This window comes from Aeromonas sp. ASNIH2 (assembly GCF_002934795.1).
Classification (GTDB): Bacteria; Pseudomonadota; Gammaproteobacteria; order Enterobacterales; family Aeromonadaceae; genus Aeromonas; species Aeromonas caviae.
Map to the genome: position 1 here is coordinate 110,631 of NZ_CP026406.1, position 57,671 is coordinate 168,301.

A 57,671-nucleotide genomic window follows, 5' to 3' on the forward strand; every position below is an offset into this window, starting at 1 on the left:
CGTCCCCGCCCGGCAGCCTGTCGAGGGGTTGGAGGCGGCCCCCGGCAGCTACGTCAAGGTACGGCTCAATCCGGTGTTTGCTGGCGTCAGGAAGCAAGAAGAGGAACCCGCATGAGTACACAACCCCTTGCCGTGGGCATGAAAGCCAGCCTGACCAAGCGGTTCGGGGCGGCGGAGGTGGCCGCCTTCGCCGCGCTGTCGGAGGACTTCAACCCCCTGCACCTGGACCCGGACTTCGCCGCCACGACGGTGTTCGAGCGCCCCATCGTCCACGGCATGTTGCTGGCGAGCCTCTTCTCCGGGCTGCTCGGTCAGCAGTTGCCAGGCAAGGGGAGCATCTACCTGGGCCAGAGCCTCGGCTTCAAACTGCCGGTGTTCGTGGGGGACGAGGTGACGGCGGAGGTGGAGGTGATTGCCCTTCGAAGCGACAAGCCCATCGCCACCCTGGCCACCCGCATCTTCACCCAGGGCGGCGCCCTCGCCGTGACGGGGGAAGCGGTGGTGAAACTCCCTTGAGCGCCAGTGGCCCCCAGAGACACAACCAGCCCGGTCGGGCTGGTTTTTTTGCCTGTGCTCGCCCCTTTTTCGGGGCAATTCGGCCCGGGCCCTTTCCCTGCCCCGCCTAACTGCCTAGAATGACCCCCCGCTGTTTCAGCCATTCATCCAGCTAGAGGATTTCCCATGGAGACGTTTCTGCTCGAAGGTCACCCCTTCGTTGCCTTGTGTGACCTGATCAAGCATCAGGGTTGGGCCGATTGTGGCGGTGCCGCCAAGGCGCTGGTCGCCGAGGGCCTGGTGGAAGTGGACGGTCAGGTCGAGACCCGCAAACGCTGCAAGATAGTCGCCGAGCAGGTGGTCAACTTCAACGGCATGAAGGTGGTCGTGAAAGAAGGCGTCAGCCCCGAGATCCTCTGATCCTGACGCCCTGCCACGCAAGCGCTACCCAGCACAGTGGTCGCGCAGGTGGTCAACTTCAATGGCATGAAGGGGGTCGTGAAGGAAGGGATCAGTCCCGAGATCCTCTGATCCCGGCTTGAACAAGGGCGCCAAGCGCCCTCTGGCCTTCAGCTGGCCTTGATGGAGAGGGTCAGCACGAAGCGGGCCATGGCCTCGTCGCCGTTGCGAGACGGGCAGGTGGCCACCACCTGGATGGGGCGGTTGATGCGCTGACCGCTCGCCAGGGACTCGTCGATCATGGCGTCGATAAGCTCCCCCGCCGCGCAATCAAACTGCACGTCTCCCTCCGGGCGCTTCAAAAACTCCCCCTGCACATCCTTGAAGGCGAAATGCACCTTCTTGCGCCGCGCCCGCCCCTTCTCCATGACCAGGAGCCCCCCCACCAGGTCGGCGCCGGTGGCGAGCGCCCCGAAATACATGCTGCCCAGGTGGTTGCGGGTGCGCCAGCCCAGCGGAATGCGGATGCGCAGCGCCCTGGCATCCATCTGCTCGATGACGGGGGCACAGAAACCAATGACGGGAATGTAGCGCCAGGCGAACAGACGCAGGGCGAGGTTGGCTTTGAGGCGTTGCAGGTCCATTGCAAACTGATCCGATGAGTGAATGTGACGCAAATGTTGCCAGCCTGCTTCCCGATAGACAAGCCTCCCTTGCCATCCCTGTGAGCGGGCCCCCAAAGGGTATTTGCAAAATTCATGCAATGGCCAGGTTCTATTTGCCTGGCAAATGATAAAACCGGCCTTTCCTGACCCCGGGTCGCCTCTCTTTTCCCCTTTTTCCGATTTTTTTCAAGGTCCCGCCCCGGATGACGGGACCATGACAGCCATATCCGAATGAAACACAACGAGAAATACTCCCCGTCAGGGGGCTAGCCCAGGATCCCGCCCCCGCCACTGGGATTATTCGCAGTAACCAAACCCCCTCTCCCTCGCTAGGCTGTTGCTGGCCCGGAAGTAGCCACTCGGCACCGGGTCAACCCGTCTACCAATCTCACCATAAGGATAGAGAGATGAGTCACGTGCAACAGTTGTTCAACGGGGGCGAGAGCGCCGGTACTTTCCAGCTCAACTTCAACAACAACCGTGCCTACGAGCTGTTTGGCCGGGAGTACCTCAAGTGCTATGCCAACCTCAGCGCCAAGGGGAAGATGAGCAAGCCCCTGCCCACCGGGCCGCTGAGCTACACCGTCGACTTCGCCATGGATTGCGGCTGCAGTTCGGTGCTGTTTGACTTCAACCTCGCCTACAAGAAGACCTTCGGCAACCAGTTGCAGGCCCCCCTGTGGCGCGAGTCGGACTACGAGGCCGAGCTGGTGCTCTGCCAGCTGGTGCGCGAGGCACCGGCCAACCGCCTGAGCAACCATGATCAGTTCGCCGAGGCCGAGGCCTTCTTCAACGACGTCAATCTACCCGACACCGTCCGGGCGGTGGGCAATGATCCCTATGCCGACAAGGACGGCCTGGTGGAGTTCATCGTGGCCAACGAGCTGCTGGACGATCCCGCCGTCATGGCCAAGCTGGCGGAACAGAAGGCCTACCTCATCGCCATCACCTCCGTGGTCACCGCCTACATCAACCGTTACGCCGAAGCCTATGGCGAGCAGTACAAGACGGACGCGGATCTCTGGGCCAGGGCCCTCTCCAAGATCCCCCTGATGGGGCCGAGCAAGATCGATCAGCAGAGCTACAGCCGCCACATCAAGGGGCTCAGCATCGCCACCGACTTCATCAACTTCATCATGGACGTGGTGGTGAGCCAGGGCACCACGGCGCTGGCCAGCTTCAACAAGTTCCTGCAAAAGCAGGGGGATGCCATCCGCTTCGGGGTGGAGAACAACAAGGACTTCTACAAGACCATCACGGTGGGGGTCACGGTGGAAGTGTTCAAGGTGGGCAACGAGCTGGTCTATGTGCCGAAGATCAAGCAGTACCGCGTCAACTTCGACCGCCAGAACAGCAAGTTCACCTCCGCCTGTGCCAGCGCCGAGTTCGTCGACATCTACTTCAACTACCTCTATGCCGCCAACGTGTTCGACTACGAGGCCCTCAAGGACCCCGAGATCAAGCGCGACTTCGACATCTTCATCCAGAAGCAGCGCAAGGCACAAATTGAAGAAGCGGATACCTTCTTCAACGATGACTTCCCGCCCCTGGAGCCCAAGCTGGTCAGCCGCAGCAAGGCCACGGTGTAACCCCGCCAGTCAAAAAAACAGCCGGCAGATGCCTGCTGTTTTTTTAGGTGGGCCTCAGGCCCGTTTCTCTTCAAGCCAGGCACCCTGGCTCTGCATCTCGAACAGCTGGGCATAATGCCCCCCCAGCGCCATCAGCTCGCCGTGGGTGCCGCGCTCGCTCACCCACCCGCGGGAGAGCAGCAGGATTTCATCGGCATCCACTATGGTGGAGAGACGGTGGGCGATGGCGATGGTGGTGCGGCCACGGCGCGCCACCGAGAGCGCCTGGGAGAGGGCGAGCTCGGTCTGGGAGTCCACGCTCGCGGTCGCCTCGTCCAGGATGAGGATGCGCGGATCCCCCACCAGGGCGCGGGCAAAGGAGAGCAGCTGGCGCTGGCCGGCGGAGAGGTTCTTGCCCCCCTCCTCCATCAGGGTGGCCAGGCCATCGGGCAGGCGGCGCACGAAATCGGCCAGCTGCACCTCCTCCAGGGCCTGCCAGAGCCGCCCATCCTCGATGCCGTCACGCCCAAGGCGCAGGTTCTCGGCCAGGGTGCCGACGAAGATGAAAGGATCCTGCTGCACCAGGCCGATGCTGCGGCGCACCGCCGAGAGAGCCAGGCCGTTCATGGGGTGATCATCGAAGTGGATGCTCCCCCGATCCAGGGGGTAGAAACCCATCAGCAGGCTGATGATGGTGGACTTGCCGCTGCCGGTGTGGCCCACCAGCGCCAGCATCTGGCCCGGCCGGGTGGCAAAGCTCACATCTTGCAGCACCTGCTGCTCCCCGTCGTAGGAGAAGCCCACCCCGTCGAAGCGTACCCGTCCCTCCAGGGGGCGCACCGCCCCGTCGGTGCTCTCGCGGGTTTCATCGAGCAGGGCGAACACCCGCTCCCCCGCCACCATGGCCTGCTGCAACTGGTTGAGCTGGTTGGTCATCTCGATGAGGGGCTCGATCATTCGCCCCAGATAGCTGATGAAGGCGTAAAGCACCCCCACCTGGATGGCCCCCGCCGTGCTCAGCCCCTCGTGGGCAAACAGGGCCAGCAGACCGATGAGCACCATCATGTAGAAGAGATCGATGAGGGGGCGCAGCAGGATGCCGTTGATCTTGAGGCTCTTGATCCGCGCCTGCCAGTGCTGCTGGTTCACCCCCGCAAAGGCGTTGGCGAAGTGGCGCTCCTGCACCATGGCCTGGATCACCGGCATCCCCTGCAACGACTCGTTGAGACGGCTGTTGATGTCGGAGAGCAAGGATCGGGTCGCCCGCACCACGGGCACGCTCAGTTTCTGATAGAGCCACATCACGGCCCCCACCGCCGGCAGCAGGGTGGCGCACACCAGCATCAGACGCAAGTCCAGCAGCGCCATGGAGAGCAGGATGCCGCACAGGAGCACCACTTTTTGCACCAGGAGCCCTATCACCTGGACATAGAGGTTCATGATCGCCTCGGTGTCGTTGGTGATGCGGGAGATGAGGGAGCCCGAGCGGTGCTTGTCGAAATAGCGGGCAGGCAGGCGGATGGCGGTGGCGAACACCTGCTCGCGCAGACGCTGCACCACCGCCTGGGCGATGCGGTTGAAGCGCAGGGATTGCAGATAGAAGCCGGCCGCCGACAACACCTGCAGCCCCAGATAACCGGCGGCAAGGGCGGCGATGATGCCCCACTCCAGCCGGCGCGGCGCCAGGTAGTCATCGATGAAGAGCTTGATGAGCAAGGGGCCCGCCACCTCGGCGCCGGTGGCGAGCAGCAGGCAGATGCCCGCCTGCACCAGCCAGCGGGGGTAGCTGGCGCAGTAGGCGAGCAGCCGTTTGATGGTTGGATTCACAGACTTGCCTCCAGCGCAGCGTTCCACGGGAATTGACTCTTTTTGCTCCCCTCTCCGCTCGCGGGAGCCGGGCGGGGGGTGAAGGAAACCAGGGGTCTTGTCATCCTGTTCACAGGCTCTCCTCCACGTCCTGCTCCAGGCGCTGGTAGCGGACCATGTCCGCGTACCAGCCGTTCCTGGCCATCAGGGCCTCGTGACGGCCCCGCTCGCTGATCGCTCCCTGCTCCAGCACCAGGATCTCGTCCGCCTGCTCCACCGCCGTCATGCGGTGGCTCACCAGCACCAGGGTGCGCTTGTGGGCCTTGAGGGCCAGCAGGATCTGCTGCTCGGTGTGGGCATCCACCGCCGAGAGGGCGTCATCCAGCACCAGGATAGGGGCATCCAGCAGCAGGGCGCGGGCGATGGCCAGACGCTGCTTCTGACCGCCGGAGAGGGTCACCCCCTTCTCCCCCACCTCGGTTTCATACCCTTTGGGGAAGCGGCTGATGTCGTCGTGCACGCAGGCGATGCGTGCCACCCGCTCAATCTCCTCCCGACTCGCCTCGGGGCGGCCCAGGGCGATGTTGGCCGCGATGGTGGTGGAGAACAGAAACGGCTCCTGGGGCACATAGGCAAACTGGCTGCGCAGCTCACCCAGCGACAGTTGCGAGATGGGCACCTCCCCCATGCGGATCTCCCCGGCCGTGGGGTTGGCCAGGCGCATCAGCAGCTTGAGCAGGGAGCTCTTGCCTGCCCCGGTGCGTCCCACTATCCCCAGCATGGTGCCAGCCTGCAGGGTGACATCCACCCCCTGCAACAGGGTGCGCTGCTCCAGCCGGTAGCCCAGCCCCTGCACCCGCAGGGGAAAGGCCGAGGCCAGCGCCACGGGATGGGCCGGCTCCTCGATGTCGCTGCGCTCCCCCAGCAGGCTTTCGATACGCGAGTAGGCGGCGCTGCCCCGCTCGATGATGTTGAACAGCCAGGCGATGGCGAACATGGGCCAGATGAGCTGGCCGAGGTACATGGTGAAGCTGGTGAGCTCCCCCAGAGTCAGCTTGTCTTGCAGCACCAGGGCGCTGCCCCCTGCGACCGCCAGAAAATAGGAGCAGCCGATGCACAGGTAAATCACGGGGTCGAACTTGGCGTCGATGCGGGCCACCGCCATGTTGCGCTCCCCCGCCTGACGGGTCAGCTCGGCAAAGCCCTCGTCCTCCAGGGATTCGACCGCGTAGGATTTGAGCACCCGCACCCCGGAGAGGGCCTCCTGGGTCTTGTTGTTGAGGCGGGAGAAGGCCCCCTGAGCCGCCTTGAACTCCTTGTAGATCTGGGTCCCGAAGCGGTTCATGAAGAAGGCCATCACCGGCAGGGGCAGCAGGGAGAGCAGGGTCAGCTGCCAGGAGTACTGGCTGCACATGATGGAGAGCACCAGGATGCCGACGATGAAGGAGTCCACCAGGGTCAGCACCCCTTCCCCTGCGGTCATCTCCACCGCCTGGATGTCGTTGGTGGCGTGGGCCATCAGATCACCGGTGCGGTGGCGCTGGTAGAAATCCGGGCTCATGCGGGTGAAGTGGCTGAACAGCCGGTTGCGCAGCACGTAGGCGAGCCGGTAGGAGGCACCGAACAGCATGACCCGCCACACATAGCGCAGCAGGTAGATAAGCAGTCCCAGGCCAAAAAGCCCCGCCAGATAGCCGGTCAGGGTGCCGCTGTCCAGGTCACCCTTGGCGATGCCATCCACCACCCAGCCCACCACCTTGGGGGGGATCACGGTAAACAGGGCCACCAGCATCAGCAGGGAGATGGCCACCAGATAACGCCGCCACTGATCCTTGAAAAACCAGCCTAGCCGCAAAAATACGCTCACAGAGAAGTCCTTGGTCGCGGCGCGCTGCCGCGTGATCATGAAGAGAAGCTCAATACAATCGCCCCCTGGCGGGGGCGAACGAGTGGGTCATCATAGCCTGAAGCGGGTGACTTGAGAACGATTGCTATCTTGCCCTCCCTCAGAGCCGCTTGTCGGGGGGCGAAAACGGGAAAGCGACCGACTCCTGCTGCTCCCCGGTGAGCAGGAAGTGGGAGACCTCCTCCCGGGTCTGGGTAAAGACCTGCTGCAACTGGTTGAGCTCCCCCTCGCTCAGCTCCTCCTGCAGCCGCAGCCGCCACTCCAGTTCCCCGGCCAGCAGTTGCAGGCGGGAAGCGGAGATGTTGGCCGAGACCCCCTTCAGGGTATGCAGCAAGCGGCACGCCACTTCGGGCTGCTGGCGACGCAGGGCGGTGCGGATGTCCCACAGATCGTCCTTGTGCTCGGAGAGGAACAGCTTGAAGAGGATCTGCAGCGCCTCCCTGTCATGCTCCAGCCGGCGCAGGGCATCCTCCAGATCCAGCACGCCCATGAGGGCCGGCGGCTTGACCTCGATGGGCACCTTGGGCTCCCCGCCGCTGCTCTTCACCCATTGCAGCAGGTTGTTGTAGAGATCGAGCTTGCTCACCGGCTTGGTGACATAGCCGTTCATGCCGACGCCAAGGCAGCGCTCCCTGTCCCCCGGCATGGCGCTGGCGGTGAGGGCGATGATGGGCACATCGTGCTTGTCCACCATCTTGCGGATCTGGCGGGTGGCATCCAGCCCGTCCAGCACCGGCATCTGCAGATCCATCAGGATGACGTCGAACGGCTGCTCCGCCACCTGCTCCACCGCCTCGCGGCCGTTGTCCACCACGGTGACCTTGGCCTCCACCCGGCGCAGGTACTCCAGAATGAGCTGCTGGTTGACCCGGTTGTCCTCGGCCAGCAGCACCCGGGTACCGCGCAGCAGCTCCCGGAACTGCTGCTGATCCCCCTGGGCCTCCGCCTGGCGGACCTTGCTGTCATGGGAGCTGCCGTTGAGCAGTTCGTCCACCTTGGCCAGCAAGGCGTTTTCGGTCATGGGCTTGGCCAGGAAATGGGTCAGTCCCATGCTCTCCATCCGCCCGTGCAGCCCCTCCCTGGACCAGGCGCTGGTCATCAGGACAGGCAGGCGCCGCCACTGGCTGTGCTGGTACATCTCGAGGGCCAAGTCCAGACCATCCTCCTGACCCATGCGCCAGTCGAGGATGGCGAGGCGGATGTGATGCCCCTCTTCCCGCAGCACCTGACGGGCGCGGGAGAGGCTGTTGACCGTGATGACGGACGCCCCCGCCCGCCCCAGGATGTCCTTGGCCAGCTCCAGCACCAGCTCATTGTCATCCATCATCAGGATCAGGGGCTGGTGATCGAAGAAGACCCGGCGCCCCGAGACCCCGTACACCGCCTGGGAGATGGGGATCTCGAACAGGAAGGTGGAGCCCACCCCGGGTTTGCTCTGCACGGTGATCTCCCCGCCCATCAGCCCCACCAGGCGCTGGGAGATGTTGAGGCCAAGCCCGGAGCCGCCATATTTGCGGGTATTGCCCGCCTCCAGCTGGGTAAAGGGCTGGAACAGCTGGGCCTGCTTCTCCGGGGCGATGCCGATGCCGGTATCCCGCACGCTGAAACAGACCCGCATGGGATGCTGGCTGGTGAGGGTGATGGCCACCTCCACCTCGCCCCGCTCGGTGAACTTGATGGCATTGTTCACCAGGTTGACCAGTACCTGACCGAGGCGCAGCGGATCCCCGCGCAGAAAGTCGGGCACGGCGGGAGACTTGTTGATGATGACCTCGATGTGCTTGCGCTCCGCCAGATCCGCGAACATGGCGGCGAGGGAGTCGAGCTGCTCGCTGAGATCGAAGTCGATCTCCTCCAAGGTCAACTTGCCGGACTCCACCTTGGTGAGATCCAGAATGTCGTTGATGAGCAGCAGCAAGGTGTCCGACGAGGATCTGATCTTGTTGAGATAGTCCCGCTGCTGGGGATCCAGACTGGTTTGCAGTGCCAGGGCGCTGAAGCCGATGATGGCATTCATGGGGGTGCGGATCTCGTGGCTCATGTTGGCCAGGAAGTCGCTCTTGGCCTGGGCCAGCAGCGCGGCATGGCGAGAGAGCTCGCTCAGCTTCTGGTTGCGACGCCACAGGGTCGCGGCCACCAGCGAGAAGCAGAGCAGCGCCCCCCCCAGCACCATCAGGTAGAAGCGGCTCTTGAGGGAGGAGGCCCGCTCCAGCTTGCTCTGCTTCCAGGCGGGCAGTGAGCTCAGCCCCTTCATCTCCACCACCTGATTGCGCAGGCGATGGTACTCCATCACCTGCTGATTGAACTCCTGGCCCAGCCGGACGAGGGCCGTGACCCTCGGCTGCTCGCCATAGCGGTCAAGCAGGTGCTGCTGGAGTTGCAACAGTTGCCGCTGCTCGTTCTGATCCCAGCTGCGTCGGAGGTAGTGGTGCAGGCGCATGAGTTCGGTAAGGTCGCGGTACTGCGCCTCACCGACCGGCAGGGTGCCTTGCAACGCCTTGAGCTGGCCCTGGAAGCGGGGAGCCAGATACTCGATGGTCATCTCCATGGTGTAAAGCCTGGCGAGATCCAGCAGATAACCGTCGATGTCCCGCTGCAACGCCTGGGAGCCGGGGTCGTCCACCGACTCCGGATCCTCGTGCACCAGCCTGACGAACCTGTCCAGGTGACTGGAAAGCAGGCTCAGACGTTGCTGTACGCTGCCATCGCTGGCCTTCTCGCGCCCCAGCAGATAGACGGTATCGGTATTGACCCGATTGAGCACCATCTCAGCCGCCACGCTCAAATCGAAGGCACGCTGCTGCTGGCTGAGCAACTGCCAGCAATAGGCAGAAAAGCCCACCAGCGATACGATGATAAGGCCAAAGACAACACGATTGCCCCGTGCAACACTCTTCATCCCGTCTCGATTCTCATGTCATGGTCGGCCATCCGGTGACATCAGGTCACGGCCGGAGGCCAACTGTGAAAAACCACTGAGTGCTATGTTACCGTTAGTCGGCGCTCTGATTGCAATAAAGATGTTGCCGGGCCATGAAATAAGGAAGCAATTATGTCACTTGTCACCACCTATTGTAGCCAATGCTTTACCCGCAACCGCCTGCCTGTCGAAAAAGCAGACTCAAACGCGAAGTGTGGCCGCTGCCGTCACGCCCTCTTCGAACAAACCCCGGTGGCGGGGCGTCAGGCCAGCTTCGATGCCCTGATCCAGTCCGACATCCCGGTGGTGGTGGACTTTTGGGCAAGCTGGTGTGGCCCCTGCCTGCAGTTTGCCCCCGTCTTTCAGGAGGTCGCCCGGGAGCTTGAGCCCCGCCTTCGCTTCGTGAAACTCGATACCGAGCAGGAGGCCGCCATCGCAGGTCGCTATGGCATTCGCAGCATTCCTACCCTGATGGTCTTCCAGCGGGGGGAGATCCTGGCACAGCGCAGCGGCTCCCTGCCCAAGAGCCTGTTCAAGGAGTGGCTGCTCTCCTTCACCTCCCCTGTCAAATGAAAATAAAATGTTTCATTTCTGTTTGATTGAAGATCCATCTTCACTTGACTCTGTGAGTCGCCACATGATTTGACCATATCCCCCTGTTTCAAACAGGGGGATATATGTAACCTCGGCATCACAACAACAACCATAAATTAACCGAGAGAACGTTATGCACACATCGGCTGTACCTCCGACTCCCCCCTCACGCTGGCTGGACATCAAGTCCGGGATCGTCATCCTGGATCTGCTCCTGCTCTGCGCCATGCTGGCATGGCTCCCGTTTGACCCCATGGTCAACAAGGGGCTGGCCATCCTAATCTTCATCGCCATCCTCTGGCTGACCGAGGCGGTGAACATCACCATCACTGCCATCTCCATCCCGGTGCTCGCCACCCTGCTCGGGGTGTTCGACATGAGCAAGTCGCTGACCGACTTTGCCAACCCCGTCCTGTTCCTCTTCTTTGGCGGCTTTGCCCTCGCTGCAGCCCTCTCCAAGCAGGGACTCGACACCCAGATCGCCGGCAAGGTGATGCAGCTCGCCAAGGGACACCTGGGCTGGGCTTCCATCGTGCTCTTCACCATCACGGCCGCCCTCTCCATGTGGATCAGCAACACCGCAACCGCGGCCATGATGATGCCGCTGGCCCTCGGCATGCTGAAAGGGCTGGACGTTCACAAGGAGCGCCGCACCCTTGTCTTCGTGCTGCTTGGCGTCGCCTATAGCGCCAGCATCGGTGGCATCGGCACACTGGTGGGCAGCCCCCCCAATGCCATCGCCGCCGCCCAGATGGGCTTGGGCTTCACCGACTGGCTGGAGTTCGGCATCCCCGTGGTGATCATCTTCATGCCGGTAGGCATCGGCCTGCTCTACTGGGTGACCCGTCCCAATCTCTCCCACCAGGTCAGCACCGAGCAGGTCACCATCGAGTGGACAGGTCAGCGCAAAGTGACCCTGGCCATCTTCCTGACCACGGTGCTGCTGTGGATTGGATCCCAGCCTCTTGCCAAGGCGCTGGGCGGCATTCCCCAGTTCGATACCCTGATCGCCATGGGCGCCATCCTGGCCATCGCCGTCAGCCGCGTCGCCAGCTGGGATGACATCAACCAGAACACCGACTGGGGCGTGCTGCTGCTGTTCGGGGGTGGTCTCACCTTGAGCGCCATCCTCAAGCAGACCGGGGCCAACGCCTTCCTGGCGGAGCACCTCTCCAGCGGCCTCTCCTCCATGCCCATCTTCGTGATCCTGCTCTGCCTGGCCGCCTTCGTGGTGTTCCTGACCGAGCTGGTCTCCAACACCGCCACTGCCGCGCTGCTGGTGCCGCTGTTCGCCGGGGTGGCCGAGGCACTGGGGGTCTCCCCCATCGTGGTCTCCGTGCAGATCGCCGTCGGCGCCTCCTGTGCCTTCATGCTGCCGGTGGCAACGCCTCCCAACGCCATCGTCTTCGCCAGCGGCCATATCCAGCAGCGGGAGATGATGCGGGCCGGCCTGGTACTGAACCTGGTGTTCACCGTCATCCTGACCATGCTGGCCTATTTCATGGGGGATATCCTCCACTGAGGTTCGCCCCCTAATGCCCCTCCAAGCCCCGCATCGCCGGGGCTTTTTCTCGCCCCGAAACCACCGCACTCCCTACCCGCGACATCACGGCGACATTAACTTGCACTTAAGAAATCGCCTCCATGATGCTGACAACGGCCATCACGCAGCCATGGCTGACGATGGCGATGATCATGGACATCACGACAAGGGGATCACCTCATGGGTAAGACGATGCAGAACAACCGTGAAATCAAGGTATGGGATCCGGTGGTCAGGGTATTTCACTGGGCCACTGTGCTGTTGTGCGTGCTGAATCTCTTCATCCTTGAAGAGGGGGCGCGCAACCACCGCTATGCGGGATATGCGCTGGCCGGACTGCTGGCACTGCGCATCGTATGGGGATTCATCGGCTCCTATCATGCCCGCTTCGCCCAGTGGCTGCCGACACCGACCGGCGTCATCACCTATCTCAAGGAAACGATCAAGGGGCGCCACCCCTACTACGCCGGTCAAAATCCTTTGGGGTCCTTGATGATACTGCTGCTGTTGACCTGCCTTGTCGGCACCGCCGCCAGCGGGATCATGACCGAATACGGGCCGCTCTCCGGCACCCATCGCATGGAAGAGATCCACGAGTTCTTTGCCAAGGGGCTGCAGGTGGCCATCTTCGTCCATGTACTGGCCGTCATCGCCCTGGATCGTCTGGTACGGGGTGATCTCGTCAGGGCGATGATCACCGGCAAGAAACGGGTGCCGGCGGACACCCGGGTGGTCGACAGGCCCTGAGCCTCCCTCAGCCCGACAGATGAAAAAAAACCCCGCATCGCGGGGTTTTTCACAGGAGCAGACATCAGCCGACGCTGCAGCTCGTCAGTTTCCAGATACGGTCTACGTAATCCTGGATGGAGCGGTCGGAGTTGAACTTGCCCATGGTGGCAGAGTTGATGATGGCTTTCTTCGCCCACAGGGCCGGATCCCGGTACCAGGCATCGATCAGCTTGTGCGCCTCGGAGTAGGACTCGAAATCCGCCAGTGTCAGGTAAGGGTCTCCCCCTTCCAGCAAGGAGCGCTTGATGGAGGCCAGCTCACCCGGACGACCCGGCGTGAAGTAGTCGGTATCAAACCAGTCCAGCACGGCTTTCAGCTCGGAGTTGGCGTAGTAGAAGTCATACGGGTTGTAGCCGCGCACCTTCAGGGACTTCACCTCGTCCACATTCAGACCGAAGATGGCGCAGTTCTCGGCACCCGCCTCTTCGGCGATCTCGATGTTGGCTCCATCCAGCGTCCCGATGGTGATGGCACCGTTCAGCGCCATCTTCATGTTGCCGGTACCGGATGCTTCGTAACCTGCGGTGGAGATCTGCTCGGAGACATCCGCCGCCGGGATCAGCTTCTCGGCAAGGCTCACGCGGTAGTTCGGCATGAACACCACTTTCAGCTTGCCCTGAATACGGGCGTCGTTGTTGACCCGCTCCGCCAGCTTGTTGATGGCGTAGATGATGTCCTTGGCCAGCTTGTAGCCGGGCGCCGCCTTGGAGCCGAAGATGAACACCCGCGGATGCATGTCATAGTCCGGGTTCGCCAGCAGGCGACGGTAGAGCGCCATGATGTGGATGAGGTTCAGTTGCTGGCGCTTGTACTCGTGCAGACGCTTGATCTGGACGTCGAAGATCGCCTCCGCGCTCACGTCGATGCCGGTTTCCGCCTTGATGACCTTGACCAGCTTCTCCTTGTTGTGGCGCTTGATGGTCATGAACTGCTGCTGGAACGCCTTGTCGTCGGCAAACTTCACCACGCTGCGCAGCTTGTCCAGTTGCAGCGGCCACTCCTTGCCCACCACCTCGTTGTAGAGTTCGGCCAGTTCCGGGTTGCAGGCCAGCAGCCAGCGACGGGGAGTCACACCATTGGTGACGTTGCACATCTTCTCGGGCCACAGCTCGGCATACTCGGGGAAGAGATCTTCCTTCACCAGCTTGGAGTGGATCTCGGCCACGCCGTTCACCTTGGAGGAGCCGATGACGCACAGGTTGCCCATACGCACCTTGCGCACGTCACCCTCTTCGATGATGGAGAGCTTGGCCTTGATGGCATCGTTGCCCGGCCACTTGGGCTCCACCAGCTCGTTCAGGAAGCGGGCGTTGATTTCATAAATGATCTCGAGGTGACGGGGCAGTACCTTCTCGAACAGGCTGACGGACCACTTCTCCAGCGCTTCCGGCAGCAGGGTGTGGTTGGTGTAGGAGAAGACCTGATAGCAGATGCCCCAGGCGGTATCCCAGTTCAGCCCCTCTTCGTCCACCAGCACGCGCATCAGCTCGGGGATGGCCACGGTGGGGTGGGTATCGTTGAGCTGGATGGCGATTTGCGCGGCAAAGTTGCTGAAGTCACTGCCATGCACCCGCTTGTAGCGACGCATGATGTCCTTGATGGAGCAGGCGCAGAAGAAGTACTGCTGGATCAGGCGCAGCTCCTTGCCGGCGTCGGTCTCATCGTTCGGGTAGAGCACCTTGGAGATGGTCTCGGCCTGGGCCTTCTCGGCCTGGGAGTCGATATAACCACCGGCGTTGAACACGTCCCAGTCGAAGAACTCGGAGGCGCGGGATTCCCACAGACGCAGGATGTTGACGGTGTGACCACCGAAGCCGACCACCGGAATGTCCCAGGGCACCCCTTTGATCTTGCGACCGGCGTGCCACACCTTCTTCAGGCCACCCTTGTCACCAAAGACGGTCTCCACGTAGCCGTAGAGCGGGATCTCCTGCACCGATTCCGGGCGGCAGATCTCCCAGGGGTTGCCATATTCGCGCCAGGAGTCCGGACGCTCGATCTGACGGCCATCCTGAATTTCCTGACGGAACAGGCCGTGCTCGTAGTGGATGCCATAGCCCACCGCCGGGTAGTTCAGAGTGGCCAGGGAATCGATGAAGCAGGCAGCCAGACGACCCAGGCCGCCGTTGCCAAGGGCCATGTCAGGCTCTTGTTCACACAGATCGGTCAGTTCCAGACCAAGTTCACCCAGCGCCTCTTCACAGACTTTGTAGAGGGAGAGGTTGTGCAGGTTGTTGGAGGTCAAACGCCCCATCAAAAATTCAGCAGAGAGATAGTGAATCGCACGAGTATCTTTCTTGAAGTGAGCCTGCTGAGTACGGGTCAGGCGCTCGTACACCTGTTCATTGACGGCGGCAGCGGTCGCTTTCCACCAGGCATCCGGAGAGGCTTTCTGTTCGCTTGTACCCAAGGTAGAACGCAGGTGACGCACGATACTCGCCTTGAGCTGATCTTTATCCAGTTGGAGATCCTGGTCTGTCTTCTTCTTGGTAGCCATAAACCATTTTCCTTCGTTACAAATAAAAAATGTCATCCCATCGGGTGGACCGGCGCTGTTGTTATCTCAGAATATGCTCCGGCGGGGGCATACTAGCTAAAGCCAAGGGTTTAAAAGTTAACGTGAGTCACACTTTAACGCATAAAAATGACAGTTTCACCATGAAAACCCTTTCCTTTAGCCAGCCTGAATGAAATATAAATTTCGTTTTAAATCATAGTGATATAAGAAAACAAAAAAGATAGTTTCATGAATAGGTTTTCAATGATTGCCTGTGACTGAAAATACGTGAAAATAACCGCCTACTAGGGAGAAATTGAAAGCGCTTTCAATTCACACCCCCTCGTCAGGTAATAAAAAGGATGCCCCAATCGGAGCACCCTTTGATTTCAATTAACCATGTGCCTTGAACTGATTGCTCATAGGGTCGTAGTGATACCCGATCTGTTGCAGACGGGTAGCCAGCTGATCTTCTGTCATGTCGTAGTAAGCCAGCAGCTCTTCCAGACCATCACACTCCAGCCGCAGCTTCTCGTTGATGATCCCGAGCAGAATGTTCGCATCCAGTCGTTGCAAGGTACTAACGTCCATCTCGCTCCCTCCTCTCCCTATACAGGACTGTATAACCATGAGCGCCGACCCGAAGTTTGTCTACAGGTTAAAAAACACCCTGTATAAGGAAGATATAAATATCCTTTTTAATCATGTAGTTAAACTCATCTCCTGTTAATCGGCTCACACTTTTAGCCACAAATGACTTGTCACTCCTTGCGAACAGAACTACTGTATGCGCATACAGCATGGTTATTCATACAGGAACGACATATGAGCCAGCCCCTGAATCTTTGCCCCCCCTCCTCCTCTGCCGGTCTGATCACCACCTGGCCCACTCGCCATCAGAGCAAGATGGGACAAGAGCAGCGGCGCGGCCCTCTCCATCAGGAAGCGCCGCTGCTGGATGCCCTGGGGCAACTGAGTCAGTCTGACAGTGGCTGGATCCTGCTCGTCGCCCCGCCCGGTCTGCCCGCCGCCGCGCAATTGCAGGCCAGAGGGATCAATCCTGCCAGGGTGCTTGTCGTGCACGCCCCCAAGATCAAGAATTGGCAGCGCCTGCTGGAGCAGAGCCTGATCAATGGTCACTGCGCCGCCGTGCTGACCTGGCTGCCCGAACAGGTCGCCCTGGACCGGAGCACATTGAGCACCCTGGGCCAGCGTGCCGGTGTCCTGACCCGCTTCTTCGAGCCCGCAACCCCTCTGGGTGGGGCACTGAGCTACGGCGGCCAGGATATCTACCTGAACCACTGATCGCCCCTTCGGCGTGACAGCCAATGCGCCGGCATTGCCCACCGGGTTATCCAGGCTTCCGACCCGGGATGCCATGGCGACAAAGACAAAGCAGCACAGCAGCACAGCAGCACAGCAGCACAGCAGCACAGCAGCACAGCAGCACAGCAGCACAGCAGCACAGCAGCACAGCAGCACAGCAGCACAGCAGCACAGCAGCAGTAAATTTGCTCAGGCCCAGACCGTCAAATGGGGCCCGCAAAAAAAGGCGACCCGAGGGTCGCCTTTCAACATGCTGCTGTACGGGGGCTAATCGCCCTCCGTTTGCATCGAAGTCCGATTGATCAAGCCAGCTTGGTCTCCAGCTCGGCAATTTTGGCGGACCAGTAGGCCGGGCCGGTCTCGTGGATGTTGTTGCCCTGGGAGTCGACCGCCACGGTGACCGGCATGTCTTCCACCTCGAACTCGTAGATGGCCTCCATCCCCAGATCGGCAAAGGCCACCACGCGCGCCTTCTTGATGGCTTTCGCCACCAGATAGGCGGCGCCGCCCACCGCCATCAGGTAGACAGCCTGGTGCTGCTTGATGCTCTCGACCGTCTTGGGGCCGCGCTCGGACTTGCCGATCATGCCGATGAGGCCGGTTTCTCCCAGCATCATGTCGGTGAATTTGTCCATCCGGGTGGACGTGGTGGGGCCAGCCGGGCCGACCACCTCGTCACGCACCGCATCGACCGGGCCCACGTAATAGATGAAGCGGTTGGTGAAATCGACCCCTTCCGGCAGTCCTTCACCTTTTTTCAGCATGTCGGCGATGCGCTTGTGGGCGGCGTCGCGGCCGGTCAGGATCTTGCCGGAGAGCAGCACGGTATCACCGCTCTTCCAGCTGGCAAGCTCTGCCTTGGTGATGCCATCCACGTTGACCCGGCGCACATTGCCACCGGACTCACGGGTGATCTCCGGCCAGTCTTCCAGCCTGGGGGGTGTCAGCTCCGCCGGGCCGGAGCCATCGAGTTCGAAATGCACGTGACGGGTGGCGGCGCAGTTGGGGATCATCACCACGGGCTTGGAGGCGGCGTGGGTCGGTGCGGATTTCACCTTCACATCCAGCACCGTGGTCAGGCCGCCCAGCCCCTGGGCACCGATCCCGAGCTTATTGACCTTGTCATAGAGCTCGACCCTCAGCTTCTCTTCGGTGGTCTCGGGACCACGGGCAATCAGCTCCTGGATGTCTATGTGCTCCATCAGAGCTTCCTTGGCGAGCACCGCCGCCTTCTCGGCGGTGCCGCCGATGCCGATGCCGAGCATGCCGGGCGGGCACCAGCCAGCCCCCATGGTCGGCACCGTCTTGAGCACCCACTCCACGATGTCGTCGGAGGGATTGAGCATCACCATCTTCGATTTGTTTTCGGAGCCGCCGCCCTTGGCCGCGATACTCACTTCCACCTTGTTGCCCGGGATCATGTCGATGTGCACGACAGCGGGGGCATTGTCTTTGGTGTTCTTGCGGCTGCCGGCCGGATCCGCCAGCACGGAGGCGCGCAGCGGGTTGTCCGGATTGGTATAGGCGCGGCGGGTGCCCTCATCCACCATCTCCTGGACCGTCATGTCGCTGTCCCACTGTACCTGCATGCCGATCTTGACGAAGCAGGTGACGATACCGGTGTCCTGACAGAGCGGGCGATGACCTTCGGCAGACATGCGGGAGTTGATCAGAATCTGGGCCAGGGCATCTTTGGCGGCCGGGTTGATCTCGCGGTCATAGGCGGCCTTGGCGGCCTGCACGAAATCGAGGGGGTGGTAGAAGGAGATGTACTGCAGGGCGTCAGCAATGGAATCGATAAAGTCCTGTTTTCTAATGATGCTCATATCATCCTCACTGGTCCTTGTTATCGCTTGCGCGAGCAAGGGCTTCCATATGATCCGGGCCTTCGGCAGGTGGCAAATGCACCTGGAGCCGGCAGACTGCGGCGTGTTTTTATAACGGTGTTTTTCTTAAAAATGCCGGCGGCCATGATACGCTTGACCACCCGAACCGGCTAGGGAGCCGGGCGCAAACTGTTGCCTATGTAACAAAAAATGAAACCAAGACTGCATATCCACCATTTCGACCCGCAGGCCTCGCTCCACACCTGGTTTGCCTGCCTGCAACACCAACCCTGGGCCATCCTGCTGGAATCCGCCGGCCCCCTGGGGGCTGACAACGGTTTTGACATCATCAGCGCCGATCCGCTTGCCACCCTGGAAACCCGGGGTACCAGCACCTGCCTCACCCAGGATAACCACCAGCACCATCATGACGGCGATCCCCTCGCCCTGCTCGCCAAGACCCAGCAAGCCCTGCTTGGGGAGCGCGTTGAGGATGACTCGGGATTGCCGTTTATCGGGGGAGCCCTGGGACTCTTTGGCTACGATCTGGGCCGACGATTCGAGCGTCTGCCCGCAGTGGCGCAACAGGACATCCAGGTGCCCGACATGGCGGTCGGGATCTACGACTGGGCGCTGCTGCGAAATGTCGCGACGGGACACTGGCAACTGGCCCACTGGGGTGATGAAGCCGGCCTCGCCCGCAGGCTCGACTGGCTGATGGCGCAGCGCGAACGAACCACCCTCCCCCTTCGCCTGACCGGCCCCTGGCAGAGCAACATGACGCGGGCCGAATACGGAGACAAGTTTGCCCGTATCCAGGCCTATCTGGCGGCGGGGGATTGTTACCAGATCAACCTGACCCAGCGCTTCAGCGCCCCTTATCAGGGGGATGAATGGTCCGCCTATCTCGCCCTGAGCGCCGCCAACAAGGCGCCGTTCTCCGCCTTTGTCCGCCTGCCGCACAGCGCCATTCTGAGCCTCTCCCCGGAGCGTTTCCTGCTGCTCGACAAGCGCCATATCGAGACCAAGCCCATCAAGGGCACCCGGCCTCGCCACCCTGATCCCGCCCAGGATGCCAGGGTGGCCGAGTCGCTCGCCAGCGCCGACAAGGACAGATCGGAGAACCTGATGATCGTCGATCTGCTGCGCAACGACATCGGCCGGGTGAGCCGGCCGGGGTCGGTCACGGTCCCGCACCTCTTTGCCGTGGAATCCTTCCCGGCGGTGCATCATCTGGTTTCCACCATTCACGGAGAACTGGATGCGCGCTGGCAAGAAGTGGATCTGCTGCGGGCCTGCTTCCCCGGCGGCTCCATCACAGGGGCTCCCAAGATCCGGGCGATGGAGATCATCGAGGAGCTGGAACCGGTGCGGCGCAATGCCTACTGCGGCAGCATCGGTTATCTGAGTCAGCACGGAAGGATGGATACCAGCATCTGCATCCGTACCCTGATCGCCGAAGCCGGTCAGCTGCACTGCTGGGCGGGGGGCGGCATCATCGCCGACTCCGATCCCGACGCCGAATATCAGGAGACCTACGACAAGGTGGCCCGCATCCTGCCACTGCTCGATGCCCTTTGACCCCATCCGGCCCTGCGGGGCCGACACAAGGAGACCCATGGAGATGACGAGTGCCGAGCTGCTGACCCGCTTTTTGCTGCAGCGCCCCGCCCCCGCCCATCGCCTGGCACTGGCCGGGCTCAAACCTGCCGCCGTGTTGATCCCCCTGGTGGAGCGCCCCGAGGGCCTGCACCTGCTGCTGACGCGCCGCAGCGCCGCCCTGCGCCACCACCCGGGGCAGATCAGCTTTCCCGGCGGGCGCCAGGACCCGGAAGACCGGGACCTCATTCACACCGCGCTCAGGGAAACCGAGGAGGAGCTTGGCATTCCCCCCTCCCAGATCCGGATCATCGGCAGCCTCACCCCTCTCAATACCGTCTCACGCTACGATGTGCTGCCGGTCCTCGCCATGCTCGACCCAGGCTACGGGCTGACCCTGAGCCAGGACGAGGTGGCCCAGGCCTTCGAAGTCCCCCTCGCCCACGTGCTGGATCCGGGGCAGCACATAGCCCTGAGCCTGCCAAGGGCGGACGGACGTCACACCATCTATTGGATCCCTTGGGAGCAATCTTTCATCTGGGGGGCCACTGCCAGCATGATCCGCCAGCTTGCCCAACACATCTCGACATAACATTTCGACAACATGATGAGGTGGGAAATTATCCAGTTAACATTCAAATAACACTGCATTTGATAAATAAATTTTGATTTTTTATTCTTTTGATCACATTTCTACAAGAAAGTACGGGTTTTAGCCGCACAAAGGTGAATTTGATCAACATTTTTGATTAAAAAGAAAGTATTCTTGCGCCGACTAATTAAAACCACACATTCGGGGTGAGACACATGTCCAATACTGTCACTGGCGCACAGGATGTTGCAGCCGCACAGGAGCAAGGAATCAGCTCGGTCCAATCTCGCGGTTGGAGTAAACAAGACACCACCTGGGTGATCAGCCTGTTCGGTACCGCCGTCGGTGCAGGTATCCTGTTCCTGCCCATCAACGCCGGCATGGGTGGCTTCTGGCCGCTGGTAGTGATGGCGCTGCTGGTCGGCCCCATGACCTACCTGGCACACCGTGGTCTGGCGCGCTTCGTGCTCTCCTCCAAGCAGCCCAATGCCGACATCACCCAGGTGGTGGAAGAGCACTTCGGCGTGGGTGCCGGTAAATTGATCACCCTGCTCTACTTCTTTGCCATCTACCCCATCGTGCTGATCTACGGCGTGGGCATCACCAACACGGTGGAAAGCTTCCTGGTCAACCAGTTGCAGATGACGCCGCCCCCGCGCTGGATCCTCTCCATCGTGCTCATCATGGCCATGATGTCCGTGATGCTGGCTGGCGAGAAGCTGATGCTGAAAGTGACCGAGTTCCTGGTCTATCCGCTCATCGCCATTCTGGCGGGCATCTCCCTGTACCTGATCCCGGACTGGACCGGTGCGGCCCTGAATGAAATGCCGAGCACCAAGGATTTCGCCACCACCCTGTGGCTGACCATCCCGGTGCTGGTGTTCTCCTTCAACCACAGCCCGGCCATCTCCAGCTTCGCCCTGGCTCAGCGCCGTGATCACGGTGAGCATGCCGTCGCCAAGTCCGACGCCATCCTCAAGCGCACCGCCATCATTCTGCTGGGCTTCGTGATGTTCTTCGTCTTCTCCTGCGTGATGAGCCTGACGCCGGCCCAGCTGGCAGAAGCCAAGTCCCAGAACATCGCCGTGCTCTCCTACCTGGCCAACCAGCATGCGAGCCCCATCATCTCCTACTTCGGTCCGCTGGTTGCCTTCGTGGCCATCGTCTCCTCCTTCTTCGGCCACTATCTGGGTGCCCGTGAAGGTCTGAAAGGGATGATCGTCCAGAACATGCGCAGCTCCGGCAAGGCACCGAACCACAAGAAAGTGGAGCTGTTCATCATCGCCTTCTTCATCCTGACCCTGTGGGGCGTGGCCGTGATCAACCCCTCCATCCTCGGGATGATCGAATCCCTGGGTGGCCCCATCATCGCCACCATCCTGTTCCTCATGCCCATGTACGCCATCAAGCGCGTTCCGGCCATGGCGAAATACCAGGGTCAGATCAGCAACGTCTTCGTGGCGACCATGGGCCTTATCGCCATCTCCGCCATCCTTTATCAACTGGTCGGCTAAGCCTTCCTGCGATACCGTCGGGCCAGCATCTGGCCCGGCGCCTCCCACAGCCCGGCAGATCTCCTCTGCCGGGCTGTGTTCGTTGTGATCATAAGGTACTGGGCTCAGATGATCAGAGCCCCCTGCCCTCAAATCAGAGACAGCCCTTTCACCCACTCTCTTTCCCCTTGGTGACTGCTTGCCGCTCATATTCCTTCCCCAATGACACACGACCAAGACGTACTGTGTTATCCCGTCATCTGCTGCGCGCCATCGGCCTTGCCAGACAGAACACCAGAGCCCTTGTCCTTACCAGGAACGCCCGCTCTTCGGGGTTTAGCCCAGAGAGCCGACACCCCCACCCAATGGAGCCTTTCTTCAAGGTACTCAGGGAAAGTACCGGCTACAGGGCGCAGGCAAACCGCCGAGAGGGCCTTGACCGGGCTTCCCGTACAGCGTCCGAAGAGCAGATGACCCCTTCGGTCACCAGAGGGGATGTCACACGCCGCCATGCTGACAGCACAATCAGCCCGATATGCCCGGCGAATGCAGCGCCGGGCACGTTTGTACAGGGAATGGCTTGTTGGCGGTGGCGAGAACACGTAAGGCAGCCAACGGGCCCCTCCCGAGAAATCACACAGGGGGATCCGAGCACTGTCAGTGCCATGACACGGCGAGAAGGTGCAGGGCGCCTGACGCGCGCGCAAATAAAAAGCGCCCTCCGAAGAGGGCGCCTGTGCAGAGCAGAAAGTCTTAGGGGATCAAGCTTCGCGGCTGGGGACCGGGGCGGCATCCAGCAGGCTCTCATCCTCGGCCATGCAGGCCGCCGCAGTGAACAGCACGTCGGTGGAGCTGTTGAGGGCCGTTTCGGCGGAATCCTGCAACACCCCGATGATGAAGCCAACGGCCACCACCTGCATGGCGATGTCGTTGCTGATACCGAACAGGCTGCACGCCAGCGGGATCAGCAGCAGGGAGCCGCCAGCCACACCGGAAGCGCCACAGGCACTGATGGTGGCGACGACGGAGAGCAGAATGGCGGTTGCCATGTCCACTTCCATCCCCAGGGTATGCACCGCCGCCATGGAGAGCACGGTAATGGTGATGGCGGCGCCGGCCATGTTGATGGTGGCGCCCAGCGGGATGGAGACCGCATAGGTGTCTTCCGGCAGGCGCAGCCTCTCGGCCAGGGCCATGTTGACCGGAATGTTGGCGGCGGAGCTGCGGGTGAAGAAGGCGGTCACACCGCTCTCTTTCAGGCAGGTCAGCACCAGGGGATAGGGGTTGCGCTTGATCTTCCAGAAGACGATGAGCGGATTGACCACGAAGGCGATGAACAGCATGCAGCCGATCAGTACCACCAGCAGCTGGGCATAGCCAAACAGCGCATCGAAGCCGGTTTCAGCCAGGGTGGAGGCAACCAGGCCCAGGATGCCGAGGGGAGCGCAACGGATCACGGCCTTGACGATGGCGGAAACCCCGTGAGACACATCGGAAATCAGTGATTTGGTGCTCTCATTGGCGTGACGCATGGCGATACCAAGGCCGATGGCCCAGGCCAGGATGCCGATATAGTTGGCTTCCAGCAGTGCTTTCACCGGGTTGGTCACCACGTTGAACAGCAGGGTCTGCAGCACTTCCGTGATGCCCCCCGGCGGCGTGATCTCGGTAGCGCCTGCCACCAGATGCAGGTTGGAGGGGAAGAGGAAGCTCGCCACCACTGCCACGGCAGCCGCCAGGAAGGTACCCAGCACATAGAGCAGCAGGATCGGTTTCATGTTGGTCTTCTGACCCTGCTTGTGGCCGATGATCGCCGACATCACCAGCACGAAGACCAGCAGCGGCGCCACGGCCTTCAGGGCGCCGACGAACAGGCTGCCGAGCAGACCCGCCGCCTTGGCCCACTCGGGCATGAACATCGCAAGAAGGATACCGAATACCAGACCGACTAGGATCTGGCTAACCAGACTGGTGCTGTTGACCAGTCGAATGAGGGGGTGTTGTTGTGTCATCAAGTAGTCCCTGTGCACTCATGGTGCGTGAATCATTAGTCCTGTTGGCAACCAGCCCCGCGCATTGGCACCGGTCCGTTGACGGTGACGCCGTGGGCAGCTCTTCTGGTGGATCTGTCCCGTTCGCGTGGGGTTGCGGACAAGAATATCCCATCTGCCATGGTTTTTTTCCACATAATCACTGAAAAATATCAGGGTTACCTCACAAAAAATCTACAACAATGTGATAACACAATATCAACCACGGTCAAAATGTCACCAAACCAGTCCGATCATCGGCCACCACTGGGCCAGAAGTGATATGATGACGCCCTTTTTCAGGGAGCCTTGCCATGATCACCTCTTTATTGACCCGACACTTCGGCTTTGATCGCTTGCGGCCCGGGCAGGAAGCGGTGATCAGTCGTCTGCTGGCCGGCAAGAGCGCCGCAGCCATCTTCCCGACTAGCGCGGGGAAATCCCTCTGTTATCAATTGCCCGCCCTCGCACTGCCCCACCTGACCCTGGTCATCTCTCCCCTGCTGGCCCTGATGCACGATCAGCTCGCCTTTTTGCGCAGCAAGGGGATCGCCGCCGCCACTCTGGACTCCAGCCAGACAGCGGAAGAGAGCCGGCGCGTGATGCAGCAGGCCAGCGATGGCCAGCTCAAGATCCTGATGATTTCGGTGGAGCGCCTCAAAAATGAGCGCTTTCGCCGCTTCATCGCCCACATCCCCCTGTCACTGCTGGTGGTGGACGAGGCCCACTGCATCTCGGAGTGGGGCCACAACTTTCGCCCCGACTACCTCAAGCTGCCGGATCATCGCCGTGAACTGGCCATTCCCCAGGTGCTGTTGCTGACCGCCACCGCCACCCCGGCCGTCATGGCGGACATGCAGGCAAAATTTGCCATCGACCGGGACGATCTGGTGGTCACCGGTTTCTACAGACCCAATCTGGATCTGGCCGTCCTCCCGCTGGCAGGCAGTGCCCGCGATACCTGGCTGCGCGAGGAGCTGCACCGGGATCCGGCCGCCCCCACCATCGTCTACGTGACTCTGCAACACAGCGCAGAGCAGTGCGCCGCGCAGCTACAGGCCAGCGGCATCCGGGCATGCGCCTACCATGCGGGGCTCGATCCCGCCCTGCGCAGCCAGATCCAGCATGACTTCATGGCTGGCAGACTCGACTGCATCGTGGCCACCATCGCCTTTGGCATGGGCATCGACAAGGCCGACATTCGCCGGGTCATTCACTACGACCTGCCCAAGTCCATCGAGAACTACAGCCAGGAGATAGGCCGCGCCGGACGTGACGGGCTTCCCTCCCGCTGCACCGTGCTGGCGAGCCGCGCCCAGTTGCCGGTACTGGAAAACTTCGTCTATGGGGATACGCCGGACAGGGACGCCATCGCGCACTTGCTCGATATCGTGCGCCAGAGCGGCGCCGAGTGGGAATTCAGCCTGCTGCGCCTCTCCAACGAGACCAACATTCGCCAACTGCCCCTCAAGACCCTGCTGGTCTATCTGGAGATGGCGGGGGTCATTGCACCGGCCTACAGCTACTTTGCCGAGTACCGTTTCAGGTTCGTACTGGAAAAACAGGCGATCCTCGCTCGTTTCAATTCCGAACGCCGCCAGTTCCTGGAGCAGGTCTTTGCCTGCGCCCCCCAGGCGCGCACCTGGTGCACCATGGACTTCGAGGCGCTGTGGCAGGGATATCAGGGAGAACGCCAGCGCGCCGCGGCGGCGCTGGACTACCTGCAGCAGCAGGGTTGGATCGAGCTTGAAAGCAAGCAGATGACCGAGCTCTATCGGGTGCTGAGCCAGCAAATCGATACCGTGACCCTGGCCGAAGAGCTGCATGGATTGTTTGAAAAGAAAGAGCAGAGCGAGCTGGCCCGCCTTCAGGCACTGCTGGCCTTTTTCACCTCGACCACCTGCCTCAGCCATGAGCTTGCCCGCTATTTTGCCGACGACGCCGCCCCCGAGCGCTGCGGGCACTGTTCCGTCTGCCGGGGAGAGATCGCCGTGTTGCCGCCGTTGCCATCACCGGGCTTGCCCAACGAGCACGGTTTGCGCGCCTGGTGCGATCCGCTGATCGCCCTGTGCCATCAGCGCCATCCCAGGATCCTGACCCGTTTCCTGTGTGGCATCGCCACCCCGCTGACCACCCGTCTAAAGGCCAGGGATCTGGCCGGTTTTGGCCAGTTGGCGAACCATCCCTTCGCCGAGGTGCTGGCGGTGGTGTCAGCCCTCTATCCCGCCGAATCCTGAGCTTGCAGGTTTGGCGCCGTTCAGGCGCTGAAAAAATAAGACCCTCGCGGATGCGAGGGTCAAGCCAACGGAAACGTGCTTAAACAGAGCTTAGTATCTGCACAATCACCCACTCTCTTGCTAAAGCGATGACTGCTCGACACAGGGCCAATCTAGAGCAGCCAGAATGTAGCGTCAATGTAAAAATTAGAGCAAAAGCATCAAACAAATAACGTTACGTTAACGTAAGCGACACGTCTTTTTACCCTCTATTCCCTGCCGCCCTTGCCCTTGCTGGCACCGCCCCCTGACAAAACAGAGCGTCACCATTTTCTCCCTCTGGCACACAAAGATTTATTTTTTATGTCTTTGACATTTGCATCACTGTCGTGGCAAAAATAATTTAACAGTCAGTAACATAGGTATGTCACTTACTGCTTCTTCCCGCACGAGGATCGGGAAGCTCCCGCACAAACTTAAACCAATGATGGCGATGGATTACTGGGGGCTGTTGACTAGGCTTAAGAGGTAAACAGAACAAAAGTAGTGATCCACTCTTTTTCAGGGCAAGCGACTATAACGAGGGCTAAGTTATGGGCATCTTCGAGCACTATCAACAGCGGTATGAGAAGGCCAGAGAGGAGGAGTACAGCATCCAGGAGTTTCTGGATATGTGCAAACAGGACAAATCCTGCTACGCCTCTGCCGCCGAACGTCTGCTGACCGCCATCGGCGAGCCGGAAATGATCGACACCTCGACCAATCCACGTCTCAGCCGTCTCTTTTCCAACCGCGTCGTCGCGCGTTATCCCGCTTTCAAAGACTTCTATGGCATGGAAGAAGCCATCGAACAGATTGTCTCCTATCTCAAACATTCCGCTCAGGGTCTGGAAGAGAAGAAACAGATCCTCTATCTGCTCGGACCGGTTGGCGGCGGTAAATCCTCGCTGGCAGAGAAACTCAAATCCCTGATGCAAAAAGTGCCCATCTATCGCATCAAGGGCTCACCAGTGAATGATCACCCCTTCTGCCTGTTTGACATCGACGAAGATGGCGAAATCCTCGAGAAGGAGTACGGCATCCCTCGCCGTTATCTGCGCCCCATCATGTCTCCCTGGGTCGCCAAGCGCCTTCACGAGTTTGGCGGCGACATCACCAAGTTCAAGGTGGAGAAGGTGACCCCCTCCATCCTCGATCAGATCGCCATCGCCAAAACCGAACCGGGGGACGACAACAACCAGGACATCTCCTCCCTGGTCGGCAAGGTCGATATCCGCATGCTGGAACACTTCGCCCAGGATGATGCCGATGCTTACTCCTACTCCGGTGCGCTATGCAAGGCAAACCAGGGGATGATGGAGTTCGTCGAGATGTTCAAGGCCCCCATCAAGGTGCTGCACCCGCTGCTGACGGCGACGCAAGAGGGGAACTACAACGGTACCGAGGGGCTCTCCGCCCTCCCCTTCGACGGCATCCTGCTGGCTCACTCCAACGAATCCGAGTGGCAGCAGTTCCGCAACAACAAGAACAACGAGGCGTTCCTCGACCGGGTCTACATCGTCAAGGTGCCCTACTGCCTGCGGGTGTCGGAAGAGGTGAAGATCTACGAGAAGCTGCTGGTCAACAGTGAGCTGACCGATGCCAAGTGCGCCCCGGGAACCCTGGAGCTGCTGGGCCAGTTCTCCGTGCTGTCGCGCCTCAAGGAGCCGGAAAACTCCAGCATCTACTCCAAGATGCGGGTCTATGACGGCGAGAGTCTCAAAGATACCGATCCCAAGGCGAAGAGTTATCAGGAGTACCGCGATTACGCCGGCGTCGACGAGGGGATGAATGGCCTTTCCACCCGTTTCGCGTTCAAGATCCTCTCCCGTGTCTTCAACTTCGACCACGCGGAAGTGGCCGCCAACCCGGTGCACCTCTTCTATGTGCTGGAGCAGCAGATAGAGCGCGAGCAGTTCCCGCAAGAGCTGCACGATCGCTATCTGGAGTTCATCAAGGGTTACCTGACTCCGCGCTACGTCGAGTTCATCGGCAAGGAGATCCAGACCGCCTACCTCGAGTCGTATTCAGAGTACGGTCAGAACATCTTCGATCGCTACGTCACCTACGCCGACTTCTGGATCCAGGATCAGGAGTATCGTGACCCCGAAACCGGCCAGCTGTTTGACAGAGCGTCTCTCAACAGCGAGCTGGAGAAAATTGAAAAACCTGCCGGGATCAGCAACCCGAAAGATTTCCGTAACGAAATCGTCAACTTCGTGCTGCGTGCCCGGGCCAACAATGCAGGCCGTAACCCCAACTGGACCAGTTACGAGAAGCTGCGCACCGTGATCGAGAAGAAGATGTTCTCCAACACGGAAGAGCTGCTGCCGGTTATCTCCTTCAACAGCAAAACCTCGGCCGAGGAGCAGAAGAAGCACGATAACTTTGTCGAACGGATGATGGAGAAAGGCTACACCCGCAAACAGGTGCGACTGCTCTCCGAATGGTATCTCAGGGTACGCAAATCATCCTGACCCTGCCGTGTTCAAGGGGGAGTTATGGCGCATTTTATCGACCGCAGGCTCAACGGCAAAAACAAAAGCGCTGTCAATCGGCAGCGCTTCATCCGCCGCTACAAGAAGCAGATAAAACAAGCGGTCTCGGATGCTGTCTCCAAGCGCAGCATTCAGGACGTGGACAAGGGTGAGAGCATCAGCATCCCGACCAAGGACATCGGGGAACCCCATTTTCATCAGGGGCAAGGCGGCAAACGGGAGATGGTGCATCCGGGCAACGACCAGTTCGTATCTGGTGACAAGATTGACCGGCCCAAAGGGGGTGGCGGCGGCCAGGGGAGTGGCGAGGGCCAGGCCTCGGATCAAGGAGAGGGCGTCGATGATTTCGTCTTCCAGATCTCCAAGGACGAGTACCTGGACTTGCTGTTCGAGGATCTGGAACTGCCGCGGCTGCAAAAGACCCAGCTCAACCAGCTGATGGAGATGAAGACCTACCGGGCCGGCTACACCTCCAACGGGGTGCCTGCCAACATCAACGTGGTGCGCTCCCTGCAAAATTCGCTGGCGCGGCGCATGGCGCTGCAGGCAGGCAAGAAACGTCAGTTGCGTGAACTGGAGGAGCGCCTGGCCCAGCTGGCTTGCGAGCCCAACGACCATTTCGCCGAAATGGCGCAACTTGAAAAAGAGATCAGGGAGCTGAAACGGCGGATCGATGCGGTCCCCTTTATCGACACCTTCGACCTCAAATTCAACAACTTTGTCAAACGGCCCGTCCCCTCGAGCCAGGCGGTGATGTTCTGCCTGATGGACGTCTCCGGTTCCATGGATCAGGCTACCAAAGAGATGGCCAAGCGTTTCTATATCCTGCTTTATCTATTCCTGAGCCGGACTTACAAGAATGTCGAGGTGGTCTACATTCGCCACCACACCCAGGCCAAGGAGGTGGACGAGCACGAGTTCTTCTACTCCCAGGAGACCGGCGGTACCATCGTCTCCAGTGCGCTCAAGATGATGAACGACATCATCAACGAACGTTATCCCGCCAACCAGTGGAACATCTATGCGGCGCAGGCATCGGACGGTGACAACTGGGCCGATGACTCACCCCAGTGCAGGGAGATCCTGATGCGCGACATCATGCCGCGGGTGCGTTACTACTCCTACATCGAGATCACTACCCGCGCCCACCAGACCCTGTGGCACGAATATGAGGCGGTGACAGAGCAATACGCCCACTTCGCCATGGAGCACATTCGCAAGGTCGAGGACATTTATCCGGTGTTCCGGGAATTGTTCAAGAAGCAAGCGGCTTGAGGGATCACATATGGTAGAAACCGCAAGAAAGATAGCGCCGCTGGACGATGGTCCTGACTGGAACTTCGATCTGCTGGAGCTTTATCACCAGGAGATAGCCCGGGTCGCCAAATTCTATCGGCTCGACACCTATCCCAACCAGATCGAGGTGATCACCGCAGAGCAGATGATGGATGCCTACTCCAGCGTGGGCATGCCCATCGGTTATCAACACTGGTCATTCGGCAAGCGCTTCATCCACACCGAACGCAACTACAAGCGCGGCCAGATGGGACTCGCCTACGAGATCGTCATCAACTCGGACCCCTGCATCGCCTATCTGATGGAAGAGAACACCATGCCGATGCAGGCGCTGGTCATGGCCCACGCCTGCTATGGTCACAACTCCTTCTTCAAGAACAACTATCTGTTCAAGGCCTGGACCGATGCCTCCTCCATCATCGACTACCTGTTGTTTGCCAAGAACTACATCACCGAGTGCGAGGAAAAACACGGCATCGATGCGGTGGAGAAACTGCTCGACTCCTGCCATGCCCTGATGAACTTCGGGGTGGATCGTTACAAGCGGCCCCAGAAGATTTCTCTGGCCGAGGAGAAGCGACGCCAGAAGGCGCGGGAAGATTATCTGCAAACCCAGGTCAATGAGCTGTGGCGTACCCTGCCCAAGCAGCACAAGATTGCCGGGGTGGAAGACAGGCGCTATCCTGCCGAGCCTCAGGAGAACATCCTCTATTTCATCGAAAAAAATGCCCCCCTGCTCGAGCCCTGGCAGCGCGAGGTGGTGCGTATCGTGCGCAAGATCAGTCAGTACTTCTACCCGCAGAAGCAGACGCAGGTGATGAATGAGGGCTGGGCCACCTTCTGGCACTACACCATTCTCAACCATCTCTATGACGAGGGAAAAATCAGCGATCGCTTCATGCTGGAGGTGCTGCACAGCCACACCAACGTCGTCTATCAGCCCCCCTACAACAGCCGGTATTACTCGGGGATCAACCCCTACGCCCTTGGCTTTGCCATGTTCACGGACCTGCGTCGCATCTGCGAACACCCGACCGAGGAAGACAGATACTGGTTCCCCGATTACGCTGGCACCAACTGGGTCGAGACATTGCATTTCGCCATGCAGAACTTCAAGGACGAAAGCTTCATCAGCCAGTTCCTCAGTCCCAAGGTAATGCGCGACATGAAGCTCTTTGCCATCGATGACGACGATCTGAAGAACTACCTCAAGGTGTCCGCCATTCACAATGAAGAGGGCTACCGGCTGGTGCGTAGCACCCTGTCCGCTCAATACAACCTGAGCAACCTGGAGCCCAACATTCAGGTCTACAACGTGGCAGTGAAAGGCGATCGCTCCCTGACCCTGCGCTATGTTCCCCACAACCGCATCCCCCTTGGCGAGTCACGCCACGAGGTGCTCAAGCATCTGCATCAGCTGTGGGGCTTCGATGTGGTGCTGGAGCAGGACAATGGCGAGCTATCCGCAGATATCATCGGCCGTTGTCCGGACCGCAAGAGCATGACCTGACGTCAGTGCCGGGCATAAAAAAACGCGCCATCAGGCGCGTTTTTCTTGGATCAGGGCAATCAGTTGTCACACAGGTTGCTTGGCATGTCCTGACGCAGACGGGTCCAAAGCTTGCCAGACTCGATGCCGTACTGGCGTACCGTCATGAACACGGCTTCGTGATCCTTGGTTTCGGCCAGCTTGCGCAGCGTCTTGTAGTAGGCATCTGCGGTTTCGCGCGCCTGCTTGTCCGAGAAGTAGTAGCGGCCAACCCGGCTGTACAAGCCCTTGAAACCGTTGAGGATCAAAGCATAGATGGGGTTGCCAGAGGCAAATGAAAGCTGGTGATGCAAACGGTAGTCGAAGTCCGCATAGGCCTCGGCCGTGTTCTCCACATCATCGGCCCCCCGCAGTATCTCGGCGGCCTGTTCCGGGTTGTTGCGAATGGCGCCACGGATGAAGATGGTGCAGATGTTGGTCCGGGCGGAGAGCAGCTGTGCCACCAGATCCGGCACCTTGTCCTGATCGAGACGCGCCAGTGTCTCCAGAATGTTGAGACCGGAGGTTTCCCAGAAATTGTTGACCTTGGTCGGTTTGCCATGCTGGATGGTGAGCCAGCCATCACGGGCAAGGCGCTGCAACACTTCACGCAAGGTAGTGCGAGTCACGCCGATCAATTCGGACAGCTCGCGCTCCGCCGGCAGAATGGATCCAGGAGGAAAGCGATTGTTCCAGATGGACTCGATGATGTATTCCTCGGCAAACCCGGCAGGGCTTTGCGCTTTAATGACCATGTAATGACTCTGTTGTAGTGCGTAAAAAGGCCCCCGAATAATAGCAAAGCCGGTCATGCTGGCAAGCAGAAGGTCGGTCCTCTGCTCACATTACCCCGATCTTTTTGTTAAAAATATGTATGCGGCGACAAGTGAGGAGTCAACCAACACCAAATGATGGGAATATAAGCGTTTGCTCGCTGGGCAAGTTCAGCGACCTTATTTATAGTTATCGCTCCCTTGATTAAAATCATGTGCAATCAATCTGATACAGGTGAATATCCGGATGTTCGGCTCGGGTCGGGCTCGACTGCATAGACGCAGATATCAACAACAGAACAGAGAACCATCATTATGCCAATCAGCCTAGGGCGCGCGTTTACAAAGAACTTTTTGGGCAATGCTCCGCGATGGTACAAAATTGCCATCGTTCTATTCCTGCTGATCAACCCGATCATTTTCTACGTTGATCCCTTCCTGGCCGGCTGGCTGCTGGTTGTCGAGTTTATTTTCACCCTGGCCATGGCCCTCAAGTGCTATCCGCTGCAACCGGGCGGACTCCTGGCCATCGAAGCCGTGCTCATCGGCATGACCTCCGCCAACCAGATAAAACATGAGCTGGTGGCCAATATCGAAGTGCTTCTGCTGCTGGTCTTCATGGTGGCCGGCATCTACTTCATGAAGCAGTTGCTGCTCTACGTCTTTACCAAGATGCTGGTGCGCATCCACTCCAAAACGTTGCTTTCTCTCGCCTTCTGCCTGGTGTCTGCATTCCTCTCCGCGTTCCTTGATGCCCTGACCGTGATCGCCGTGGTCATCAGCGTCGCAACCGGCTTCTACGCTATCTACCACAAGGTGGCCTCCCGGGATGAGTCCGGCAATCTGCATCATGATGACGAAGAGATTGACGAGCTCTCCCGCCAGCATCTGAACGAATTTCGTGCCTTCCTGCGCAGCCTGATGATGCACGCCGCCATCGGTACCGCCCTGGGGGGCGTCTGCACCCTGGTCGGCGAACCCCAGAACCTCATCATCGGTGAACAGGCGGGGTGGCACTTCGGTGAATTTGCCATTCGCATGGCGCCAGTCACCATCCCGGTCTTCATCTGTGGCCTGCTGACCTGCATCCTGGTCGAAAAATTCCGCTGGTTCGGTTATGGCGCCCGCTTGCCCGAGCCCGTGCGTCACATCATGGAATCCTACGAGCGAGACGAAGACGCACAACGTACCCCGCAGGACAAGGCCAAGCTGATCGTCCAGGCGCTGATTGCCACCTGGCTTATCACGGGTCTTGCCCTCCATCTGGCTGCAGTTGGGCTGATCGGCCTGACGGTCATCGTGCTCGCGACGGCGTTCACCGGCGTGACTGAAGAACACGCGCTTGGCAAGGCATTCCAGGAGGCTTTGCCGTTCACCGCCCTGCTCACCGTCTTTTTCAGCGTGGTGGCGGTCATCATCGATCAACAGCTGTTCAAGCCGGTGATCCAGTGGGTACTGGCGGCCAAGCCGGAGGATCAGCTTGCCCTCTTCTACCTGGCAAACGGTCTGCTCTCCATGGTCAGTGACAACGTCTTCGTCGGCACCGTCTACATCAACGAGGTGAAGACCGCCCTGATCAACGGCGCCATCAGCCGCGAGCATTTTGATCTGCTGGCCGTGGCCATCAACACCGGCACCAACCTGCCGTCGGTCGCCACCCCCAATGGCCAGGCCGCATTCCTGTTCATGCTCACCTCGGCCCTCGCTCCCCTGCTGCGCCTCTCTTATGGCCGCATGGTCTGGATGGCGCTGCCCTATACCCTGGTGCTGGGGCTTGTCGGCTTCTTCTCCGTGGAACTGCTCCTCGGTCCTGCAACCGAATGGTTCTATCAGACAGGGTGGTTGCTGGATCATGGGGCACTGCCACTGCCCACCCCGTCCACACACTGATCATGAAAGGGGCTGTTCGGCCCCTTTCTTTTCAGATGGGGCTCTGCTCTAATTCAGCCACTATTTTTCTCTGAGAGATCAATCAGATGATCGAGTATCTTCGCCGCATTGCCAGTCATCGTCTGGCCTGGGGATTGCTGGCAGCCTCCGCTTTCGCGCTGGAACTCTGCGCCCTCTTCTTCCAGCACGTGTTGGGTTTGCACCCTTGCGTGATGTGCATTTATGAACGTATCGCCCTCCTCGGCGTACTCACGGCCGGCCTCCTCGGCATGGTCGCGCCAGAGCGCTGGTACCTGCGCTGGAGTGCCATGCTCCTGTGGGGTTACAGCGCCTTCTGGGGCCTGAAACTGGCGCTCAAGCATGTGGATTACCAGATGAACCCCTCCCCCTTCAACGTATGCGAGGGATTTGTTGACTTCCCTGCCTGGGCACCACTGGATAAGTGGGTTCCCTGGATGTTCTACCCGGACGGCGACTGCAGCGAGATCAGCTGGCAGTTCCTCGGTTTCTCCATGCCGCAGTGGCTCGTGGTCATCTTTGCCGCCTATCTGCTGGTGTTCGTCATCGTGGCTGCTGGCAACCTGATAAAAGGGCGCTGCTGCAACTAGTTCGTCACTCGACCCTAAGAAGGGAGCCCATGGCTCCCTTTTTATTTCCTCTTTATCGCCTCACGACCCCATGCCCAGAGGGCCGGATCTCCTTCTCCCTGTTCTGCCAATGAAGTGGCTGCCTGCGGGTGTGCATCATCGTAACAGGCCACAAGCGGGTCAAAGGGCGCAGCAGCGACCTGCCACTCGGCCTACCAACAAGAAGGGAGCCATCGGCTCCCTTCTTTCATGTCGTGCACGGCGATGTCACGCGCCTTCGGAGGTAGCCTTGCTGGCACTTCTCCTGGCCTTCACCATGCCGATCACCATGGGCAACAAGGAGACCGCGATGATGCCGAAGATGAGCAGGGTAAAGTTGTGGCGCACTACCGGCAGATTGCCAAAGAAGTGGCCGGCATAGACGAAGGAGAGCACCCACAAGAGCCCCCCCACCAGGTTGAACGCCAGGAAGCGGGGATAGGTCATGGCCCCCATGCCCGCCACGAAGGGGGCGAAGGTGCGCACTATGGGCAGGAAGCGGGTGATGATGATGGTCTTGCCGCCATGCTTGGCATAGAAGGCATGGGTCTTGACCAGATAGTCCCGGCGAAAGATTTTGGAATCGGGGTTGCGAAACAGCTGCTCACCGAAGAAGTGGCCTATGGTGTAGTTCACCACGTTGCCGAGCACCGCGGCGATGATCAGCACGGCGGCTAGGGTGTGCACGTCCAACACGCTGCCCACGGTGAGGGCACCTGCAGCAAACAACAGGGAGTCCCCCGGCAGGAAGGGAGTCACCACCAGCCCGGTTTCACAGAAGATGATGAGAAACAGGATGGCGTATACCCAGACGCCATAGTTCTCGAACAGCTCTTTCAGATGCACGTCAACGTGCAGAATAAAGTCGATGGCAAAGAGGATCAGATCCATTTTTTGGTACCCATGAAGTGAACGGCGTGGAGTCTACGCCAATGAGACCTGGCTCACAATCTCCCCATGGTCCCCTTTTTCGAATCCCATGAAGGGAGTCATTCAGCCCCCCTTCTTTTCCCCTCTCCCTGAACGTAGGCTTCTGCTCACTCGGCCTTGTCCAGAGCGGCAAGCACCTCGCCGGGCAAGCATTTCTCCCAGCCCCACAAGAGGAGCAGCAACAAGGTAGCGTCGTCGAGCCAGCCAAGGAGAGGCACCACATCGGGGACAACGTCCACCGGGCTGATGCCATAGAGCAGAATAAGGATCACCAGCCCCTTCGCCCACCAGGGCGTGCCTGGGTGGCGAAAGCCTTGATAGAGGCGGCGCAAACGCCGCCAGATGAGCCAGCGTCTGGTGCTCATGACTCGATCAGCTCGCCGCGCAGCCGCTGGATCTGATCCCGCAGCGCCGCCGCCTGTTCGAACTCCAGATCCCGCGCATGCTGGAACATCTGCTCTTCCATCCGCTTGATCTCCTTGCTGATCTCGCTGGCAGAGCGGGCATGGTACTCCCCTTGCGGTTCGGCAGCCTTGCGACTCCCCTTGCCCGCCTTGCCCGCCGTGCGGCTGCCCCCCATGTCCATCACATCGCCGATGGCCTTGTTGAGCCCCTTCGGCACGATGCCGTGTTCCAGGTTGTGGGCGTGTTGCAGGGCGCGGCGCCGCTCGGTCTCTTCGATCGCAACCTTCATGGAGTTGGTGATGGTATCCCCGTAAAGGATCACCTTGCCGTTGAGGTTGCGCGCTGCCCGGCCGATGGTCTGGATGAGGGAGCGGGTGGAACGCAGGAAGCCCTCTTTATCCGCATCCAGAATGGCCACCAGGGAGACTTCCGGCATGTCGAGTCCTTCGCGCAGCAGGTTGATGCCCACCAAGACGTCGAACTTGCCAAGGCGCAGGTCGCGGATGATTTCCACCCGCTCCACGGTATCAATATCCGAGTGCAGATAGCGCACCCGTACCTCGTGATCCGCCAGGTATTCGGTCAAGTCCTCCGCCATCCGCTTGGTCAGTGTCGTGACCAGCACCCGCTCCTCCACCGCCACCCGCTTGCGGATCTCGGAGAGCAGATCGTCCACCTGGGTGCTGACCGGCCGCACTTCCACCTCAGGATCGAGCAGGCCGGTGGGACGCACCACCTGCTGCACCACGTCACCGCCTGACTTCTCCAGCTCGTAGGGGCCGGGGGTCGCCGAGACGAACACCGTCTGGGGCATCAGCGCCTCGAACTCGTCGAACTTGAGGGGCCGGTTGTCCAGCGCCGAGGGAAGGCGGAAGCCGTACTCCACCAGGGTCTCCTTGCGGGATCTGTCCCCTTTGAACATGGCGCCGATCTGCGGCACCGTGACGTGGGATTCGTCGATGATGAGCAGGCCGTCCCCCGGCAGGTAGTCAAACAGGGTGGGCGGCGGCTCACCCGGTGCGCGGCCGGAGAGGTAGCGGCTGTAGTTCTCTATACCGGAGCAGTAACCCAGCTCCTGCATCATCTCCATGTCGAACTGGGTGCGTTGGCTGATGCGCTGCTCCTCCACCAGCTTGTTGAGGTTCATCAGCTGCTCGCGCCGCCCCTTGAGCTCCTCCTTGATGTGCTCGATGGCACCCAGAATGGTCTCCCGCGGGGTGGCGTAGTGGGTCTTGGGGTAGATGGTGTAACGCACCACCGTCTGCTCGATGGCGCCGGTCAAGGGATCGAACAGGGAGAGGCGTTCTACCTCTTCATCAAACAGCTCCACCCGCAGGGCCAGCTTGTCCGATTCGGCGGGGTAGATGTCGATCACCTCCCCCCGCACCCGGAAGGTGCCGCGCTGGAAGGCCATGTCGTTGCGGGTGTACTGCAGTTCGGCGAGGCGGCGCAGGATATCCCGCTGATTGATCACGTCCCCCACTTTGAGGTGCAGCATCATGCTGAGGTAGGCCTGGGGATCCCCCAGACCATAGATGGCCGATACCGAGGCGACGATCACCACGTCGCGCCGCTCCAGCAGCGCCTTGGTGGCTGACAGCCGCATCTGCTCGATGTGATCGTTGATGGAGGCATCCTTCTCGATGAAGGTGTCCGTGGTCGGCACATAGGCTTCGGGCTGGTAGTAATCGTAATAAGAGACGAAATACTCCACCGCGTTGTCGGGGAAGAACTCCTTCATCTCCCCATAGAGCTGGGCCGCCAGGGTCTTGTTGGGGGCCAGGATCATGGTGGGACGATTAAGAGTCGCGATGACGTTGGCCATGGTAAAGGTCTTGCCCGAACCGGTCACCCCGAGCAGGGTCTGGTGGGCCAGTCCCGACTCGATGCCATCGAGCAGCTGGGCGATGGCCCTCGGCTGATCCCCGGCGGGTTGAAACTGGCTGGCCAACTGGAATAACTTGCTCATGACGACTCCCGGCAAAAAACGGCAAGGGAGCAGTGTACCCCGAGTTGAAGGAGCTGGGTATCCGCTCACCCTCCCTGATGGCTATTGACCCTGAAATACGACCTCTGTATGATGCACCTCCTTGCCTGATGTTCCCCCGTAGTTCAGTCGGTAGAACGGCGGACTGTTAATCCGTATGTCACTGGTTCAAGTCCAGTCGGGGGAGCCAATTCCTCACCATCTCGGTGCAAGTTATCCACTTTAGTGCTTTCCTCTTCCAATTTTAATGCACAAGCCCTCCCCTGCGGCCTGACTCCCTTTTGATCTCCCGTTACTGACCAGCAGCGTTTTGTTCTGCTGCGTATAACTATTTGATTTTTATAGAAACAATTTATTGCAGGTATTTTTTGAACAGTCCTTGCAGCCCAGTATTGGCGCGGCTTTCAGCCTGATCGCCAAGTTTCATAAACAGGGTTATCCACAGTTTCTGTGGGTAACTTGACCAAAGCCACGGTTCATCTGGGCTGGCAGCCATTGTCCCCGGTTTGCGATGGCTGCCCCCGCTCTTCCCCATTTTCTGCTGTTTTTCCCTTCCCCCCTAAATGGGATGAATCGACTCGCGGTGCTGCCTGTGGGGGATTTTTTTTCGCTATGCCGCGTCCTGCGGGTCAGCCCTCGCCGGATGAGTCATGAGTCTCTTTTGTTACCCTTCAATTTCCTCAGTGGAAAATGCTGAAAAACATGCCCGTTTGCTCCCCATGCAGCAGGTAATAAATTGTCCACAGGAGCGTCATCCCCTCTCTGCTCGACAGCATATTTCACTCATTGACAGCGGGCCTTGCAGCGTAAAATAGAGGTGTTTTCCCCAGCCCCCCCTCGCATCCCTATCTTCATCGAAGAGACCAGCACTTAACTGGCTGTTAATCCGCTTTGGCGCTTCTTTCTTGATACAGGATCCGGCACAATATCGGCCTCACTTTTATCCTCGGTTTTTCCGGGCATGACCATAGATTTCGTGACACTGCTACATCAAAGCGACTCCCTGCTGCTGTTCGTGGTACTAGCCTTCGGGCTGCTGCTGGGCAAGGTACGCATCGGCAACTTCCAGATAGGCAACACCATAGGCGTGCTCTTCACCGCCCTGCTGTTTGGCCAGATGGGATTCCAGTTTTCCACCTCCACTGAAAACGTCGGCTTCATGCTGTTCATCTTCTGTGTGGGAATTGAAGCGGGGCCGCACTTTTTCAGCGTCTTCCTTCGCGACGGCATCCACTACATCACCCTGACCCTGGTGATCCTGCTGTCGGCCCTGCTGCTGACCGTGGGGCTCGCCAAGTTCTTTAATCTGGGGCCCGGCATGGCCGCCGGCATTCTGGCAGGTTCCCTCACCTCCACGCCGGCCCTGGTGGGGGCGCAGGACGCCCTGCGAAGCGGATTGCTCAACCTGCCCCACCAGACCGACATGCAGTCGGTGCTGGACAACATGGGCATCGGCTACGCCCTGACCTACCTGGTGGGGCTGGTGGGGCTGATGCTGGTGGTGCGCTACCTCCCCTCCCTGGCCAGGCTGGATCTCAATACCGAAGCGCAGAAGATTGCGCGCGAGCGGGGGCTGTCCGACAGCGAGAGCCGCAAGACCTATCTGCCCATCATCCGCGCCTATCGGGTCGGCCCAGAGCTCGCCGCCTGGATCGGGGGGCGTACCCTGCGGGAGACCGGCATCTATCCCCACACCGGCTGCTATGTGGAGCGCATTCGCCGCAACGGCATCCTGGCGAGCCCCGACGGTGATGCCGTCATTCAGGAAGGGGACGAGATAGCTCTGGTGGGCTACCCCGAGAGCCACGAGAAGCTCGACGTCAACTACCGCAACGGCAAAGAGGTGTTCGATCGCAACCTGCTTGACCTCCAGATCGTCACCGAAGAGATCGTGGTGAAGAACGATGCCGTGGTGGGTCGCCACCTGGTGGAGCTCAACCTCACCGAGAAGGGGTGCTTCCTGAACCGGGTGGTGCGCTCCCAGATCGAGATGCCGTTCGATCGCAATATCATGCTGCAAAAGGGTGACGTGCTGCAGATCAGCGGCGAGAAGCAGCGGGTCAAGCTGCTGGCCAACAAGATCGGCTTCATCAGCATCCACAGCCAGACCACGGATCTGGTGGCCTTTGCCACCTTCTTCGTGCTGGGGCTGCTCATCGGCTCCGTCTCCCTGGTGTTCGGCCAGATAGAGTTCGGCCTCGGCAATGCCGTCGGCCTGCTGCTGGCGGGGATCCTGATGGGCTACCTGCGGGCCAACCACCCCACGGTGGGCTATGTGCCGCCGGGGGCCCTGCGCCTTGCCAAGGATCTCGGGCTCGCTGTCTTCATGGTGAGTACCGGCCTCAAGGCGGGGGGCGGCATCCTTGATCACCTGAGCGAAGTGGGGATGGTGGTGCTCTTCTCCGGCATGCTGGTGACCACCTTGCCGGTGCTGGTAGGCTACCTGTTCGGTGTCTGGGTGCTCAAAATGAACCCAGCCCTGCTGCTCGGCGCCATCACGGGCGCACGTACCTGCGCCCCGGCCATGGACGTGGTGAACGAAGCGGCCAACAGCTCCATCCCGGCGCTCGGCTATGCCGGCACCTATGCGGTGGCCAACGTCATGTTGACCCTGGCGGGCTCCTTCATCATCGGCTTCTGGTTCTAGCCAAACGGGCCCGCAACACGCAGAAAAAGAGGAGCCTCGGGGCTCCTTTTTTCATGGGCGGGCACTCCTGGATGGAATAGTGGAAATCGTGCTATGGGGCCATCTCTATCAAACCCAATAAGCTAAATCACCCACAAGGCGCCACTTACACTCAATAAAACGAGCGAGGTGTAAGTGATGAAACGCGCATGGATGGTCGTGATCTGGTGGTTCTGCTCCCTGACGCCAGCCTGGGGGGCCGAATCCGGCAAGCAGGTGGCCCCCGAGGCAGAGACGGAGAAAAGCGCCCTGAGCTTTGAGGGGGACGAGCTTGCCAGACCCAGGCTGGGAGATCTCGACGTCATGCTGGAGCAGCGCACCATCCGAGTGCTCACCACCTACAACAAGACGGGGTTCTTCATCACCAAGGGCGTGCAGCGGGGCGTCACCTACGATGCCTTCATGCAGGTGGAAAAGCGTCTCAACGAACAGTTGCGCAAGCAAAAGGCGATCAAGCGCCACCTCAAGGTGCACTTCGTCTTCATTCCCGTGGCCCGGGAAGCGCTGCTGAGCTCCCTCATCGAGGGCAAAGGCGACATCGCCGCCGCCAATCTCACCATCACGGACAAGCGCAAGAAGCAGGGTATCGCCTTCACCGATCCCCTGCTTGAAAACGTGCGGGAGCTGCTCGTCTCCGGCCCCCTCTCCCCCAAGGTGGAAAGCGCCGCCGATCTCGGGGGCCAGCGCGTCTTCGTGCGCCCCTCCTCCAGCTACTACGAGTAGCCTCATGGCCTACAACCAGGCCCGCAAGTCGGCGGGAGAGCCCCTCATCGACCTCCAACCCGCCTCGGAGGTACTCGAAGATGAAGATCTGGTGGAGATGGTGAACGCAGGCCTGCTCCCCTTCATCGTCATGGACGAGCACAAGGCCCGCTTCTGGCAAAAGATTTTCCCCGGAATCACCATTCACGACGCCCCCGTGTTCCGGGAAGGGGGCGTCATCGCCTGGGCGGTGCGCAAGGAGAGCCCCCAGTTGCTCGCCATGCTCAACGAGCAGATCAAGGCGCTGCGCGGCAAGGCGACGGGGGATGAGATCCTGGCCCGTTATCTCAAGCAGAACAAGTTCGTCAAAAGCGCCGCCGCCGAGGCGGAGCGCAAGAAATTCCTGCAGGTGGTCGAGCTGTTCCGTGAATATGGCGAACGCTATGACATGGACTGGCTGCTGATGGCGGCCCAGGGCTACCAGGAGTCCGCCCTCAACCATCATGCCCGTAGCCATGTGGGCGCCATCGGCATCATGCAGATCATGCCCGCCACCGGCAAGGGGCTGAAGGTCGGCGACATCCGCCAGCTCGAGCCCAATATTCACAGGGGCGTCAAATACATGCGCTGGATGATCGATCACTACTATGCGGACGAGCCCATGACCGCCCTCGACAAGGCCCTCTTCTCGTTCGCCTCCTACAATGCCGGCCCCGCCCGGGTAGCCAGGCTCCGTGCCGAGGCCAGGAAACGGGGGCTGGATCCCAACGTCTGGTTCCACAATGTCGAGTACGTGGCGGCAGAGAAAATCGGCCCCGAGACGGTCACCTATGTGGGCAACATCTACAAGTACTACATCGCCTACAAGCTGGTGTTGACATCCTCCCCCACCTTAGCGCTTCGCGTCACAGGAGGGGGATTCCCATTACTGGGTGATAGCTGCTCGCGCAGTACCGGGTTCCTGCTTCATCGGGCGGCCTGATTGCACCGCGCCTCCACAGGCTAAAACGGCGTGTCCCGCCGCTAAAATATTGCGAGCGCCGTTCACATCGGCGTTCGCCTCATAACCACACGCAGCGCATTTAAACTGGCTTTGCGTCTGGCGGTTATCCTTCGCAGTATGCCCACAACAGGCGCACTGCTGGCTCGTGTAGGCCGGGTTTATCGCCAACACCTGACCACCTCGCCATGCCTGCTTGTATTCGAGCTGGCGGCGCAGCTCAAACCAGCCCTGATCTAATATCGAACGATTCAGCCCTGATTTTGCCCGGACGTTGCGCCCCGGCTGACTGGTCGTGCCCGCTGCTGATTTTGACATGCTGGCAACCTTCAAATCCTCAATGACGATCATCGCGTGGTTTTTGCTGATAGTCGTTGTGACCTTGTGAAGGTAATCGCGGCGGGTGTTGGCGATATGTGAGTGCAGCCGCTGGATCTTGGCTTTTTGTTTCTTCCAGTTGCTGCTGAACTTTACCTTTTTGCTCAACTGGCGTTGGAGCCTTGCCAGCTTGGTCTGATTGGTTTTGAAGCTGTTGACGGGCTCAAACACCGTGCCATCTGACAGGGTTGCGAGCTTGGCGATCCCCGCATCCAGCCCGACCATTGAGCCGGAGGGGTGAATTGGCTCAAGCGTCTCCTGCTCGACCTGAAAGGAGATATACCAGTGCCCGGCTGCTTGGCTGACGGTCGCGTTTTTAATTTTTCCTTCAACTGGCTGGGACTGGCGAAACTTGACCCACGCCAGCCCGGCAGGAAGCTTCACGCGACCTTTTTCAAGGCGGCAAAACTTGTCAAAGTTGACGAAGCGGATTGAGTCGCGGTTGTCGCTTTTCTTCTTGAAAACGGGAGCCTTGGCGGCGAGTTTTTTATCAAAGCAGCGCATCCACGCGCCGTGCAAGTCTTTGAGTTTCTGCTGGAGGTTGTCGGTATATGCCTCGGTCAGAAAGGCCATTTCTGGGTCTTTCTTCCAACTGGTGAGCATCCGGTTCAGCTCAAAGGCAGAAGGTAGTTTTTCGCCAGCATCCAGAATGCGCTTTGTCTCTGCCAGCCCGTGATTCCAGACATAACGAGCACAACCGCCCAACTGGCGCAGGCGTTGCGCTTGTTGGGCGGTCGGTTCGAGTCGGAACTTGTAGGCTTTCAGAATTTGCATTTATCGCTCAGTGTGTAGCATTATTGCCATATCTATTAAGCCCGATTGAGTGACAGAATGCAATTCACTAAAATTAATAAATCACGCCATGCGGCCTACGTTTTGCACGTACACTTGGTGTTTATCACCAAGTATCGAAAGCCGATATTGGGGGAACTGCATCACACCTCCTTCGGTCAGTGTGCGGCAGAGGTTTGCAGAGATTTTGGTGCGGAACTGAAAGAGTGTGACGGAGAGGCTGATCATGTTCACATGCTGATAGAGTACGGCCCAACAGTGCAGCTATCGGTACTGGTGAACTCGTTAAAGGCGGTCACATCAAGGCGACTGCGTAATGAATTTCTGGACTTGAGAGGTGCTTACAGCAAACCCGTACTCTGGTCACGCTCTTACTTTGCGGGCTCTTGCGGCGGTGCGCCGTTAGAGGTGATCAAGCAATACATTCAAAACCAGCGGGGCTGACGCCCCGGCGAAATTCCTCTCCCACCTACGTCGGAGGGAGTCCCCTTTCGCATTTAAGATGGAGCAGGTGGCTCTGCGCCAGCAGGCGAGCGATGCCCTGAAACAGGAGGCGAAGGAGGACATCAGCACATCGGCGGCGAAACCGACCCAGTGATCCTTGCCGGACGAGGCGCTCACGGGCGCCTCGTTTCTATACGCGCCCCCCTCTTCGGCCCATGACCAGAATGAACACAATGGCCACAACAGCCTTAATAGCCATTACGGTCAGATTGTTTTCCAGTCAGACATGATTAATTAACCTTCTTGCAACAATCACAAGGAGAGCACCATGTTGCAAGGAACCTTCAAGCGTACCCTGATCGGTAGTCTGCTCGCACTGAGCGTCGGCGCCCACGCCCAGATCAACGAAGTCCACTTCCTGATCCCGGGCGGCGCTGGCGGCGGCTGGGATACCACGGCCCGCGGCACCGGTGAAGTGCTGGCCAAGTCCGGTCTGGTCAAGACCGTCTCCTACCAGAACATGTCCGCCGGTGGCGGCGCCAAGGCCATCGCCCACCTCATCGAGACCTCGGCCCAGTCCGACAAGACTCTGATGGTCAACTCCACCCCCATCATCGTCAAATCCCTCTCCAAGGAGCTGCCCCAGTCCTTCCGTGATCTGACGCCGGTGGCCGCCATCATCGCCGACTACCAGGCGCTGGCGGTGAAGGCGGACTCCCCCTATCAGAACTGGGCCCAGCTGCTGGCCGCCTACGAGGAGAACCCGGCCAAGGTGAAGATTGCCGGGGGTTCCGCCCGTGGCAGCCTGGATCACCTGGTCGCCGCCCTGACCTTCAAGAATGCCGGCGCCGACGCCAGCAAACTGCGCTACGTCGCCTACGATGCCGGCGGCAGCGCCATGGCCGCCGTGCTGGCCGGAGAGACCCAGGCCATCTCCACCGGCTTTGGCGAGGCGATGGAAGCGGTCAAGTCAGGCCAGATGCGGATCCTCGGGGTCACTTCCGACAAACGCCTGCCGGGGGCGGAGCAGATCCCCACCTTCAGCGAGCAGAACAACCCCACCGTCTTCGCCAACTGGCGCGGTTACTTCGCCTCCCCCACCATCAGCCCGGAGAAATCCGCCGAGTTTGCCGCCCTGCTCAAGCAGATGTACGACAAGCCGGAGTGGGAAGTGGTCCGCACCCGCAACAGCTGGACCAACCTCTACAAGTCGGGTCCCGAGTTCACCGCCTTCCTCGACGGCCAGGAGCAGCAGATCGGCGGCCTGATGCGCGAGCTCGGCTTCATCAAGTAACCCTCGTTGTCACATCGCAGGCGGGCGCAGGCCCGCCGCCCATGTTGGAGTCAAGAGATGAACATCACCAAGGAGCGACTGGGGGGCCTGCTGTTTCTGCTGCTCTCCCTCACCTATGGCTACTACGCCACCGAGATACCGGGCTACCCCGGCGACGAATACGAACCCTTCACCGCCAGTACCCTGCCCTATGCCCTGGCAGGGATCGGGACGCTGCTCTCCCTGCTGCTGGTGCTCTTCCCCGGGGGCGAGCCCCTGCGCCGGGAAGAGGGAGACTGGCGCCGGGTCTTCATCCTGCTCGGGCTCATGGTCATTTACGGATTGGGGCTCACCTGGTTTGGCTTCGTGCTCTCGACCATCGCCTTCCTGAGTGTGGGCATCCGGGTGCTCGGTGAGCCCAGTCTGCGCTACGGCCTGATGATCAGCGTCCCCTTCTCCATCGGTTTCTGGGCCCTGCTCACCAAGGGGCTCAACGTCTATCTGGAGCCGGGTCGCCTGTTCACCCTGCTCGGTTTCTAAGGAGTCACCATGTTAGACGGAATCTTGCAAGGACTCGGCACTGCACTGCTGCCGGTCAACCTGATGATGGTGGTGCTTGGCTGCTTCATCGGCACCTTTATCGGCATGTTGCCGGGCCTTGGCCCGGTCACCGCCATCGCCCTGATGATCCCCATCACCTATGGCCTGGATCCCTCCTCCGGCATCATCTTGATGGCGGGGGTCTATTACGGCGCCATCTTCGGGGGCTCCACCTCCTCCATCCTGATCAACGCCCCCGGCTGCTCCGCCACCGTGGTCACCGCCTTCGACGGCTATCCCCTGGCCTGCAAGGGACAGGCGGGCAAGGCGCTGGCCATCGCCGCCTACGCCTCCTTCACCGGCGGCACCCTCTCCGCCATCATGCTGATGGTGGCGGCGCCCCTGCTGGCCAAGGTCTCCCTCTCCTTCCAGTCGGCGGACTACTTCGCCCTCATGGTGCTGGGCCTCTCCGCCGTGGCAGCCTTTGCCGGCAAGGGGCAGGTGCTCAAAGCGCTGATCATGGCGCTGTTCGGCATCATGATCTCCACCATCGGCATCGACCGCAGCGTCGGGGTAGACAGGTTCACCTTCGGGTTGCCGGATCTGCGTGACGGCTTCTCCTTCCTGCTGCTGGCCATGGCCACCTTTGCCCTCGCGGAGATCCTGATGGCGGTGCTGCGCCCCGGCAAGGACAACAGCGAGGAAGAGGCCAGGCAGATGCAGCAGCTCGGCAGCCTCAAGCTCAGCAAGGAAGAGGTCAGAGAGATAGCGCCCCCCATCGCCCGCTCCTCGGTGCTGGGCTTTCTCATCGGCGTGCTGCCGGGAGCCGGCGCCACCATCGCCGCCTTCATGGCCTATGGCACCGAGCGCAACATCGCCGGCAAACAGCGCCAGGAGCAGTTCGGCAAGGGCAGCCTGCGCGGTCTGGCCGCCCCGGAAGCGGCCAACAACGCCGCCTCCACCGGCTCCTTCGTGCCCCTGCTGACCCTGGGGATCCCGGGCTCCGGCACCACGGCCCTCATCCTGGGCGCCCTGGTGGCCTACGGCATCCAGCCGGGCCCGCGTCTGTTCATGGAGCATCCGGACGTCTTCTGGTCGGTGATCATCTCCATGTATCTGGGCAACGTGGTGCTGTTGATCCTGAACCTCCCCCTCATCCCCTACCTGGCCCGGGTACTGGCGGTGCCGCGCCCCGTGCTCATCCCCATGGTGCTGCTGTTCTCCCTGACCGGGGTCTATCTGGTCTCCTTCAACACCATGGACATCCATGTGATGGCCATCGTTGCACTGATCGCCATCGGCCTGCGCCTGCTCACCTTCCCCATGGCCCCCATGCTGCTCGGTTTCATCCTGGGGGGTATGCTGGAGGACAACCTGCGCCGGGCCCTGGTGATCAACGACGGCAGCCTGAGCTTCCTGTGGGAGCGCCCCATCACCCTCGCCTTCACGGTGATCACCCTGACCATGTTGCTGCTGCCCGTCTGGCAGTGGTGGCAGGCTCGCCGGGCCCCCAAGGGGGAGCTTGCCACCAGCCACTGAATCGATGAGCCTCTGCCACCTCTGAACCCTGCCCCATCACGCGTAGAGACCTTGATGCCCACGGGAAGCAAATCCTGACAAAAAGAGCGCCGAAAGGCGCTCTTTTCTTGTCTGGACGACAGGTTCCGGACGACCGGATCACGGCTTGCGGTAACGCCGCTCCGGCCGCCCGACGGTGCCATATTCGAGCTCGGGGCTCGCCAGTTGCTGCCCCACCAGAAATTCCAGATAGCGGCGCGCCGTGGTCCGGCTCACCCCTATCCGGCAGCCTATCTCCTCGGCACTGGCGGCCTCCGGAGTCAGGGCCGTCAGCACCCGCTGCAGGGTGAGAGCATCGATGCCCTTGGGCAGTCCCTCTGCCGCCACCTGCTGCAACGGCGTACCGAACAGGGTGTCCACCGCCTGCTGGTCGATGTCGGCCAACGCCGCCAGGGCGGCGATGCTCTGACGGTACTTCTCCAGGGTGTCGCGCAGCCGCTCGAACACCACGGGCTTCAAAATGAAATCCACCACCCCGAGGCGCATCGCCTCCTGCAGGGCAGCGGCTTCCCGCGCCGCGGTGAGCAGGATCACATCCAGACTCGCCCCCGCCTGGCGCAGCTCTCTCAATAGCGAGAACCCCTCTCCATCGGGCAACCAGACATCCAGCAGCACCAGATCGGGTTTGAGGATCCCTATCTGCTCCCTGGCATCGAACAGGGTGAGCGCCACCCCCAGCACCTCGAAACCGGCGAGGCGCTGCACGAAGCGGCGGTGGATCTCGGCAATGGCGGGATCATCCTCGACGATCAGGATCTTGATCACTTACACCTCCTTGGGAATGTAACAGACGACGCAACTTCCCTGCGTCGTGGCTTCGATGGTGATCTCCCCCTGCAGGGCATCCAGGGTCTTGCGCACCAGGGAGAGCCCGATACCGTGTCCTGGCTCGGGCTTGCTACTGACCCCCTGTTCGAACAACCTGTCCGCCAACTGCGGGTCGATGCCGCCAGCCCCGTCTTCCACCTCCAGCACCAGATCCTGCCCCAGATCGCTCAGGGAAACCCGGATGGGCTGATAGGGCGCACCGTGGCGGCGGGTCGCCTCGAAGGCGTTGTCGATGAGGTTGCCCAGCACCGTTACCAGCTGGGAACCGCTGACACGGGCAGGAATGTCGTGCAGACGGGCATCGGGATCGATCACGAGCTCAAGACCGAGTTCGTGGGCCCTGTGGTATTTGCCGAGCAGCAGCCCCGCCACCTTGGGTTTGGCGATGGCCCCCATCAGGAAGCCGAGCAGGGTCTGCTCGGTGGCCGCCTCCCGCCCGATGAAGGCGAGCGCCTCCCGGGTGGCCCCGAGCTCAATGAGGCCAGCGATGGTCCCAAGCTGGTTGTTGTGCTCGTGGGTCTGCACCCGCAGCAGATCGCTGTAGGCCTGCACCTGGGAGAGCTGGGCACTGAGTTCCGCCAGCTCGTCCTTGCGCCGAAAGCTCGACACGGCGCCGATCAGCTTGCCCTCGCGCACCAGCGGCAACCGGTTGACGATGAGGGACTGGCCGTTGAGCACGATCTCCTCGTCAAACTGGGGGGTCTGCTCTTGCAGGATGGAGAGCATGCGACTGCCCGGCAGCAGGTGACCGATGGGCTGTCCAATAGCGGCCCGGGCAGTGGTGTCGTCCAGGCGCAGCAGCTTGATGCCGTTGGGGTTCAGAGAGGTGAGGCGCCCTTGCTCGTCGATGGTGAGGATCCCCTCGCGCACCGTGCGCAGGGTACAGTCTAGCTCCGCATAGAGACGCCCCATCTGCTCGGGTTCAAAGCCGAAAATCGCCTTCTTGTAGCGCCGGGCCAGCCAGGCGGCGGCGACACTGTTGAGCAGCACGATGAGCAAGGTCATGGCCAGGCCGAAGCGCAAATAGTCCTGCAGATCCGCATCGATGTCCCGCACCAGATAGCCGACCGACACCACCCCGATGATCTTGCCCATCTCGTCACGGATGGGCCCCTTGCCGCGCACCGAGACCCCGAGGGACCCCTGGGCCCTGGAGATATAGGCCTCCCCCTGCAGGGCACGCTCGGGATCATCACCCACCATGGGTTTGCCAATCCGGTCCGCATTGGGGTGCGCCAGGCGGCGTGCCTGCCTGTCCCCGATGACGATGTAGCTGGCCCCGACCTCGGCGCGGATCCGCTCCACCAGGGCATTGAGGCGGACCGTATCCGCCCGCTTCACCCCGGCGATGACGCCGGACTCCCGCGCCACCAGCCGTGCCACATCCAGGGCCTGATCCCCCACCTCACGGTAGCGCTGCTCGGCGACATAGTAGTAGCTGGCCCCGCTCAGCAACACCAGTTGCAGCAGACTGACCAGACAGAGAATGAGCAGGAAGCGTCCTTGCAACCCGAGCCTCATGCCTCCTTGTCGCCTCGCAACAAGTCGAGCAGCAGACTGCCATCGCGCAGGGCCTTGTGCACCTGCACCGAGGTGGGTTTGGTGGGATCTTCGTAGAAGTGGGTGGATTCAATCTGCAGGCGCACCAGGTACTCGGCGGGCAACTGGCTTGCCAGGGACTGGTGCAACATGGGGAAGAGCAGTCGATCGGCCCGGGTGATCTCCCCCCCGAGCAGCAGCTTGCCCGGATTGAGCAGGCAGATGAGGTTCGCCAGCACCCGGGAGAGGCGGCCTGCTGCCTGGTGCAGGATGTCCTGACACAGGCTGTTGCCGGCCAGCGCCAGCTCGCACAGCTCGCGTATGGTGACGCTTTCGGGCAGATCGAACTCCTGCATCCGTTCGCGCAGCTCCCGATATTGCGCCTCCAGCGCCTGATTGGTCACGAGGGTGCAGGCGCAGCCGAAGCCACCGCAGTAGCAGCGCTGGCCATAGGGTTCGAGCTGCAGGTGGCTGAGATCCCCGAGCAGAGCCGACTCGCTCTCGATGAGCTGGCCATTGACCACCATGCCGACCCCGATGTCGTTGTGCACGAACACCAGCACCGCATCCGAGCAGTTCCTGGCGGCGCCCCACTCCCGCTCGGCCTGGATCCAGGTGCGCACGTCGCCGCTCACCAGCACGGGTACCGAGAAGGCTTCCTGCAGGGTGGGACCGAGGGGCCAGTTGCGCAGATCGTAATAGGGAAAATGCTTGACCATGCCGGAGTGGCGCTCCACCTGGCCGGGCAGGCAGAGGGCGATGCAGGCCAGACGCAGCGCCTTCTTGGGCAAAAAGCCCTCGATGGCCCGCACCAGGCTGGCCAGCAGCTCGGCACGCTCCGCCTCGTTGAAGACATGGCGATGGCGTGCCAGGGAGTGACCCGCGAGATCGAACAGGGCCATGTCCACATAGCCGCGCCCCAGGCGCATGGAGAGAAACTGGAAGCGGCGCTCGTTGATGCGCAGCAGGGTCTGGCGACGGCCACGCCCCACCGAGCTCTCGCCGCAGGTGACCACCAGGCCGCCGTCCAGCAGCTCGCGGGTGATCTTGGTGATGCTGGCCGGCGACAGGCCGGTCAGACGGGACAGATCGGTACGGGACAGCTCCTTGTGCTCCTCCAGGCTGGCATACACCAGGCCGTAGTTGAGCTGACGGATCAAATCGATACTGCCTTTCACGATCTCATTCATAGGGTTGGGGCTAACGAAAGGAACGAATGGCGCGATTTTCACACATTCTGCGCCGATCCCCAAATTTGCCGTCTGGAAATCCTGTCCAGACGGCAAAAATGTGATTAGTAACGGAAGCGGGAGACGAGTTGGCGCAATTTGTCACCCGTGCCTGCCAGGGCGCGGGTGGTGGTGCTGGACTCCCCGGACGCCTCGGTCAGCTCGCTGACGATCTGCTGGATGGCCACCAGGTTCTTGTTGATCTCCTCGGAGACCGCGTGCTGCTCCTCGGCGGCCGTGGCGATCTGGATGTTCATGTCGTTGATGGTGCCGACCGCCGCCACCATGCTGTCCAGGGAGCTGGCGATGTGGCTCGCCTCCTGCACCGTCTCCTGGCTGCGTGCCTCGCTGGCCTGCATCACCTCCACCGCCTGTTTCACTCCGCCCTGCAGGCGCTGGAGCATCTCGTTGATCTCTTTGGTGCTCTGCTGGGTACGGCCCGCGAGGGATCGCACCTCGTCCGCCACCACCGCAAAGCCGCGCCCCTGCTCGCCCGCCCGGGCCGCCTCGATGGCGGCGTTGAGGGCCAGCAGGTTGGTCTGATCGGCGATGCCGCGAATGACCTCCACCACGGAGCCTATCTTGCCGGTCTCGTGGGCGAGCTGCTCGATGACCCCGGCCGCCACATGCACTTCGTCCACCAGCCGGTTGATGCTGCCGATGGCGCTGTTCACCACCCCCCGGGCCGCATCGGACTCGCGGGCCGCATCGCTGGTGGCGCAGGCGGCGTTGGAAGCGCTCGCCGCCACCTCCTGGGCGGTGGAGCTCATCTCGGTCACCGCGGTCACCACCTGATCCGTCTCCTTGCCATGGCCCTGCATCTGCCTGTCCGCATGCTCGCTCAGGCTATGCAGCCGATCCACGGCCCCCAGCAACTGGTGGCTGGTCTCCCCCACCTGGCTCACCACCGACTGGATCCGCTCGACGAAGCGGTTGAAGGCGGCGGCCAGCTGCCCCACCTCGTCCTTGCTCTGCACCTTGAGGCGCTGGGTCAGATCCCCGTCCCCGTCGGCGATGTCATTGAGTGCGGCAACCGCATCCGCCAGCGGGCGGGTGACCCGGTTGCCGATCACCACGGTGGCCGCCAGGGTCACCCCCAGGATCACCAGGATGAACAGCACCCCGGTTTTCAGGGAGCCATACATGGTCTCCTCCCGCTCGCTGCGCAGGGTGGCCAGCTCATTGTCGATGTCGTCGATGTAGAAGCCCGTGCCCACGACCCACTGATACTTGTCGAGCACCAGATTGAAGGAGAGCTTGGGGGCATCCCGCCCGATAGAGGGCTTGTTGGTCCAGTACTCCGAGAAGCCATCTCCTTCCCGCGCCGACTTGATGATCCCCTGAATGAGGAAGGCACCCTTGGTATCCTTGTCCTGCCAGCGGTTCTTCCCCTCCATCTCGGGCCGGGTCGGCAGCAGCACGGTATTGCCCTGATAGTCGTAGACGAAGAAGTAGCCGTCGCTGCCATAGCGCAGCGGCCGCAATATCTCCTTCACCTGCTGGCGCACTTCGGGGCTGTCAGGCTTGCCGTAGCTGCCCTCGATGGCCGTCTTGGCCAGCATCAGATAACTGCTGAGCAGCGCCTTGCGCTCCTTGATTGCCCTCTCCCGCGCCACCACCAGATCCGATTCCAGATCGCTCCTGGCCACCAGGTAGTTGCTGAGATTGACCACCAGGGCCATCAGCAGCACGGGGATGGCCCCCAGTAACAGGATCTTCTGCTTAAGTGTCATTGTGTCACCCTTTGTGCTGTGTTCATTGCTGCATGATGTCTGCCTAAACGGCATGGGAAGCTGGCCGAAAGGGAAGTGCGTTCGCTACAATCCCGCCACCTTTAATTATCGACCAGATGAGCTGACTCATGAACCTATGTCCTTGCGGTTCCTCTCTTTTTCTTGCCAAGTGCTGCGGTGTACTCCACGCAGGTCAGCCCGCCGCCACCCCGGAGCAGCTGATGCGATCCCGCTACAGCGCCTTCGTGCTGGGATTGGGAGAATATCTGGTACACAGCTGGCACCCGGACTATCTGAACGGGCTGACCGCGGCCGACCTCTCATCGACCGACACCCGCTGGGATGGCCTCGAGATCCTCACCAGCCAGGGCGGCCCCGATGACACCCTCGGCATGGTGGAATTCAAGGCCTGGTTCCTGGAAGGGGACGAACGTCACTGCCTCCATGAGCGATCCCGCTTCGTGCGCCATCAGGGGCGCTGGGTCTACACCGACGGCGAGCAGGATCCGGCGCCGCTGCGGGTAGGGCGAAACGACCCCTGCCCCTGTGGCAGCGGCAAGAAGTTCAAGAAGTGCTGCGGCTGAGGTTTCCCCCACGCCGCCCTCTGGCCAGCCCCCGGGCTGGCCTTCTCCCCTCCCGTCATGCTTTCCCCTGCCCGCCTCGACGGTGACGTGAGGTTCATCACATTTCGCTCATCGCCTCACACTTAATGAGCGTTTACGAACATTAATTTGGCCCATATCAAACATTTTACGTCGTGAAGGCGCCACACTGGCCTTATCTGGAAGAGATGAGACGGGCAAGAATGAAAAGAATCACCACACAAGTCGTCATCATAGGGGGTGGCGCCACCGGCGCCGGCATCATGCGCGATTGCGCACTGCGCGGCATCGACTGCATCCTGCTTGAGCGGGACGACATCGCCGCCGGCACCACGGGCCGCAACCATGGCCTGCTTCACTCCGGCGCCCGCTACGCGGTGACGGATCAGGAGTCCGCCCGCGAGTGCATTCAGGAGAACCGCATCCTCAAGCGGATCGCCAGCCACTGCGTCGAGGACACCGGCGGCCTCTTCATCACCCTGCCGGAAGATGACATCCATTTTCAAAATACCTTCATGGACGCCTGCGCCCTGGCGGGCATCGACGCCCGCCAGCTGGATCCCGCCGAGGCGCTACGCCTTGAACCCAACGTCAACCCGGCGCTGATCGGCGCCATTCAGGTGCCGGACGGCACGGTCGACCCCTTCCGTCTGGCTGCCGCCAACGTGCTGGATGCCAAGGAGCACGGCGCCCGCATCTTCACCCACAGCAAGGTGCTGGGGCTGCTGCGCACCCAAGACAGAGTGCACGGGGTCAAGGCGATCAACACCCGCACCGGCGAAGCGTTCGAGGTGGAGTGCCAGGAGGTGATCAACGCCGCCGGCATCTGGGGCCAGCAGATCTGCGAGTACGCCGATCTCGGCATCCGCATGTTCCCGGCCAAGGGCTCCCTGCTAATCATGGATTACCGCATCAACCAGCTGGTGCTCAACCGCGCCCGCAAACCGGCGGACGCGGACATCCTGGTGCCGGGCGATACCATCTCCCTCATCGGCACCACCTCGAGTCGCATCGATTACCACAAGATTGACCAGCTCACCGTCGAGCCTGAAGAGGTGGAAGTGCTGCTGCGCGAAGGAATAAAACTGGCCCCCATCATGGCCCGCACCCGATTGCTGCGCGCCTATGCCGGGGTTCGCCCGCTGGTGGCGGTGGATGGCGACGAGTCCGGCCGCAACATTAGCCGTGGCATCGTGCTGCTGGATCACGCCGAGCGCGACGGGCTCAAGGGCTTCAACACCATCACCGGCGGCAAGCTGATGACCTACCGGCTGATGGCAGAATGGGCCACCGACTTGCTTGCCAAGAAGCTTGGCAACAGCAAACCGTGCCGCACCGCTGAACTGAGCCTGCCCGGCTCGCGGGATCCGGAGAAGGTCTCCGCCCCCGGTCTCTCGGTCCCGGCTGAAGGCTCGGCCCAGTACCGTCACGGCGAGCGGGTCATCGCCTTTTTCCGCGACAATCCCAAGGCCAACGCCCTCATCTGCGAATGCGAGATGGTGACCGCAGGTGAAATCGAATACGCCCTGCGCGAGCTGGATGTGGACAACCTGGTGGATCTGCGCCGCCGCACTCGTCTGGGCATGGGACCCTGTCAGGGGGAGCTGTGCGCCTATCGCGCCGCCGGCCTGATGCAGGAGTACGGCAAGGCCGACGGCCGCCAGGCTTGCGTCATGCTGCGCCAGTTCCTGGAGGAGCGCTACAAGGGCACCCGCCCCGTGCTGTGGGGCGATGCCCTGCGCGAAGCCGAATTTACCTACTGGATCTACGAGGGGCTGTTCGGCCTTGGCGAGTGGACGGCCCCCCACCTGGTGGCCGAGCCCCCCTTCCCGCAAGACGCCAGCACCGCCAATCCCACCAAGGAGCGCAGCCATGAAATTTGACAGCATCGCTATCGGCGGCGGCATGGCGGGCCTCTCCGCGGCCCTGCGCCTGGCCGAGGCCGGCCAGAAGACCCTGCTGATGGCCTCCGGCCAGAGCGCCCTGCACTTCTCCTCCGGCTCGGTGGATCTGCTGGAGAGCGAGGGAGATCCCCGCGCCGCCCTGCCCGCCTTTATGGCCGCCAACCCCGAGCATCCCTACAGCAAGGTGGGGCTGGCCCATATCGCGGCGAGCCTCGATGATCTGCAACGCCACTGCGCCGCCCAGGGCTTGCCGCTGTTTCGCCAGGAGCGCAACCACCAGCGGCTGACCCCCATCGGCACCCTCAAAGCCACCTGGCTCTCCCCCGACACCTGCGCCTGCGTGACCGATGCACCGGCCCCCGACGCCATCCTGCTGGCCACCCTGGAGGGATTTCGCGACTTTCACCCCGAGCTCGCGGCAGCGAATCTCGCGACCCACGCGCGCTTCGCCCACTGCCGCATCCTGACCGGGGAAATTCGGCTGCCCCAGCTGGCCGAGTTCAGCCGCAATCCCCACGAGTTTCGCTCCGCCGACATCGCCCGCCTGTTTGACAAGCAGGGGCCTGGCCAGCAGGACCTGCTGGCGGATCTGGCCCGCGAGATCAGCCGCATGGTGCAGGGATGCGGTGTGCCCGGCTGTCGCCATATCGTGCTGCCCGCCTGCCTGTCGCTGGGGCTGGTCGGCCCGCGTCTGAGCGAGCTGGAACGGCGCACCGGCTGCACCATCAAGGAGGTGGCCACCATGCCGCCGTCCCTCATCGGCATGCGGATGCAGGAGGCCCTCAAGCGCCGCTTCATGGCCCTTGGCGGCACCTTCCTCACCAGCGAGCGGGTGCTGGGCGCCCGCTATGACGGCGACAAGGTGATCGGGGTGCACAGCCAGCACGGGGAGGATCAGCTGTTCGAGGCGGACCACTTCGTGCTCGCCTCCGGCAGCTTCTTCAGCCGCGGACTGGAGTCGCGCCTCGGGGGCATTCGTGAACCCATCTTCGATGCCGACGTACTGAGCCTTGCCGAGCGCGACGCCTGGGCCGGCCGCCGCCTGTTCGACCACCACCCCTTCATGGGCTTCGGGGTCAAGACCGACGAGCGGCTGCGGGTGCTGCGCGGCGGCAGACCCCTCACCAACCTTTACGGCGCCGGCAGCGTGCTGGCGCACTATGACCCCATTAAAGAAGGTTCCGGCTCCGGCGTGGCCGTTGCCACCGGCTGGCAAGCCGCTGGCCATATTCTGGCGGAGGGCTGAGATGAATCACATATTCCCACACCAACGACACGGCGTGCTGGCCCACGACGATGCCCAATCCATGGAGGGCTCTGGCTCAGGTGTCGCTGTCGCCACCGGCTGGCAGGCCGCCGGTCACATTTTGAGTTCAGCCCAATGATGATTTCGCCCCATATCCCGTGCCTTCACACCCAACGGGAGGAGAACTGACATGCTACTGGATCATGCCAACCAGACTTTCGATCAGTGCATCAAATGCACCGTCTGTACCGCCTACTGCCCGGTGGCCAAGGCCAACCCGGCCTACCCCGGCCCCAAGCAGGCGGGCCCGGATGGGGAGCGGCTGCGCATCAAGAGCCCCGAGCTCTTTGACAACGCCCTCAAGTACTGCACCAACTGCAAGCGCTGCGAAGTGGCTTGCCCGAGCGGGGTGCGCATCGGCGACATCATCGCCAAGGCCAAACACCAGTACAGCGGCTTCAAACCGGGGATCCGCGAGTTCGTGCTCTCCCACACGGATCTGATGGGCAGCATGTCCACCCTGATGGCCCCGGTGGTCAACTTCACCACCGGCCTCAAGCCGATGAAGCAGGTGCTGGACAAGGCGCTGGGAGTCTCCTCCCACCGGGACTTGCCCAAATACTCACAAGGCACCTTCCGCGGCTGGTACAAGAAGCAGAAAACGACTCAGGCCCGCTTTGCGCGCCAGATCGCCTACTTCCACGGTTGCTATGTGAACTACAACCACCCGCAACTCGGCAAAGAGCTGGTGCAGGTGCTCAACGCCATGAACATCGGTGTCCAGCTGCTTGCGCGGGAGAAGTGCTGCGGCGTGCCGCTGATTGCCAACGGCTTCATGGACAAGGCCAGGCGGCAGGCGGCCTTCAATATCCAGCAGCTGGAGAACACCCTGCTCGGCAACGAGATGCCGCTGCTGGCCACCTCCTCCACCTGCGGCTTCACCCTGCGCGACGAATATCCC

The 57,671-nt window shown here is 61.0% G+C and carries 44 protein-coding genes, 1 tRNA gene and 1 pseudogene (2 of these 46 cut by a window edge); 29 read left to right on the plus strand and 17 right to left on the minus strand.

The window, feature by feature from the left end; translation table 11 throughout:
- From C3F36_RS00605 to ybcJ, 3 genes are all read left to right on the plus strand, one after another.
- On the plus strand, positions 1 to 115 hold the 3' end of the coding sequence (locus C3F36_RS00605; RefSeq protein ID WP_104454253.1) for a class I poly(R)-hydroxyalkanoic acid synthase. It extends 1,673 nt beyond the left edge of the window; only the last 115 of its 1,788 coding nucleotides appear in the window; its start codon lies beyond the left edge, outside the window; the stop codon is at positions 113 to 115.
- Complete coding sequence (locus C3F36_RS00610) at positions 112 to 516, plus strand: MaoC family dehydratase (RefSeq protein WP_104454254.1); 405 nt, start codon at positions 112 to 114, stop codon at positions 514 to 516. Before C3F36_RS00605 ends, C3F36_RS00610 begins: the two co-directional genes overlap by 4 nt.
- A gap of 165 nt (positions 517 to 681) precedes the next feature.
- On the plus strand, positions 682 to 915 hold the full coding sequence (ybcJ, locus tag C3F36_RS00615; protein ID WP_010674882.1) for a ribosome-associated protein YbcJ: 234 nt from the start codon (positions 682 to 684) through the stop codon (positions 913 to 915).
- A 149-nt stretch (positions 916 to 1,064) separates the two neighbouring features.
- Here ybcJ and C3F36_RS00620 read toward each other — a convergent pair whose 3' ends face one another.
- Positions 1,065 to 1,538 carry a DUF4442 domain-containing protein gene (locus tag C3F36_RS00620; RefSeq protein WP_010674883.1) on the minus strand — a complete coding sequence of 158 codons (474 nt, stop codon included), beginning with the start codon at positions 1,536 to 1,538 and terminating at the stop codon, positions 1,065 to 1,067.
- Positions 1,539 to 1,966: 428 nt separating this feature from the next.
- Between C3F36_RS00620 and C3F36_RS00625 the strand changes: the two genes are divergently transcribed.
- On the plus strand, positions 1,967 to 3,148 hold the full coding sequence (locus tag C3F36_RS00625) for a hypothetical protein (protein ID WP_104454255.1): 1,182 nt from the start codon (positions 1,967 to 1,969) through the stop codon (positions 3,146 to 3,148).
- 54 nt (positions 3,149 to 3,202) lie between these two features.
- Here the strand turns inward: C3F36_RS00625 and C3F36_RS00630 are convergent, their stop codons facing one another.
- The 3 genes from C3F36_RS00630 to C3F36_RS00640 all read right to left on the minus strand — a co-directional run bounded on the left by C3F36_RS00630 (position 3,203) and on the right by C3F36_RS00640 (position 9,738).
- Entirely contained in the window at positions 3,203 to 4,954 is a 1,752-nt protein-coding gene (locus C3F36_RS00630) for an ABC transporter transmembrane domain-containing protein (RefSeq protein ID WP_053288424.1), read from the minus strand.
- A gap of 109 nt (positions 4,955 to 5,063) precedes the next feature.
- Positions 5,064 to 6,800, minus strand: a complete 1,737-nt coding sequence (locus C3F36_RS00635) for an ABC transporter transmembrane domain-containing protein (RefSeq protein WP_104455979.1) — start codon at positions 6,798 to 6,800, stop codon at positions 5,064 to 5,066.
- 139 nt (positions 6,801 to 6,939) lie between these two features.
- Positions 6,940 to 9,738, minus strand: a complete 2,799-nt coding sequence (locus tag C3F36_RS00640) for a hybrid sensor histidine kinase/response regulator (RefSeq protein ID WP_049636010.1) — start codon at positions 9,736 to 9,738, stop codon at positions 6,940 to 6,942.
- 153 nt (positions 9,739 to 9,891) lie between these two features.
- Here C3F36_RS00640 and trxC point away from each other — a divergent pair, with 153 nt between their 5' ends.
- The 3 genes from trxC (at position 9,892) to C3F36_RS00655 (ending at position 12,643) form a co-directional block, all read left to right on the plus strand.
- A complete protein-coding gene (gene trxC, locus C3F36_RS00645; protein WP_010674892.1) occupies positions 9,892 to 10,332 on the plus strand; it encodes a thioredoxin TrxC in 441 nt (146 codons plus the stop codon).
- A 154-nt stretch (positions 10,333 to 10,486) separates the two neighbouring features.
- On the plus strand, positions 10,487 to 11,875 hold the full coding sequence (locus C3F36_RS00650) for an SLC13 family permease (RefSeq protein WP_104454256.1): 1,389 nt from the start codon (positions 10,487 to 10,489) through the stop codon (positions 11,873 to 11,875).
- Positions 11,876 to 12,076: 201 nt separating this feature from the next.
- Complete coding sequence (locus C3F36_RS00655; protein ID WP_010674894.1) at positions 12,077 to 12,643, plus strand: cytochrome b/b6 domain-containing protein; 567 nt, start codon at positions 12,077 to 12,079, stop codon at positions 12,641 to 12,643.
- 64 nt (positions 12,644 to 12,707) lie between these two features.
- Here the strand turns inward: C3F36_RS00655 and C3F36_RS00660 are convergent, their stop codons facing one another.
- Positions 12,708 to 15,182 (minus strand): glycogen/starch/alpha-glucan phosphorylase, encoded by a 2,475-nt coding sequence (locus tag C3F36_RS00660; RefSeq protein ID WP_010674895.1) that lies wholly within the window; start codon positions 15,180 to 15,182, stop codon positions 12,708 to 12,710.
- Between the two features lie 393 nt (positions 15,183 to 15,575).
- Positions 15,576 to 15,773: a DUF4250 domain-containing protein gene (locus C3F36_RS00665; RefSeq protein WP_005323525.1), complete on the minus strand. Its 198-nt coding sequence runs from the start codon at positions 15,771 to 15,773 to the stop codon at positions 15,576 to 15,578.
- A 234-nt stretch (positions 15,774 to 16,007) separates the two neighbouring features.
- Between C3F36_RS00665 and C3F36_RS00670 the strand changes: the two genes are divergently transcribed.
- Positions 16,008 to 16,487: a cell division inhibitor gene (locus C3F36_RS00670; RefSeq protein ID WP_010674896.1), complete on the plus strand. Its 480-nt coding sequence runs from the start codon at positions 16,008 to 16,010 to the stop codon at positions 16,485 to 16,487.
- Between the two features lie 73 nt (positions 16,488 to 16,560).
- The gene (locus tag C3F36_RS23180; RefSeq protein WP_113725357.1) at positions 16,561 to 16,779 is read left to right on the plus strand and encodes a hypothetical protein; all 219 of its coding nucleotides are present in this window, start codon (positions 16,561 to 16,563) and stop codon (positions 16,777 to 16,779) included.
- 31 nt (positions 16,780 to 16,810) lie between these two features.
- Here C3F36_RS23180 and C3F36_RS00675 read toward each other — a convergent pair whose 3' ends face one another.
- Positions 16,811 to 18,334: a fumarate hydratase gene (locus tag C3F36_RS00675; protein ID WP_010674897.1), complete on the minus strand. Its 1,524-nt coding sequence runs from the start codon at positions 18,332 to 18,334 to the stop codon at positions 16,811 to 16,813.
- Between the two features lie 210 nt (positions 18,335 to 18,544).
- Between C3F36_RS00675 and pabB the strand changes: the two genes are divergently transcribed.
- The 3 genes from pabB to C3F36_RS00690 all read left to right on the plus strand — a co-directional run bounded on the left by pabB (position 18,545) and on the right by C3F36_RS00690 (position 22,039).
- The gene (gene pabB, locus C3F36_RS00680) at positions 18,545 to 19,915 is read left to right on the plus strand and encodes an aminodeoxychorismate synthase component I (protein WP_050498229.1); all 1,371 of its coding nucleotides are present in this window, start codon (positions 18,545 to 18,547) and stop codon (positions 19,913 to 19,915) included.
- 43 nt (positions 19,916 to 19,958) lie between these two features.
- Positions 19,959 to 20,525, plus strand: a complete 567-nt coding sequence (locus C3F36_RS00685; protein ID WP_029314598.1) for a CoA pyrophosphatase — start codon at positions 19,959 to 19,961, stop codon at positions 20,523 to 20,525.
- 215 nt (positions 20,526 to 20,740) lie between these two features.
- Positions 20,741 to 22,039, plus strand: coding sequence for a serine/threonine transporter (locus C3F36_RS00690; RefSeq protein WP_029314600.1), 1,299 nt, complete (start codon positions 20,741 to 20,743; stop codon positions 22,037 to 22,039).
- A gap of 740 nt (positions 22,040 to 22,779) precedes the next feature.
- On the opposite strand, the gene sstT is transcribed toward C3F36_RS00690, so the two are convergent.
- Positions 22,780 to 24,030, minus strand: coding sequence for a serine/threonine transporter SstT (sstT, locus tag C3F36_RS00695; RefSeq protein WP_010674901.1), 1,251 nt, complete (start codon positions 24,028 to 24,030; stop codon positions 22,780 to 22,782).
- A 332-nt stretch (positions 24,031 to 24,362) separates the two neighbouring features.
- Here sstT and C3F36_RS00700 point away from each other — a divergent pair, with 332 nt between their 5' ends.
- The 4 genes from C3F36_RS00700 (at position 24,363) to C3F36_RS00715 (ending at position 31,607) form a co-directional block, all read left to right on the plus strand.
- Entirely contained in the window at positions 24,363 to 26,285 is a 1,923-nt protein-coding gene (locus C3F36_RS00700; protein ID WP_104454257.1) for a RecQ family ATP-dependent DNA helicase, read from the plus strand.
- Positions 26,286 to 26,857: 572 nt separating this feature from the next.
- Positions 26,858 to 28,780 (plus strand): PrkA family serine protein kinase, encoded by a 1,923-nt coding sequence (locus C3F36_RS00705; RefSeq protein ID WP_104454258.1) that lies wholly within the window; start codon positions 26,858 to 26,860, stop codon positions 28,778 to 28,780.
- A gap of 24 nt (positions 28,781 to 28,804) precedes the next feature.
- The gene (locus C3F36_RS00710; RefSeq protein WP_039040869.1) at positions 28,805 to 30,076 is read left to right on the plus strand and encodes a YeaH/YhbH family protein; all 1,272 of its coding nucleotides are present in this window, start codon (positions 28,805 to 28,807) and stop codon (positions 30,074 to 30,076) included.
- Between the two features lie 10 nt (positions 30,077 to 30,086).
- A complete protein-coding gene (locus tag C3F36_RS00715) occupies positions 30,087 to 31,607 on the plus strand; it encodes a SpoVR family protein (RefSeq protein WP_039040868.1) in 1,521 nt (506 codons plus the stop codon).
- Positions 31,608 to 31,666: 59 nt separating this feature from the next.
- Here the strand turns inward: C3F36_RS00715 and fadR are convergent, their stop codons facing one another.
- On the minus strand, positions 31,667 to 32,380 hold the full coding sequence (fadR, locus tag C3F36_RS00720; protein ID WP_010674906.1) for a fatty acid metabolism transcriptional regulator FadR: 714 nt from the start codon (positions 32,378 to 32,380) through the stop codon (positions 31,667 to 31,669).
- Between the two features lie 333 nt (positions 32,381 to 32,713).
- On the opposite strand from fadR, the gene nhaB reads away from it, so the two are divergent.
- Positions 32,714 to 34,288 carry a Na(+)/H(+) antiporter NhaB gene (gene nhaB, locus C3F36_RS00725; RefSeq protein ID WP_104454259.1) on the plus strand — a complete coding sequence of 525 codons (1,575 nt, stop codon included), beginning with the start codon at positions 32,714 to 32,716 and terminating at the stop codon, positions 34,286 to 34,288.
- 86 nt (positions 34,289 to 34,374) lie between these two features.
- Entirely contained in the window at positions 34,375 to 34,896 is a 522-nt protein-coding gene (gene dsbB, locus C3F36_RS00730; protein WP_010674908.1) for a disulfide bond formation protein DsbB, read from the plus strand.
- Positions 34,897 to 35,142: 246 nt separating this feature from the next.
- Here dsbB and C3F36_RS00735 read toward each other — a convergent pair whose 3' ends face one another.
- From C3F36_RS00735 to uvrB, 3 genes are all read right to left on the minus strand, one after another.
- Positions 35,143 to 35,805, minus strand: a complete 663-nt coding sequence (locus C3F36_RS00735; protein WP_010674909.1) for a DedA family protein — start codon at positions 35,803 to 35,805, stop codon at positions 35,143 to 35,145.
- A 146-nt stretch (positions 35,806 to 35,951) separates the two neighbouring features.
- Positions 35,952 to 36,209, minus strand: coding sequence for a DUF1232 domain-containing protein (locus C3F36_RS00740; RefSeq protein WP_041215068.1), 258 nt, complete (start codon positions 36,207 to 36,209; stop codon positions 35,952 to 35,954).
- Positions 36,206 to 38,218, minus strand: coding sequence for an excinuclease ABC subunit UvrB (gene uvrB / locus C3F36_RS00745; protein WP_052814371.1), 2,013 nt, complete (start codon positions 38,216 to 38,218; stop codon positions 36,206 to 36,208). The genes C3F36_RS00740 and uvrB overlap by 4 nt, the downstream gene beginning before the upstream one ends.
- A gap of 132 nt (positions 38,219 to 38,350) precedes the next feature.
- Between uvrB and C3F36_RS00750 the strand changes: the two genes are divergently transcribed.
- The 3 genes and pseudogenes from C3F36_RS00750 (at position 38,351) to C3F36_RS00765 (ending at position 42,606) form a co-directional block, all read left to right on the plus strand.
- Positions 38,351 to 38,426: transfer RNA gene (locus tag C3F36_RS00750), tRNA-Asn, on the plus strand.
- 771 nt (positions 38,427 to 39,197) lie between these two features.
- Positions 39,198 to 40,883, plus strand: coding sequence for an aspartate:alanine antiporter (locus tag C3F36_RS00760; RefSeq protein WP_029314601.1), 1,686 nt, complete (start codon positions 39,198 to 39,200; stop codon positions 40,881 to 40,883).
- Positions 40,884 to 41,060: 177 nt separating this feature from the next.
- Positions 41,061 to 42,606: pseudogene (locus C3F36_RS00765) on the plus strand (transglycosylase SLT domain-containing protein).
- Here C3F36_RS00765 and C3F36_RS00770 read toward each other — a convergent pair.
- Entirely contained in the window at positions 42,550 to 43,776 is a 1,227-nt protein-coding gene (locus C3F36_RS00770; RefSeq protein ID WP_104454260.1) for an RNA-guided endonuclease InsQ/TnpB family protein, read from the minus strand. The pseudogene C3F36_RS00765 and the gene C3F36_RS00770 overlap by 57 nt on opposite strands.
- 57 nt (positions 43,777 to 43,833) lie before the next feature.
- On the opposite strand from C3F36_RS00770, the gene tnpA reads away from it, so the two are divergent.
- From tnpA to C3F36_RS00790, 4 genes are all read left to right on the plus strand, one after another.
- Entirely contained in the window at positions 43,834 to 44,238 is a 405-nt protein-coding gene (gene tnpA / locus C3F36_RS00775; RefSeq protein WP_069785657.1) for an IS200/IS605 family transposase, read from the plus strand.
- A gap of 328 nt (positions 44,239 to 44,566) precedes the next feature.
- Entirely contained in the window at positions 44,567 to 45,532 is a 966-nt protein-coding gene (locus C3F36_RS00780) for a tripartite tricarboxylate transporter substrate binding protein (protein ID WP_052815427.1), read from the plus strand.
- 57 nt (positions 45,533 to 45,589) lie between these two features.
- Positions 45,590 to 46,051, plus strand: a complete 462-nt coding sequence (locus C3F36_RS00785) for a tripartite tricarboxylate transporter TctB family protein (protein ID WP_052815428.1) — start codon at positions 45,590 to 45,592, stop codon at positions 46,049 to 46,051.
- A gap of 9 nt (positions 46,052 to 46,060) precedes the next feature.
- Entirely contained in the window at positions 46,061 to 47,590 is a 1,530-nt protein-coding gene (locus C3F36_RS00790) for a tripartite tricarboxylate transporter permease (RefSeq protein ID WP_053288415.1), read from the plus strand.
- A gap of 138 nt (positions 47,591 to 47,728) precedes the next feature.
- Here C3F36_RS00790 and C3F36_RS00795 read toward each other — a convergent pair whose 3' ends face one another.
- From C3F36_RS00795 to C3F36_RS00810, 4 genes are all read right to left on the minus strand, one after another.
- Positions 47,729 to 48,394, minus strand: a complete 666-nt coding sequence (locus C3F36_RS00795) for a response regulator (protein ID WP_052815430.1) — start codon at positions 48,392 to 48,394, stop codon at positions 47,729 to 47,731.
- The gene (locus tag C3F36_RS00800) at positions 48,395 to 49,978 is read right to left on the minus strand and encodes an ATP-binding protein (protein ID WP_052815431.1); all 1,584 of its coding nucleotides are present in this window, start codon (positions 49,976 to 49,978) and stop codon (positions 48,395 to 48,397) included. It lies immediately after the preceding gene.
- Positions 49,975 to 51,186 carry an ROK family transcriptional regulator gene (locus tag C3F36_RS00805; RefSeq protein WP_029314606.1) on the minus strand — a complete coding sequence of 404 codons (1,212 nt, stop codon included), beginning with the start codon at positions 51,184 to 51,186 and terminating at the stop codon, positions 49,975 to 49,977. The genes C3F36_RS00800 and C3F36_RS00805 overlap by 4 nt, the downstream gene beginning before the upstream one ends.
- 104 nt (positions 51,187 to 51,290) lie before the next feature.
- Positions 51,291 to 52,958 carry a methyl-accepting chemotaxis protein gene (locus C3F36_RS00810; protein WP_104454261.1) on the minus strand — a complete coding sequence of 556 codons (1,668 nt, stop codon included), beginning with the start codon at positions 52,956 to 52,958 and terminating at the stop codon, positions 51,291 to 51,293.
- Between the two features lie 128 nt (positions 52,959 to 53,086).
- Here C3F36_RS00810 and C3F36_RS00815 point away from each other — a divergent pair, with 128 nt between their 5' ends.
- The 4 genes from C3F36_RS00815 to glpC all read left to right on the plus strand — a co-directional run.
- Positions 53,087 to 53,542 (plus strand): YchJ family protein, encoded by a 456-nt coding sequence (locus C3F36_RS00815; RefSeq protein WP_080989954.1) that lies wholly within the window; start codon positions 53,087 to 53,089, stop codon positions 53,540 to 53,542.
- 221 nt (positions 53,543 to 53,763) lie between these two features.
- Positions 53,764 to 55,443, plus strand: coding sequence for an anaerobic glycerol-3-phosphate dehydrogenase subunit A (glpA, locus tag C3F36_RS00820; protein ID WP_069785654.1), 1,680 nt, complete (start codon positions 53,764 to 53,766; stop codon positions 55,441 to 55,443).
- Positions 55,433 to 56,710 carry a glycerol-3-phosphate dehydrogenase subunit GlpB gene (gene glpB, locus C3F36_RS00825; protein ID WP_104454262.1) on the plus strand — a complete coding sequence of 426 codons (1,278 nt, stop codon included), beginning with the start codon at positions 55,433 to 55,435 and terminating at the stop codon, positions 56,708 to 56,710. The genes glpA and glpB overlap by 11 nt, the downstream gene beginning before the upstream one ends.
- A gap of 190 nt (positions 56,711 to 56,900) precedes the next feature.
- Positions 56,901 to 57,671: the 5' portion of an anaerobic glycerol-3-phosphate dehydrogenase subunit GlpC gene (gene glpC, locus C3F36_RS00830; RefSeq protein ID WP_104454263.1), read on the plus strand. The gene runs 432 nt beyond the window's last position; 771 of the gene's 1,203 nt are visible here — the first part of the coding sequence; it begins with the start codon at positions 56,901 to 56,903; its stop codon lies beyond the right edge, outside the window.

Bases quoted from the DNA above. Each gene is read 5' to 3' on its own strand.
- C3F36_RS00785 (WP_052815428.1), top strand. From the start codon at position 45,590: ATGAACATCACCAAGGAGCGACTGGGGGGCCTGCTGTTTCTGCTGCTC.
- C3F36_RS00815 (WP_080989954.1), top strand. From the start codon at position 53,087: ATGAACCTATGTCCTTGCGGTTCCTCTCTTTTTCTTGCCAAGTGCTGC.
- C3F36_RS00715 (WP_039040868.1), top strand. From the start codon at position 30,087: ATGGTAGAAACCGCAAGAAAGATAGCGCCGCTGGACGATGGTCCTGAC.
- uvrB (WP_052814371.1), bottom strand. From the start codon at position 38,218: ATGAGCAAGTTATTCCAGTTGGCCAGCCAGTTTCAACCCGCCGGGGAT.
- nhaB (WP_104454259.1), top strand. From the start codon at position 32,714: ATGCCAATCAGCCTAGGGCGCGCGTTTACAAAGAACTTTTTGGGCAAT.
- C3F36_RS00700 (WP_104454257.1), top strand. From the start codon at position 24,363: ATGATCACCTCTTTATTGACCCGACACTTCGGCTTTGATCGCTTGCGG.
- pabB (WP_050498229.1), top strand. From the start codon at position 18,545: ATGAAACCAAGACTGCATATCCACCATTTCGACCCGCAGGCCTCGCTC.
- C3F36_RS00655 (WP_010674894.1), top strand. From the start codon at position 12,077: ATGGGTAAGACGATGCAGAACAACCGTGAAATCAAGGTATGGGATCCG.
- sstT (WP_010674901.1), bottom strand. From the start codon at position 24,030: ATGACACAACAACACCCCCTCATTCGACTGGTCAACAGCACCAGTCTG.
- C3F36_RS00810 (WP_104454261.1), bottom strand. From the start codon at position 52,958: ATGACACTTAAGCAGAAGATCCTGTTACTGGGGGCCATCCCCGTGCTG.
- trxC (WP_010674892.1), top strand. From the start codon at position 9,892: ATGTCACTTGTCACCACCTATTGTAGCCAATGCTTTACCCGCAACCGC.
- C3F36_RS00610 (WP_104454254.1), top strand. From the start codon at position 112: ATGAGTACACAACCCCTTGCCGTGGGCATGAAAGCCAGCCTGACCAAG.
- C3F36_RS00690 (WP_029314600.1), top strand. From the start codon at position 20,741: ATGTCCAATACTGTCACTGGCGCACAGGATGTTGCAGCCGCACAGGAG.
- C3F36_RS00735 (WP_010674909.1), bottom strand. From the start codon at position 35,805: ATGGATCTGATCCTCTTTGCCATCGACTTTATTCTGCACGTTGACGTG.
- C3F36_RS00805 (WP_029314606.1), bottom strand. From the start codon at position 51,186: ATGAATGAGATCGTGAAAGGCAGTATCGATTTGATCCGTCAGCTCAAC.
- C3F36_RS00705 (WP_104454258.1), top strand. From the start codon at position 26,858: ATGGGCATCTTCGAGCACTATCAACAGCGGTATGAGAAGGCCAGAGAG.
- C3F36_RS00770 (WP_104454260.1), bottom strand. From the start codon at position 43,776: ATGCAAATTCTGAAAGCCTACAAGTTCCGACTCGAACCGACCGCCCAA.
- C3F36_RS00710 (WP_039040869.1), top strand. From the start codon at position 28,805: ATGGCGCATTTTATCGACCGCAGGCTCAACGGCAAAAACAAAAGCGCT.
- C3F36_RS00790 (WP_053288415.1), top strand. From the start codon at position 46,061: ATGTTAGACGGAATCTTGCAAGGACTCGGCACTGCACTGCTGCCGGTC.
- tnpA (WP_069785657.1), top strand. From the start codon at position 43,834: ATGCAATTCACTAAAATTAATAAATCACGCCATGCGGCCTACGTTTTG.
- ybcJ (WP_010674882.1), top strand. From the start codon at position 682: ATGGAGACGTTTCTGCTCGAAGGTCACCCCTTCGTTGCCTTGTGTGAC.
- fadR (WP_010674906.1), bottom strand. From the start codon at position 32,380: ATGGTCATTAAAGCGCAAAGCCCTGCCGGGTTTGCCGAGGAATACATC.
- C3F36_RS00800 (WP_052815431.1), bottom strand. From the start codon at position 49,978: ATGAGGCTCGGGTTGCAAGGACGCTTCCTGCTCATTCTCTGTCTGGTC.
- C3F36_RS00670 (WP_010674896.1), top strand. From the start codon at position 16,008: ATGAGCCAGCCCCTGAATCTTTGCCCCCCCTCCTCCTCTGCCGGTCTG.
- dsbB (WP_010674908.1), top strand. From the start codon at position 34,375: ATGATCGAGTATCTTCGCCGCATTGCCAGTCATCGTCTGGCCTGGGGA.
- C3F36_RS00780 (WP_052815427.1), top strand. From the start codon at position 44,567: ATGTTGCAAGGAACCTTCAAGCGTACCCTGATCGGTAGTCTGCTCGCA.
- C3F36_RS00660 (WP_010674895.1), bottom strand. From the start codon at position 15,182: ATGGCTACCAAGAAGAAGACAGACCAGGATCTCCAACTGGATAAAGAT.
- C3F36_RS00675 (WP_010674897.1), bottom strand. From the start codon at position 18,334: ATGAGCATCATTAGAAAACAGGACTTTATCGATTCCATTGCTGACGCC.
- C3F36_RS00620 (WP_010674883.1), bottom strand. From the start codon at position 1,538: ATGGACCTGCAACGCCTCAAAGCCAACCTCGCCCTGCGTCTGTTCGCC.
- C3F36_RS00665 (WP_005323525.1), bottom strand. From the start codon at position 15,773: ATGGACGTTAGTACCTTGCAACGACTGGATGCGAACATTCTGCTCGGG.
- glpA (WP_069785654.1), top strand. From the start codon at position 53,764: ATGAAAAGAATCACCACACAAGTCGTCATCATAGGGGGTGGCGCCACC.
- C3F36_RS00685 (WP_029314598.1), top strand. From the start codon at position 19,959: ATGACGAGTGCCGAGCTGCTGACCCGCTTTTTGCTGCAGCGCCCCGCC.
- C3F36_RS23180 (WP_113725357.1), top strand. From the start codon at position 16,561: ATGGCGACAAAGACAAAGCAGCACAGCAGCACAGCAGCACAGCAGCAC.
- glpB (WP_104454262.1), top strand. From the start codon at position 55,433: ATGAAATTTGACAGCATCGCTATCGGCGGCGGCATGGCGGGCCTCTCC.
- C3F36_RS00760 (WP_029314601.1), top strand. From the start codon at position 39,198: ATGACCATAGATTTCGTGACACTGCTACATCAAAGCGACTCCCTGCTG.
- C3F36_RS00625 (WP_104454255.1), top strand. From the start codon at position 1,967: ATGAGTCACGTGCAACAGTTGTTCAACGGGGGCGAGAGCGCCGGTACT.
- C3F36_RS00650 (WP_104454256.1), top strand. From the start codon at position 10,487: ATGCACACATCGGCTGTACCTCCGACTCCCCCCTCACGCTGGCTGGAC.
- C3F36_RS00740 (WP_041215068.1), bottom strand. From the start codon at position 36,209: ATGAGCACCAGACGCTGGCTCATCTGGCGGCGTTTGCGCCGCCTCTAT.
- C3F36_RS00640 (WP_049636010.1), bottom strand. From the start codon at position 9,738: ATGAAGAGTGTTGCACGGGGCAATCGTGTTGTCTTTGGCCTTATCATC.